This is a genomic window from Eudoraea sp. (assembly GCF_049669105.1).
GTDB lineage: Bacteria > Bacteroidota > Bacteroidia > Flavobacteriales > Flavobacteriaceae > Eudoraea.
The window spans coordinates 1-57671 of record NZ_JBATKE010000089.1 but is presented as its reverse complement, the minus strand read 5'-3'; the positions used below and the strand labels follow the sequence as shown (position 1 = coordinate 57671).

The following is a 57671-nucleotide window of genomic DNA, read 5'->3' as shown; positions in this document are numbered from 1 at the left end:
CTGCTAAATTTGGAGCTACTATAAATATAATGCATATTAGCGAGGAGGAAGAATTGAACAAGTACCAGCATTCAAATAAAGATATATTACTGGAGTATGTTTCGTCTGTATCACATTGTTTGCATAGCATGCCTTATTTTGCCAGTAAATCTGATGTAATTGAATTCTTCATAAAGGAGTTTGACATCCAATTGCTTGCCCTTGTACATTACCGACATGGATTTCTGGAAGAATTGGTTAAAGAACCTGTGGTCAAACGCATTGCGTTTCACACACCAATACCTCTTCTGGTATTACCCGACTAGTTCAGAAAATAAATAAAAAAAATTAATCTCTTCCAACAGAGGAGTAGCATTTATTTGCTTATTGGATAATCTTCATAGAAATCTTCAAATGTTTTTGAAGTTTTGTAGTTGTCTGTAAGTACTTTATAGACCATATAAACTATCATTATCTGACCAAGTACAGTAAGGTAAAAAACCCAGCTAAATGCGAAATTCATAGCGGCCATTATGGTTACCATTATTAACAGGATAGTGGTTGCTCCAACCCAGAACATAGCAGAAGTATTCATTTTTTATTTTAAAATTAGCTAAAATCAAAAGACGCCGGTGTTAATTCAATGATAAATCTGTAGATATTTAAAAATTCCAGAACATATCTTCGGTTGGAATATTCTTTTGTCTGCCAAGATCCAAAGGGCTAAAATTTAATACGTTAAACAAGTACCAAATACTGGATGAGATTGCCGGAGTGCTCGAGGCATTTTCCCACAATAAAGAGGAACCATAACTGGTACCGGCATTTGTCACATACGGAAGGCCTATTGAATTTAACTGGGTCGAATTATTCATTTGCGCATTTTTTAGTTGCTGTAGAATTCCATTGGCTTCGTTGGCCATATTGGCTTCTTTAAAAGCGAGGGCCATTTGCGCGGTACCTTCTAACCAAATAACATCTTTATCTTCATCAAAACAATAACCGGAAATTTCTTTTCCGTTATAACTTGCCACTTGGGTGTTTTTGTAACGTTCAGCTTTAATAAGTACTTCTTCAGGGAAATTCTCAAATATTAAATAACCCAGGGAATGCAAATCCATAGCATAATAATGGGTCTCATTTTCCGGCCACGCCACAAGTAGCTTGTCATTTGTGTTCCAGCGTTCTTGTTTAAGATAATTTAATATACCCTTATGAAAATCGTCATAACCCTTAACAGCATTGAACGCCGTAATAATGCCTTCTGTAATCTTATGTATTTGTGTCCCGTCTTCATTAATTCCGCCCCACAGGCCCCCGTCTTCATCCTGTAAACTTCTAATCCAGTTTTCTAATAATACGACCAATTCATTATACTTAGTATTTCCCGTTATTTGGTGATAGTTATTTAGCGCTATCAATAACCAGGCATTATCCCCCATCCAAATTCGCCTGCCGTTAGAACCATCACTATTTCTTAACTGGTAGAATCCTCCGTTATTCTCAAAGAATTCTGAATTGATACGTTCATTAAAATAATCAAAGACTCCTTCTGCTTTTTCAATTTCTCCTTCTGCCATAAATGCTAAAGCAGCCAGGGAATTATCATATAATGATACGTAGTCTGTTTTTTCAGAACTTGTCAGTAACCCATTGGCAAGCTGCATATTGTCTATCCATTGTGATATTTGAAGAGCTTGACTATCAAAATTTTCTTCTAAATTATTTTGAGGTAAATCTGGAAGGCCGTTTTCAATATAAATTAGAGCATCATATTCTTTAGTTGTATCAAGGGTACAGGAAACGACTAAAAAACCTAAGAGTGTAAAAATAAGTAACTTTTTAAGCATGATATAGGTGGTTTTTTGATTTGGGCAATCGTCTTATAAAATTAATACTCCATGGCCAGGTCTTTTGAGCTTTACGACCAACGAAAGGTATGTCCGACAAAATTCGAGGCTAAACACAGCTTATCCCATAAATGAGTTTTTAGCTGAAAACTGATCTTTTCAACTCCGTTAAAAAACATCGATGAACGGTAAGAGTTTCCTTATTTTTGTTTTAAATTATTTTATGAATCTTCCGGAGACTACAAAAAAGAGAGTCGTAATTATAGGCGCGGGTTTTGCAGGAATTTCACTAGCCAAGAAACTGAGGAAACTTCCTGTTCAGGTTGTTGTCATAGATAAACACAACTACCACACATTTCAACCGTTGTTATACCAGGTTTCCACAGGGGGTTTAGAACCAGATTCTATAGCCTATCCAATTAGGAAGATCTTAAAAAGGCTTCATAATTTTTATTTCAGGCTGGCTACGGTAACTAAAATAAACCCTGAACTTAAAGAAGTACATACAGATATAGGTAAAATCCCCTATGATTATTTGGTTATTGCTACGGGTACACGAACCAATTACTTTGGCAATACGGAGATCAAGGAAAACGCTATGTCAATGAAAAGCGTTCCACAGGCTCTAAACATCCGAAGTCTTATGCTGCAGAATTTTGAATTGGCAGATAACTGTAAAGATTTAGAAGAGCGTAAGTCACTCCTGAATTTTTGCATAATTGGTGCCGGCCCCACCGGTGTTGAACTTGCCGGAGCATTTGCGGAATTGAAAAAACATGTATTTCCAAAAGACTACAGACATCTTAATATTGATGAAATGGAAATTCATCTGTTCGAAGGAGCAGGTGTTGTTCTGCCTCCCATGAGTGCCAAAGCTTCGGCTAAAGCAAGGAAATTTTTAGAAGATTTTGGAGTGCATCTGCACTTGAATACCATTGTAAAAGGATACAATGGCGACCTTGTGAAAATGGATAACGGTCAAGAGATCAGAACCAGAAACTTTATCTGGACTGCCGGTGTTACCGGGGCAGCAGTTGAGGGATTAAATTCTGATGCTTTGATAAAAAGAGTTAATCGGTTTAAAGTTGACCGATATAGTCAAATTACAGGATACCCGAATATTTTTGCCATTGGAGATATAGCTTATATGGAAACTGAAGCCTATCCAAAAGGACACCCTCAAATGGCACAGCCGGCAATTCAACAGGGGGAACTTTTAGCCGAGAATTTAAACAGTTTATTGAAAGGTGTTTCTATGAAACCTTTTGTCTATAGCAATAAGGGTAATATGGCAACTATAGGCCGCAATAAGGCGGTAGTAGATCTTCCGGGTATTGAATTTGGAGGCTTCTTTGCATGGTTTATCTGGATGTTTGTTCACCTCATGTCGCTCGTTGGATTCAGGAACAGAGTAATCGTATTTTTTAATTGGGTTTATAATTACATTAATTATGATAAAGCCGCTCGCTTAATAGTCAGACCCTTCAAGAACAGAATATAAAACGGCTTAATTATAACAACTAATTTGGAATCCTTTTTATATCTTTGTAGTGTTGTGTTGTGCATCATTAATAATGGTGTATGTGTATAGATGCCGATATTGATTCGGTACTTGCCAATGAAAGGCTTTCCAATTTGGGAGGCTTTTTTTGTTAAGAACGTTCGTTGGTTGACGGATTAAAATAATTGCCTGATATTTATGGGGCTTTATTTTACAAAACCTTCAATTTGTCGTAATTTTAGTGATGACTTTTAAAGAGATCTGCTCATGCCATTATATCATAAACTTGGAAGTTTACCACACAAAAGACATACGGTTTTTAAGAAAAAAGATGGCAGTTTGCACTATGAACAGTTATTTGGAACCATAGGCTTTGACGGAATGTCTTCCCTAATGTATCATCTATACCGGCCAACTATGGTTAAAGAGGTTGGTGATTCAAAGGACATTTCCCCTAAAGCGGCGGTCAAGTATAATATAAAATCCAGATTGCTAAAAGGTTTTCAGGTATCCCCAGAGGATGATTATCTCGAAAGCCGAAAAGTTGTACTATTCAATAGTGATGTTCATGTTGGGCTCGCAGCCCCTAAAAAATCAATGACTGATTACTTTTATAAAAATGCGGACGCGGATGAATTACTCTTTGTTCACAGGGGTAAAGGAACGCTGAAAACGATGTTGGGTGAAATTCCTTTTGGATATGGGGATTATATTTTAATACCCCGCGGGATGATCTATCAAATAGAATTTGAAGATGAAGATAACAGACTCTTTATTACAGAGTCTTACCATCCCATTTATACCCCCAAGCGTTATAGGAACTGGTTTGGACAACTTTTGGAGCATTCACCATTTTGTGAACGCGATTTTAGACTTCCAGAAAATTTGCAAACGCATGATGAGCTCGGAGATTTTCTAATAAAAGTTAAGAAGCAAGGACAGTTGCATCAACTGACGTACGCATCTCATCCTTTTGACGTAGTTGGCTGGGATGGATATAACTACCCATATGCTTTTTCTATATTTGATTTTGAACCTATTACGGGGAGGGTACATCAACCGCCACCGGTTCACCAGACTTTTGAGACAAGTGCCTTTGTGGTTTGTTCCTTCTGCCCCCGCCTATATGACTACCACCCACAGGCTATACCAGCACCTTACAACCACTCTAACATTGATTCAGATGAGGTGCTTTATTATGTTGAAGGCGATTTTATGAGTCGGAAAAATATTGATCAAGGTTATATCTCTCTTCATCCTGCAGGAATTCCTCATGGTCCGCATCCAGGAACATACGAGGCCAGCATTGGCAAGAGTGGTACGGAAGAATACGCGGTAATGGTTGATACATTTAAACCACTGCAATTAACAGAAGCTGCGCTTGCAATTGATGATGGTACTTACTATCAGTCCTGGTTAGAGTAGGGCAACTTTATGTATAATAAAATGAAGCAGGCTTGCGGCCAGTTTAGCCGTTTGATCATCGCGGTCATATGTCGGATTGAGTTCGGCCACATCAGCACTTATTAATTTATTTGTTGCGATGAGTGTATCCAACGCAACCATTGCAATATCTACCGAAAACCCCATAGGGGAGGCAGCGCTAACACCGGGTGCAAAAGCGGAAGAAAAACCATCTAAATCTATTGTCAGGTAAACAAAATCTACTTCTTTACAGAACTCATTAATTTTATTAATAACGTAAGAAGTATTCTGCTTATGAAAGAGTTCGGCCTCAATATATTTTACATTCCATTTGCGGGCACGCTCAAATAATATACTATCGTTGGCATCATTTCTTATACCAAGACACAAATAATGGAAGTCCAAATTTTGAGTGTTATTATCGGTTGCAATTTGATAAAATGGTGTTCCGGAATTATTGGCATTTTCATTAGATCTTAGATCAAAATGGGCATCCAGGTTTACTATTCCAATTTTTTGGTCATTGCCTACAAATTTTTTAATTCCATTATAATGTCCGTATGCTATATCGTGACCTCCCCCTAACAATAATGGTAAGCCTTTATAGTGCAAAATCTGAGCTGCTTTTTCAGCCAATACACTTTGCGCTTTCTCCATATCATCCCCTACACATACCACATTACCTCCGTCATAAATGGCAGTACTTTCATTTAAATGATGTGGTAGTTTTGCCAACTGCCGGCGTGTAGCCTGAGGACCTTCCTTTGTTCCTGTTCTGCCCTTATTTCTCTTTACACCTTCATCACATTCATAACCCAGGATTACGAAAGTTTTATCTCCGTATACCGGGATATTTTGTAACTCCAGATCTATTTGCTCTACCTTTTGGTAAACATATAGATTCTGATCGGCCTTTCGGCCAGTCCAAATATTTTTTTCTGTTGGTTTGTATAAATTCATTGGGTTATTAAAATAAGCCATCTAATAATTTATCAGCCACTATGTTGGGTAGTGTAACTTTTAAATTAGGGCTGCGTTTCATCTCCCTTTTGATGGCGAACAGTGCTTCCTTATTTCTAGCCCAACTTCTGCGCGATATCCCATTATTTACATCGAAAAAAAGCATATTTTTCAATCGTTTCGAGGCTCCTGCTGAACCATCAAGAACCATTCCGAAGCCCCCGTTAATCACCTCGCCCCAGCCAACTCCACCACCATTGTGAATGGAAACCCAGCTTGCTCCTCTGAAGCTATCTCCTATAACATTGTGGATAGCCATATCTGCAGTAAACTGACTTCCATCGTAAATATTGCTGGTTTCTCTGAATGGAGAATCCGTTCCGCTTACATCATGGTGATCCCGTCCCAGGACAATAGGTGCAGAAATTTTCCCGGAACTTACGGCTTTATTAAAAGCCTGGGCGATCTTAATTCTTCCTTCCGCATCTGCATAAAGGATACGTGCCTGCGAACCTACCACCAGTTTATTGGAATCGGCTTCTCGAATCCATTTGATATTATCTTCCATTTGCTGTTGAATCTCTTCAGGTGCAGAATCTCTGATTTTCTCCATAACGCTTAAAGCTATTTCATCCGTCTTTTGAAGATCTTCAGGATTACCCGAGGTACATACCCATCTAAACGGACCAAATCCGAAGTCAAAACACATCGGCCCCAAAATGTCCTGAACATAGGACGGGTATTTAAAATCAATATTGTTTTCAGACATAACATCGGCACCGGCCCTTGAGGCCTCCAGTAAAAAAGCATTCCCATAATCAAAGAAATAGGTTCCTTTTTTCGAATGTTTATTAATTGAATTCACCTGCCGTCTCAAAGATTCCTGAACTTTTTCTTTAAACAATTCCGGGTTTTCCGCCATCATAATATTTGCTTCCTCAAAGGTCAATCCGGCGGGATAATACCCTCCTGCCCATGGATTGTGCAGCGAGGTTTGATCTGACCCAAGGTGAATAAATAATTCTTCCTCATAAAATCTTTCCCAGACGTCAACTACATTCCCAACATAGGCCAGGGATAATATTTCATTCCCGGCTATTGCCTGTTTGGTCCTACGAATCAGACTGTCCATATCAGCATGAAGTTCATCAACCCAGCCCTGTGCATATCTTTTCGTTGCAGCAGCCTCATTTACTTCGGCACAGACCGTAATACAGCCGGCAATATTCCCTGCTTTTGGTTGGGCTCCGCTCATGCCGCCTAAGCCGGCAGTAAGGAATATTTTGCCATTCGGGGATTCAGATTTTAGTAATACCTTTCTGAAAGCATTCATTACCGTAATGGCAGTTCCATGCACTATGCCTTGCGGGCCAATATACATATAAGATCCGGCAGTCATTTGCCCGTACTGCGTGACCCCAAGAGCGTTGAATTTTTCCCAATCGTCCTGACTGGAATAGTTGGGAATCATCATTCCATTAGTAATTACCACCCTGGGGGCTTCCTTTGAAGACGGGAATAAACCCATAGGATGTCCGGAATACATATGAAGGGTTTGTTCATTGGTCATGTTTGCCAGATATTGCAAGGTCAACAGATATTGTGCCCAATTTTGAAAGACGGCACCATTACCTCCGTAAGTAATTAATTCTTCAGGGTGTTGTGCCACTTCAGGATCCAGATTATTCTGTATCATAAGCATTATCGCTGCTCCCTCCACTGTTTTGGCAGGATATTCTGAAATTGGACGGGCATGTATTTTATATTGCGGTTTAAAACGATACATATAAATTCGACCATATTTTTCCAATTCCATAGCAAATTCTGCAGAAAGCTCGGAATGCCAGGCAGGAGGAAAATAGCGTAGCGCATTTCTTATCGCCAGCTTTTTTTCACCCCGGCTTAGGATCTCCTTTCTTTTTGGTGCATGATTCAATTCAGTAATTCGTGGCCTTGATAGAGGTAATACTTTAGGAATTCCAAGTAGGATCTCATCGCGAAAACTCAATTGTATTTTGGAACTTTGCATCTTTCCTATGGGTTATGTTTGTCGTAAATTAATTTACCTTTTTTAAATACCATACATGGCTTAAAAGCCCCTTGGTTGTAGAGAACTTCATTAAAATTGTCCGTATGGAACAGGTTAAAATCGGCCAGATAACCAGCTTTTAGTTTGCCTCTATCTGATAATTTAAGTGCTGCCGCTGCCCTAAATGTTATTCCGGCCAAAACTTCTGCATTTGTTAATTTTTGCATGGTTCCCAATATGGCGGCCTGGGTAAGAAGATCGCCCATAGGGGCAGACCCCGGATTATGATCACTTGCAATGGCCAAGGCACCACCAGCATCCAGAATTTTCCTGGCAGGAGTAAAATTACATCCCAAGCCTAAAGAGGCCCCGGGTAAGGCTGTGGCTATCACATCACTTTTTGCCAATAATTCTATTTCATGCGATGTACTTGCCTCCAAATGATCTGCACTTACCGCATTAAATTTAACGGCAACCTCACTTCCTCCCACAGAGAACTGATCTGCATGGATAGTAATTTCAAAACCCATTTTAGCAGCTTCGGAAAGGTAAGGCGCTATTTCAGATTGATCAAATGCTCCTTTTTCAATAAAGGCATCAACTCTGTTTGCTAATTTTTCTTTCTTTAAAATGGGGAACAGTTGCGCACTTATTTCTGATAGATACTCAGACAAATTACCCTTAAAATCCCTTGGAAGCATATGAGCTGCCAAGCAAGTGGAGACAAAATCCAATGGGAACTGATCATCAGCCTCCTTAATTGCCTGTAGCATCTTTAGTTCTTCCTTCACTGAAAGGCCGTAACCACTTTTAACCTCAATGGTGGTTACGCCATTTTTAAGATGCTGTTTGGCTCTTTTAATTATTCCCTTGATCAACTCATTTTTTGTAGCCTTTCTTGTTTGTTGTACAGTATCCCAAATACCACCTCCTTCCTCCGCAATTTCTAAATAGGTTTTGCCCGCATTCCTCATAGCGTAATCCCTGGCTCTGGATCCTCCAAAACAAATATGGGTATGAGAATCCACAAATCCGGGAAGGCAGATATGCTTTCCTTCTAACCTAATCAATTTTACGTCCTGATCTTGTACGTCGGTTTCGAGTTTTTTAAAACTATCCACGGTTTTAATAAGGCCGTCGGCAAAAAGGATTCCCGCATTTTCAATGATCTGTAACTGACTATCCGAAACAGCGCCTTTTAGGGGTATTCCTGTCATAGGAATTACCTGGCTTAAGGGTCCAATAAGCGTTAATTGTTGCATAGTCATTAATAGTTTTCAAACTCTTCTGAAAAAGTTGTCTGTAAAGAGAGATTCTTTTTTTTACAAACCGTATTTATACGCTGTATTATGGTTTGGTTTCTTACCAATTTTATTCCTTGTTCTATATCATCGGCAAAAACCCTGTCTTTTTTTGCGAAGGCCACTTTTTTACGAACTTCCTTATGCACTTCTTCAAGCAATATCCCCGATTTTAAAGGTTTTCTATATTCAAAGGCCTGAGTAGCCGTAAGTAATTCAATGGCCAATATTTTTTCCAAATTTCCAAGTACTCTTAAAGCTTTTCTGCCTGCAATAGACCCCATACTTACGTGGTCTTCCTGCCCCATAGAAGTAGGAATGCTGTCTGCGCTGGAAGGAAAACAAAGCCCTTTGTTTTCACTCGCCAAAGCCGCAGTGGTGTATTGAAGGATCATGTATCCTGAATTTATCCCCGTATCTTCCATGAGCAATTTAGGAACTCCCGGACTATTGCCTTCCAGCGCCAGGTAGATTCTCCTGTCTGAAATATTGCCCAGTTCAGAAGCTGCCAGACAGGCATAATCCAATGCCATAGCCAGAGGTTGCCCGTGAAAATTACCACCGCTTATTGTCAATTCTTCATTGATGATAATTGGATTATCTGTTACAGAATTTAGTTCTACATGTACCAATTCCTTGAGGTGTAACCAGGAATTTCTGGATGCTCCATGCACCTGAGGAATACAACGTAAGGAATAAGGATCCTGCACCCGTTCACAATCAATATGATTTTCCATGATCTCAGAACCTTTCAGGAGTAATTTCACCCTTTGCGCTACATGTATATTGCCCTTAAAGGGCCGCAGGCTATGTAATTCATTATAAAAAGGTTTTACGGAGCCCTGTAAACCTTCAATCATCATGGCGCCGATAATATCGGCATGCGAAAGGCAATTGTGTAATTTCTCCAATACTTTTAAGGCATGTGCTAAGATAAACTGAGTGCCGTTTATAAGTGCCAATCCCTCTTTGGGGCCAAGTTCCAGAGGTTTCAACCCTGTTTTTTTAAATAATTCCTCCGTTCCAATAATTTTGTTTTCAAAAAGGACCTTACCAAGCCCAATTAGTGGTAAAAACAGATGAGAAAGAGGAGCTAAGTCTCCTGAAGCCCCAACTGATCCCTGAGAAGGAACAAGTGGAATAGCATCGTTTTCTATATGCCAAAGAATTCTATCCAGGGTTTCTTCGGCTATCCCGGAATATCCCTTGGCAAGTGAATGTATCTTTAAAATAAGCATCAGTTTAGCCAGTTCTGTCTTTATCGGCTTGCCAACGCCAACACTATGGCTTTTGAGAATATTTGTCTGTAAAATTTTGGTTTCTTCTTTAGAAATATTGGTAGTGCATAAGGGCCCGAACCCGGTATTTATCCCATAAACAGCCTGTCCTTTTTCAACTATGTTTTCAACTACAAGTTTACTCTTCCGAACTCGTTTTCGCGAAGCATTCGATAATTGACCTTGAATTGTACCTCTTGCAATTCCTAATGCGAGGCTACAACTAAGTTCTTCTTCTCCATACAGAAAGGTATGAGTTGGTGAAACCATTAAATAGTATTTTTAGTACTATAAATGTATTCATTAAGTTTCAGAAAAATGGAATTGCAGCCCCACTTTAATTTGAATATTATATCACCGTTAGAAATTCTAACTTTGTAAAACTAAAATGTTTAGAATGATATTTGAATTGATTAAAAAGAGGCGATCTGTATTTCCTGCTCAATACACAAACCAGCCAATAGATAGATCAGAGATTGAAAAAATTCTGGAAGCAGCAAACTGGGCACCGACCCATAAAAAAACAGAACCCTGGAGGTTTAAGGTTTTTCTGGGAAATTCAAAAGAGCAGCTAGGCCAATTTCTTGCAAAAAAATATGAGGAAACAGAGGCGAATCCAAAAGCTTTTAAAGTTAAAAAACTACTCGACAACCCAAGCAGGTCGGCGGCTGTTATAGCAATATGTATGCAAAGAGATCCGAACGAAAGCCTTCCGGAATGGGAAGAAATTGCAGCAACGTCAATGGCTGTTCAGAATATGTGGCTTTGTTGCACGGAAATAGGAATAGGTTGTTATTGGAGTTCACCAGGACTCATAAAATATATGGGGGAATTTATTGAACTCGGTAAAAGGGAACAATGTCTCGGGTTTTTATACATGGGACATTACGAAGAGGAAATCTCTGTTGGGGATAGAAAACCTGTTGAGGAAAAGGTGGTTTGGTTTAATTAGGGGCTAGTAAAAAAACGGGAATAGGTCTTCCTTAAATTCCCAGGCTTTAGCTATAAAAAGCCCTAAATAAACAATAGTTACTACAAATTTTAAAAATGTGCCGGTAAGAAAACCTATAAAAGAACCAAAAGCGGCCTTAAGTGCTGTTTTATTATCTGCCTTATTTATTAATTCTCCAATCAGTGCTCCAACAAATGGCCAAATAATTATTCCTAAAATGCCCAGAATTGGAAATAATATAGCCACAAGCAACCCCGCTACGGTTCCGGCCATTCCGGCCTTGCTGCCTCCAAATTTTTTCGTGCCCATTGCTGGGATAATATAATCTAATGCAAATACTATTGCCGCCACTAAAAATGTAATGCCCAAAAACCACCAATCATTAGGTACTGCTCTGGTTAGAACCAATAATAAAAGACCTATCCAGCTTATTGGAGGGCCGGGTAAAACGGGTAAAAAGCTCCCCAGGATTCCAATGAGCATAATGAAAAAACCCAAAAGTAATAAGGCAATGTCCATAAAAATAATTTGTAATTGGACGAAGATAGCGTCTATTTGTTACATGTCTTTTTGGGGAAGCGGGAAATCCAGAAATTCTGGGGCTTATTTGCCCGAAAAAATCGTAATTTTCCGCAAGAATACCTATTAGATGAGGAAGTTGCTAATTTTGTTTTGTCTTTGCCTGATATCTTCCTGTGATTTGTTTACCTCAACCGAAGTTAAAACACAAAAACTGGTTGAAAAAGAATTACAGGCAATCAATTGGAATGATGTTGACCAATATCCACTATTTGATGATTGTGACGAAACGGCGTCTAAAGCTTCACAAAAAGAGTGTTTTGAAAACACCCTGCTTTTGCATTTTTCGATGACCTTGCAGGAATTCGAATTTATATTAGACAAAGATGTTGAGGAAGCAGTATATGTAGATTTCCTGGTTGATAAAGAAGGAAAAATTACCGTTTTGAATATTGATAAAAACAGTCTTATTCAGGAACAGATTCCTGAATTTGATGGGATTGTCAGCAGAAGTCTTAAAAGTCTGCCTGCATTAGGGCCGGCTTTGAAAAGAGGAATTCCGGTAAATGCTAAGTTTAGGATTCCTATTATTTTAAACTCAGAGTAAACAAAATAAATTGCAAAACGAAAAAATCATATTGGGCATTGATCCGGGAACTACTATTATGGGATTCGGAATCATTAAAGTAACCGGGAAGAAGATGACATTTATTCAAATGAATGAATTACTCCTCAAAAAATACAATGATCCCTTTACCAAACTCAAACTTATTTTTGAACGAACCATAGAATTGATTGACACCTACCATCCGGATGAAATTGCTATTGAAGCTCCCTTTTATGGTAAAAATGTCCAATCTATGCTAAAACTTGGCCGGGCACAGGGCGTGGCCATGGCAGCCGGGTTATCCCGGCAAATTCCGATAACTGAATATCTGCCAAAAAAAATAAAAATGGCGATTACGGGTAATGGCAATGCCAGCAAAGAACAGGTAGCAAAAATGCTCCAGAGCACTTTAGGACTAAAATCGCTTCCAAAAAATTTGGATAGTACAGATGGTCTTGCGGCGGCGGTATGTCATTTCTATAATGAAGGAAGGGTAGAAGTAGGCAAGAGTTATACAGGATGGTCTGCATTCGTAAAACAAAATGAAGACCGGTTAAAGTAGGTTGTAGTCACTAGTTATTTAATTGCTTTATTCTTAATCATTCTATGGCTGGCATCTACATACACATTCCATTTTGCAAACAGGCCTGTCATTATTGTGACTTTCATTTCTCTACTAATTTGAGGAAAAAGCAAGATATGGTAAGCGCCTTGCAGAAGGAATTATTGCTTCGCAAAGATGAATTGAAAAATGAAGAAGTACAGACCATTTATTTTGGGGGCGGTACGCCATCGGTTCTAGAAATAGGAGAAATCAATGAAATTATAAAATCTGTTGATGAGAATTATAGGGTGATTGAGCATCCTGAAATAACCATGGAAGCCAATCCGGATGACTTATCGATAAAAAAAATAAAGGAGTTGAGCGATTCTCCTATTAACAGATTGAGTATTGGCATACAATCCTTTTTTGATCAGGACCTTAAATTGATGAACAGAGCCCATGATGCCAAAGAAGCAGATTTATGTCTCAATGAGGCCAAAAAGTATTTTGATAATATTTCTATTGACCTTATCTATGGGATACCTGGAATGACAAATGCGCGCTGGGAAGAGAATATTAATAAGGCCTTGTCTTACGAGTTGCCACATATTTCTAGTTATGCATTAACGGTGGAGCCCAAAACTGCTTTAAAAGTATTTATTGACAAGGGAATTATTCCCAATGTAGATGATGAAGTGGCCGAAGAACATTTTAATATACTATGTACCCTTTTGGAGAAGGAAGGGTTTATAAATTATGAAATCTCCAACTTTGGGAAAGAAGGATATTTCTCTAAGAACAACACAGCGTATTGGAAGGGAAAAAAATATATTGGAATAGGACCTTCGGCACATTCTTATGACGGCACAAAAAGGGGATGGAATATCAATAATAATTCGAAATATCTTAGATCAATTAAAGAGAATATACTGCCGCTGGAAGAGGAAGTACTCAGCAAAACAGACCGATACAATGAATATGTCATGACCGCATTACGAACAATTTGGGGAGTTTCTTGGGATAAAATAAGAAACGAATTCGGGACTAATTATTACGAGTACCTATTGGATCAATCTGATAGATATATCAAAGAGAAATTACTTGTAACAGAAGGGGATAAGCTCTCTGTCACTAAAAAAGGAAAGTTTTTATGTGATGGGATTGCTAGTGATTTATTTATGATTAAATTGAAATAAGATTTTTGATTAGAAGCCATGCTCGCACGAATAAAACATAATAGCAGGGAATACAAGATAGATTTGTCCAAGCCTCTGGATATTTCGATTCCTTTGAGCGGCAATGAATCGAATGTAAGGGCCTGGAATCTGGATCCACCTAAGATAGAACCACATATGGAAGAGGGTTTTATTGGGAAAGTATCCGAAGGTGCTTCGGTAAATTTTAATGATATCAGTTTTAATCCACATGCGCATGGAACTCATACAGAATGCCTTGGACATATCACAGAAGAGACCTATTCCATAAATAAGCAATTGTCAGACTATTTTTTCCTTGCTGAGGTGGTCACCATCGCCCCTGAAAAATATCAGAATGATTTTGTGGTCTCCAAAAAACAAATTCAATATGCGATTGGAAACAAAAAATGTGAAGCACTTATAATCAGAACTTTACCTAACCTTAAAGAAAAATTATCAAGAAAATATTCCGATACAAATCCACCTTATTTATTGGAAGAAGCAGCTCAATATTTAGTGGATAGGGAAATTAATCACTTGCTCATAGACCTACCTTCAATAGACAGGGAGAAAGACAATGGAGCGCTATTGGCACATAGGGCATTCTGGCAAGTTGAAGGCAAGATGCGTACCAGGGCCACTATTACAGAATTTATATTTGTAAACAATTCTATTAAAGACGGCACCTATATTTTAAACTTGCAACTGGCCCCAATGGAAAATGATGCCAGTCCAAGCAGGCCGGTAATATTTAAACCTATAGAGTCATGAATACCCTAATCAGGTTAGAGGAATTTGCAATGTTTGTATTTGGTTTCTATCTTTTTAGTTTCCTCCCTTTTTCCTGGTGGTGGTTTTTTGTGTTTCTTCTGGCCCCGGATATTGGAATGATGGGATATATTTTTGGTGATAAAATTGGAGCGGTTTCATATAATATCTTTCATCATAAAGGTTTGGCAATAGTTATTTATATTTTTGGAGCATATTATTCTCTTCCTTTGTTAGAAGGAGTGGGAGTAATTTTATTTTCACACTCAGCGCTGGACAGAGCTTTGGGTTATGGCTTAAAGTATAAGAAAGGATTTAAGTTTACACATTTGGGAGAAGTAGGAAAAAGCAATGGATAGTATTTTTGAACTGTTTTTGGGGTTAATATTGGGCGCAATCCTAATGTATTGGATGTACTCATTATTTCGTATTAAGAGGAGCAAAGAGCTCACAGAGCATCAATCCACAATAATTTTGGAAAAAATTAAAAGCGTCTGTAAATTGATCTCTGTGGAGGGTGATTTTGCTGAGATTTACAAATATGAAAATACCAGGGAACACTTTATGAGTTTGCTTAGTAGCAAGAAAACGGCCCTGATAGTAATTAATGCAAAAGCTCAAATAGGTTACGACCTTAAAAAAGTATTAATGCACGCAGATACTGATAAAAAGAAAATAATTCTAACCAACTTTCCACAACCGGAGGTGCTTTCAATAGAACCCGAACTTGAATTTTACGACATAAAAAATGGACTTTTCAATTCATTTACTCCAAAAGATTTGACAGCCTTAAATCAGGAAGCGAAAAAACATGTCATGGAAAAAATTCCTGAAAGCGGACTTATGGATACGGCTCGGAGGGAAGCATTGGAGGCAGTTTTATTAATTGAAAAGATAGTGGAAACCATCGGCTGGAAATTAGATTATTCAGCTTTAAAATTAAGTGAGGATAAGAAACCTTTTATCGAAAAATAGTATTTTAAATTTAAATCATAAAAAAATGAAAAGGACAATTTGTATTTTAACACTTTTAGTAATCTCCGGAACAACATTCGGCCAGGCGGCAGATAAGCATATGAAAAATTTAGACCCAGGATTTGTACACGTCGTTTACTTTTGGCTCAACAATCCCGACAATAAAGATGACCAAAAGCAATTTGAAAAAGCGTTGAAGAAGTTTATGAAGAAGTCAAAACATGCCAACACGCAATATTTTGGTAAACCCCCTACAGCTACCCGCGATGTAGTGGATGATTCTTTTACATATACCTTAGTCCTGAGTTTTAAAAATGCAAAGGAGCAGGAGAAATATCAAAAAGAAAAAGCACACGAGGCATTTATTGAGGAAGCGCAAAACCTTTGGAAAAAAGTGGTCGTTTATGATTCAGAGGGAATTAAATTATAATTTTCGGGGGTTAAATAGTGTTATGTGTGCGTGTTTTGTCGGCAATGGACATGGTTAATTTGCTTAGAAAATGAATATTGAAACGTACAGGGGACTTTGTTTAAGCAAAAGCGGAGTTACTGAGGAATTCCCTTTTGATGCCGATACACTGGTCTTTAAAGTCATGGGTAAAATCTTTTCAATAGCTCCGCTTGAACGGATTCCATCGCAGGTAAATTTAAAATGTGACCCGGAGAGGGCCATTGAGTTGCGGGAAACCTATGATGGGATTATAACCCCAGGATATCATATGAGCAAATTACACTGGAACACATTATTTCTGGAACAGTTGCCTTCAAAGTTGATATCAGAACTTGTTAATCATTCCTATGAATTGGTAGTTTCTAAGCTAACAAAAAAACAAAAGGCCGCGCTCAAGGGTATGATTTAATCTTTAAACCCCATAAAGAATACCATATCTTTACCCCCTCAATTCAAAGAGCTAGTTTATATGCTTAACCCCACAACATTCTATATAGAAAGAGAAGACAAATTGAGCAAGCTGCTTGTTCAGGTGAAACAACAATTATGGGTCTCTAGTATGCTTAGGCTGACGGTTTTTATCCTGGCAATTTTGGGGATATACCTGTTTTATGACAACTCAAATTACCTCCTTTTAATTATTCTTTTCTCGGCAATACTCTTCCTCTATTTGGTTTCAAGACATAGCGACCTGACTTACCAAAAAAATAAATTGTTAGCCTTGATCTCCATTAATGAAACGGAGCTGCAGGTATTGGATCGAAAATTTTATGATCTCCCAGATGGAAAAGAATTCATTGACCGCGCACATTTTTATAGTCAGGATATAGATCTTTTCGGGAAAGGTTCTTTTTACCAATATTGTAACCGCACAGCTTTACCGGAAGGCAGTAAAACATTGGCAGGACTATTTACTGAAAACAATATCGAAAATGTAATAGAAAAACAGGAAGCCATAAAAGAACTGGGATCAGCAGCGGAATGGAGACAGGAATTTTCGGCAGTGGCCGGATTGATAAAAACGGAAATCTCGTCGGCTAATTTAATAAGTTGGTTAAAAACGTATCAGCCATTCGTTCCTAATCTGATGAAATGGTTACCCACCGTGTTTTCGTTTTTGTCACTGGCAGTTATTAGCCTCTATTACTTTGATTACCTTCCGGGATGGGGGTTATTGTTTTGGTTTTTCCTTGGCCTGGGTATCACAGGTAAGTATTTAAGCAGGGTCAATGCGCTTTCTCAAAACACATCGCAAGCACAAAGTAGTTTCCAGCAGTATCAACAATTGATATTGCTTTTGGAGAATATGAAATACCAATCTCAATTGCTGCAGAATGAAAAGGAGTACATCCTGGAAGAAGGCATAAAGATTTCCCAAATTTTAAAACAGTTTTCCGGGATGTTGAATGCTTTTGACCAAAGGAATAATATGATTTTTGGTGCTCTGGCTAATGGGTTTCTATTGTGGGACCTTAGGTATGCTTATTCCATAGAGAAATGGATTGGTGTTCATGGTATTAGTGTAGAGCGCTGGCTTAATACCATAGCTTTTTTTGATTCTTATAACAGTCTGGGAAATTTTGCTTTTAATCACCCCGATTATACTTTTCCTGAAATCACAAAAAATGATCTTATCATTGAAGCCAAAAATATCTCACATCCCATGCTCGACCCGGCTGAAGGGGTCACAAATAATTTTAAAATTAGTAAAGAAGAATTCTATGTAATTACCGGAGCAAATATGGCCGGTAAAAGCACATTCCTGCGCACGATCTCCCTTCAGATTGTTATGGCCAATATGGGCCTGCCAGTGTGCGCTACTTCGTTATTTTACCAGCCCATTAAACTGATTACCAGCATGCGAACTGTAGATTCTTTGACAGAACATGAATCTTACTTTTTTTCAGAACTAAAGCGTTTAAAGTTTATTATTGATAGTATCGGGGATGATGATTACTTTATTGTGTTGGATGAAATCCTAAAGGGAACCAACAGCACAGATAAGGCTATTGGTTCCAGAAAGTTTATCGAAAAGTTAGTTGGTTCTAATTCAACCGGGCTTATAGCTACCCATGATTTAAGTCTTTGTGAGGTAGCCAAAAGTCTGGAAAAGGTTGATAACTACTATTTCGATGCTGCAATTGTAAATGATGAATTGCATTTTGATTATAAGTTCAAAAAAGGTATTTGTCAAAATATGAATGCTTCATTTTTATTGAAGAAAATGAAAATAGTTGAATAATAGATGGATTCACTAACGCAAATAGTTTTAGGGGCCTCAGTTGGTGAGGTGGTACTTGGCAAAAAGGTGGGGAATAAAGCAATGCTTTATGGTGCAATTGCCGGCACAATACCCGATCTAGACGTCTTGAGTCGCTATTTGGTAGATACGGTTACTTATACGGAATGGCACAGGGGTTTTAGTCATTCTATTCTGTTTAGCCTTTTGTTTGCACCCGTTTTTGGATGGCTGATTTCTAAAATTGAAAAAAATTCCGGAGTAAGTTGGCAGGAATGGTCCAAACTTATGTTCTGGGGTTTGTTTACCCATCCTATTTTGGATTCCTTTACCACCTGGGGCACGCAACTTTTTTGGCCTTTTGATGTTCGATTGGCCTTCCAGAATATTTTTGTAATTGATCCTTTATATACGCTTCCTTTTCTGTTTTTCCTGATTTTGACTATGAGACAACACAGGCTGTCACCGGACAGAAGAAAGTATAATCGAATGGGTCTAATTGTTAGTAGCGGCTATCTAGTGGTAACTTTACTACTGAAGGGTATTACCTATAAGAAATTTACAGATAATTTGGAGGATCAGAAGATTGCTTATGAACAGATTCAAACCAGGCCAACCCCATTTAATTCAATACTATGGACTGCAAATGTGGATGTGGGGAAAGAATATTTAATAGGAGAATATTCCTTGTTTGATACCAAACCAATTGTGTTCAGGGGTTATCCAAAAAACCATGCCTTATTAGGAGAACTGGCAGGCGAGGATAAGCTTAACCGGTTAATAAAAATTACCGAAGGTTGGTATACCATTTCGCGGAAGGAGCAAACCTTACTCTTTAATGATCTTCGTTTTGGTTTGATAAGCCTGAATCCCATTGATCCAAAATTTGCTTTTAGTTATAAGTTGCTTAAACTAAAAAATGAGGTCATTGTTGAGGAAACCCCAAAATTCAAAGAAGACGCACAAAACGTCTTAATAGAATTATGGGCCAGAATCTGGGGAAATTAATCCCCGTGTTTCCAATTCTTTTTTATTGGTTAATATTCCTTATAGGCTTTTTATCTGAAGATCATGAAAAGTATCTGCCTGCAGACGCAGCAACTCTTCTGCTTTCTGTTTCTTATAGGCGTACACAGCTTCTTCTTCTGCTATTTCGCCATATATTTTCTCATTCAGTGAAGTGTCTGTAGCCAGGATTTTTTGGCGTTGCAATACTTTTTGCATTACCCAGGTCTCCACGGCACTTTCCTCATCTTCCAGTTTTAGGTCATAAGGTCCTTTTGGAGCCAGAAGTTTAACAATTATAGGTGAGGTTTCTATAGCAAGGAATAGAAGGAAAATAAAGAAAGAGGGAAACCAAGCGAGTTCTCCCAGCGCATTTATTCGTGCCATAAGACCGTCAAATCCGTCAATAATGGGTTGAGAATCATTAACTGCCTGCGAATATTCTGTATTGAGCGCTGCAATCTGGGTTTCTATATCTGCAATCTTGGTTGCATTTGCTTCCTTTAATTGTTTTAATTCTAACAAAGCCGCATCATGCTTTTCGCGTTTTTCTTTATACACCGGTCCTTTGCCTAAAAGCATAGTACCTGCCCTTCCTTCCGCCTCGGAAATATAAGTGTCGTAAAGGGCATTTGTTTCAACCTCTTTTACATTTATCTCATTCTTAAGTGATGCAACATCTTCATTCAGGCTGGCAACTACCGGAGTGTATTGCTGAGCAATCTGCGCTTTATTTGCCAGCGTGAGTTCGTTTTTTTGTTCCAGTAAAACCTGGTTAATTTCCTTTTCGAAAATTTTCATTTCCAAAGGTTTGGAGATTACAACGGCAATAATAACTGCCAAAATTATCCTGGGAGTAGCCTGTAAAAATTCACTTTTAAGGCTGTCTCTTTTTTTAATAGTAGAGACAATAAACCGATCCAGGTTAAAAATTAGAAGGCCCCAGATAAGTCCAAAAAAGATGGCGGTATAAACGTTGTCAAATACAGTGTACAGCGCGTAACTACTTGCAATAAAGGCCATTACAGCGGTAAAAAAAACAGTGGCACCTATGCCTGCGTATTTGTTTTGTTCTCCTGAAGAACAGGATTTAAGAATGCCGGTGTCCGCTCCGGAACAGAGGATAAAAAAGCGTCGTATCATTATAGTGTTCGTTTTTGATTCTAATGGTTAGAACGCAATTTGCATAGATTTGTTACACTAAATTGAAATAAAAATGCCTCATTAAGAAGGTTTTATGATTTACTGGTTTTTACCCTCAGTATTTGTTTGGGAATTCACGAGGCAGCTCAAATCTAACTTCCTAAAGAAAGAAGTTCCGTATAGTATTTATAGAAATAAGGTATCGTTTCAATTCCTTTCAAAAAATTCCATACTCCAAAATGCTCATTCGGAGAATGAATGGCATTGCTGTCCAGTCCAAAACCCATTAAGATGGACTTAGACCCTAATTCCCTTTCAAATAATGGGACAATAGGGATGCTACCGCCGTTTCTCTTGGGTACGGGCGCTTTTCCAAAGGTTGTCTCATAGGCTTTACTGGCTGCCTGGTAACCTATACTATCAATAGGGGTTACATAACTTTCACCACCATGATGAGGAATAACTTTTACCTTAACTCCCGGAGGGGCAATATTTTCAAAATGGGTTTTAAAAAGTTGAGTGATCTCATGCCAGTCCTGATGTGGTACCAGTCTCATTGATATTTTTGCATGTGCCTTACTCGCAATAACGGTTTTTGCGCCTTCTCCTGTATAGCCGCCCCATATACCGTTTACATCTAGTGTAGGCCTAATGGAGTTCCTTTCATTTGTAGTATATGAAGATTCGCCAAAGACATCATCAATATCCAGCGCCGCTTTATATGCCTCCAGGTTAAAAGGCGCTTTTTCCATAGCGCTGCGCTCCTTCCGGGAAAGTTCATCTACCTTATCATAAAATCCGGGAATGGTAATATGGTTATTTTCATCATGCAAAGAGGCAATCATTTTTGCAAGGATGTTGATAGGATTGGCCACCGCACCTCCGTATAGCCCTGAATGTAAATCCCTGTTTGGCCCCGTTACCTCCACTTCCACATAACTCAACCCCCTCAGGCCGGTAGTGATAGAAGGAACATCATTAGCGATCATTCCGGTATCAGAAATTAGAATAATATCATTGGCTAATTTTTCATGATTCTCTTTTACAAATGCCCCCAGGCTTTCGCTTCCTACTTCCTCTTCCCCCTCAATCATAAATTTAACGTTGCACGGAAGCTCGTTGTTTGCAACCATGAATTCAAGTGCTTTCACATGCATATAGACCTGTCCTTTATCATCAGAGGCTCCACGGGCATAAATGGCTCCATCGGGGTGGAGTTCCGTTTTTTTAATTACAGGTTCAAATGGTGGGGAGTCCCAAAGATCTAACGGATCTGGCGGTTGAACGTCATAATGCCCGTAAACCAGAACCGTTGGCAGATTTTTATCAATTATTTTTTCTCCATAAACGATTGGATATCCCTGAGTTTCACAAATCTCAACAACATCACAACCGGCATTTTTTAAAGAAGTGGCAAAAGCCTCGGCAGTATCCAGAACATCCTGAGAATAGGCAGAATCTGCACTGACAGATGGCATTTTTAGAAGTTGGATGAGCTCATTTATAAATCGTTCTTTGTGTTGATTCAGGTAAGCCTTTATGTTTTGCATTATCAATAATTTGAAGAATGACTAAATTTACGAAAAGAAGGTTGATAATTTTAAAGTTCGATTATTTTTAAATTGAAATTTTGCTTTATATTTGCAACCCCATAATAACGATAGTTCCTTCTCCATACTATTTCAAAGGAGAAGTTATCGGGATGGGAAATGCAGGCGTGGTGGTCCCGATAGCTATCGGGAGGCAGACACGATAGACTTAGGGTCTAGTTCTGTATTTTGAAAAATAGTTTTTGCAGGCGTGGTGGAATTGGTAGACACGCTAGACTTAGGATCTAGTGCCGAAAGGTGTGAGAGTTCGAGTCTCTCCGCCTGTACGAAGTAAAGGCCCATCCATTATTGGATGGGCTTTTTTATGAAAAGCGAAGAGGGGAGAAGTTTATCCCGCCAAAAGCGGGAAGTCTCTCCGCCTTTACAGTTTAAAACCTCAACTAGTAAGTTATTAACATGTTGAGGTTTTTTAATTCTAAATAATATGCGATCAGTTTCTAGGAATGAACCTCTCCTGGTTGTACATGGTGGCAATAATAAGGGTACGGTCCTTAAGAACGTTATCCAGATGGCTTTGCTGGATCATAAGTCCTTATATTAAAATTTCATCGAAGATTTCAACATCAACCTTTGTACGATAATTTTCTTCAAGAACACCTTTTTCCGTCGTTGGAACCCATTGCATATTTTTTTCGTAAAGCTTAATATCATTTTCTTGCAAGGGATCCATCACCATTAAATAGATCCATTCATTATCCAGTAATGTTTTTAAGTTTTCATTCCGTAAAAGGATATCGGTTACCCGCGTTATTGGTGCTTGTATGAGCACTGAGAGACGTAGCGGCTTATGGTACATCTCGCAATCTGATTGAAATAATGATTGTAACGGCAGACCCATTTTTAGATCCCCGCCGTTACCCTGGACTACCCCAAATTTACCAGTGATATTATGTGTAATTTTGGAGCCTCCTCCAAATATATCATTGTCAACTGTTGAAAAATAATAATGGTTGTTGATCCACTGGGTGACTACCATAGGTCCCTGCATAATGCCTTCCAATGCCTTTCCTGTTATGTCCAATTCCCAATCGTAGGAATGAAGGAAGCAACGGCTATCAAGGTTGTCATTTTTAGTAAGTGCCCTGGGTGCCACGATGAACCCTGCATTTTTTGCCAGACCCCATTCGGGTCTGGTCTCCCCCCAATCATTTGCTTTGCGTTGGGCTAAAGCAATACTATTCCCTTGTATACCGAACCTATCTTGGGTAGCGGTTTGCTGTGCGCTTAACAAATCCGATTTTAGGTTAAGCAATTGCTCTTTATGTGAATCGGGAACTTCGGAATCAAAAATTACAATTTCATCTGTAGTCGTATTATGTTCGGCACCTATGAAATGAGTATCTGCCGGAATATTAAAATGATTATTATCTGCCAAGGCTTTTCTTACTTCGGGTAGATTTGCCAACTTGGCCAACATACGGGCGTTATGCCTGCCCGGGCTTGCAGCACATGCTCCACAGTCAAGGCTTGAACCAAAGGGATTGTTTGCGGAATGGCTACCGTGGCCTATAAAAAGTACTAAAGGTGAAAACTGTTTCCAACCCGTGAGGTCGAAAGCAGATTTTACAATGCGCACTTTTTCATCCAGGGGAATTTGAAGACTAATTTCATCTTGGGCATTGGCCCTAGTGATTTCGGGTTCACATAAAGACTCATATGATAAAGTGTTTTGCTTTTTAAGGCGATAAAAATGTCCTGGCGTTAAAGTCCGGGCCAATAAAGATAACCCATAATAGAATCCCGATCCTTCCACATATCCAAAAGCGGAAGGGAGCATATTCTTCATCCGTTTCAGAAAATATTCTCCGAATTTCAAGATTTCATTTTTCCTTTTATACGCTAATATCTTTTCATTTTTGTTAGCCTGTGGAATTTCAGAGACCTTATAGGAAGAAGACACGATAGGAGGGCAGGATTTACGGACCAGGGCATCGTCCAAATTCTCATAGTCCATCGCTATGCCAAAAAATCCGGCGTATCCATAGGTTTCATAATTACCCTTAGATTCCACGTGTCTTCGTATTAGTTCCGATCGGGTATCTATACAGAAGACCATTTGTGCGTCAGGGCAAGGTTCCCCGTTTCTGGAAGGTTTTGTGGTTAACGATTCTTTTCTAAAGGTTTTGATAAGCTGGTTTTGCCAGCTCTTCTCCCAAGCTTTCAACCAGATATATTGAAGTTTTGAGATCATATTATTTGTCTCTTCCTTTTCAATTTCAGGAAGTATCTGAACCTTCAATTTTTGCGCTATCCATAGACGCACCCCCAAATAATCTTCTAAGCTGATGGGATATTCTTGCTGCCAAAGCGAGTTGGATTCACTGCGGTAATTGATAAAGCCGGTCCATCCCGGTAATGCGGCTAATTGATATGTGAAGATTTTAGTGTACTCTTCTTTGGAGTAGCCGGTTAAAACATGTGCCAATGCCTCCGAACTGGTTTTTGGTATTTCACGAAGAGCCGTTATTCCTATTTCACTGTCATATATGGCTAATTTTCGCCATGCTTTATAAAAACCATCTTTTTTTCCCGGCATTTCCCATTCGGCCAGACCTTCATCCATAAAAATGGCAAGCCACTTTGCCATGATCCTGTCTAAATCATGGTTTATATTTTTTTCCTGGACTCTCTTTTGGGATTGCATTTGTTGCAAATAGAAATCCGGAGATTTGGACAATCCGTTTTCTCTCAATAGTGCGATGAGTATATTTTTTTCAATTTCTCCTTGCTCCCAAGCCTGGCGATATAATGAAGTTTCCGGGAAAATCTTCGCGTTTAAAAGATCTTTGGCATTATTTACTGCATCTTTGAAAGATACTTTTTCATAGCCTGATAGAGGATTTGAGGTTACGAAAGAGTACAAAGGCCAGGTTTTTCCAATAACTTTGGATGCTTCTTCGATACTTTTAAGAATGCGTTTTTGGATCATAACGATTTAGATTTATACATTAGGATGGATTTCTTATAGGGTTGGGATACGTTTAATAGCCTTACATAGAGCCAAGGGACTTTGCGGTAAATTCCTAATTTCATGATGAAAAAACCGACCAAAAACACAATACCAAATACAACCTGTATCACTGAAAGAGACCGAGGCACCACTACCATAGGCATTTCAGCCATCAAAGCTGTTACCCATTTGTACATTAGGGCATATATCCCTATACCGCATATAAACAAAACTGGGGGTAAAATTGTTTTCTGTAAAACCGATAGACTTTGCTGCTTGACAATATTATAGGTTACCTGTCCTACTGTAATTGCTACAATAAGCGTAAGGAAAATACCGCTGTCCAGTTCCGTTCCCTTTCCTGTTAATAGGGCAAACAGAATGGCTCCTAGTATGCCGAAGAATAGTACAACTACAGCTTGAAACGGTTTTATCCTTATCTGTGGTGGTTTTTGTGGTTTTGATTGTTCTATTGCCTCCCCGGAAGCAAGGAACAAATATGCTTTATAAAATCCATGTAGGATCAAATGTACAACAGCTGCATTGAAAAAGCCTAAACCACACTGCATGATCATAAAACCCATTTGAGCGATGGTAGAGCAAGCCAGTTTTTGCTTCACGTTGACCTGAAGAAGCTTGGTGAACTGTGCTATTATGGCTGTTAGCCCTCCGATGATAAAGAGAACGTTCAATGTATTTGAAGCAAACATTAAGGTTGAAAACAATGCCAGCAAAATTCCTGCACCATTAACAAAACCTGCATGCATGAGGGCCGAAGCAGGTGTGGGTGAGGTCATTGCAGAAAGCAACCAACGATGGAAAGGGTAAATTGCCGATTGAACAATGGCGGCAGTAATGACACATAAGGCCGCGATAGATACAATATACAGGGGCAATTCATTCAATGAAGAAACCAGACCACTTACCGTAAATTTTCCGCTTTCGAAGGCCAGTAGTAGCACTCCGGCGCTTAAGAAAAAGGTACCTGTGAGAAAATAACGCTGCGTAAATTTTGAAGCTTCACGGGCTTCTCCCCAATTGGAATCTATTCCAATCAATCTAGACATAAAAAATCCCATTCCCAACCAGCTGAGCAGAAATAATATAATATGATCGGACATTACAAATAACATAACTGATAAGGTAAAACCCAGGCATAATGTCATAAATCGAGAATGATATCTAAAACCATTTAGATAATTCCCAGCATAGGTGCTGACAAGCGCACTAAAGAATGTAACGGTGGTCAAAATTAAAATGGTAAAGCCGTTAACCCTCAAGATACCTCCCAGGGACCATTCGGGAATACTGGGAAAATAATACATCATGTATACCAGATTGCCTGTGAATAGCAGCCATAGAAAAGAAGTAATTATTTTTGGAAGGGTTAAGGAAAATGATTTATAGCTTTTTTCAATGGAATTTTGAGTAGTGCTTTCTTGTAAATTATTTTCAAGAGTCATTTTTAAGTTTTTAACAATTTTTAGTTTGCAAAAGGTTGATAGAAATACTTATAACAAATATGTTCTGACTATTTTTTGAACTACAGGTTCAGAATCATTAAAGATCACCTAATATTATGAACAGGATTTCTCAACAAGTTTAATGTCTATAGTGCTATTGATTTCCAGTTCGTAGCCATTTTTGTGGGCACTTAGCACTAGTTGTTCAATGATTTTCTTGGCTTCCTTCAACTCTTTGATCCGGTCTTCAGAGGTCAGATCGGCATCTGGCCCCTCATGTCTCAGGTTAAGTGATTTTACCGTATGGAATTTGATCTTGTCGTTGATCAGCGATAAAAGCACATCCGCAGCTTCGGCCGGACTAAATAGCCCTTTTATAAATGCGATGTTTTCTGTCATTTGGACAGTATTTGATCTGTTCGATCTTTAGGGTTTGAGATTGTTCGATAATTGCTACTTCGTATTTTGGCGATGAAAATTACACTCAAAATAAGGCTGCATATTAATATTCTATCCAGTAAAATAGAATCATTAACATAAGACATCATGATAAAGAATAGCAGGGCCACCATGCCTGCAATTGGTAAAATTGTAGATTTTGATAAATGCATATATTCTTTTTTTAAATGTTAGATTTCGGTTTACCGCATAACTTTATTTTGGCATTTATAACCATCATTCGGCAACAGTAATTTCCAGGATACCATTTATCTTTAGATTACGTCCCAGGCCTCTGGTATTGGAAATGAATTCTTTTGCAATTCTTTTTTCTTCTCGAAGCTCATTGATTCGACCGTCCAGTTGGTTCGTTTCATATTTATGGTTTCCTTCCCAAAGCTGGAGCCTTTGTATTTTATGAAAATTGATTTTTTCATCGATCAAAGCGATGATGACATCTGAGGCCTCTGATGGAGTGAACTCCCCTTTAATCAATTGAATTTTTTGTGTAGTTTTTTCAGTTTGTACCAATTCTTTTGTTTCCATACTGCTTGTTTTTAGGATTTATATGAGTTAAATTTTTAATTCTGTGGCAAAGATTATACATTTTAATTATAAATAATTATTTATATTAGTTATGTTATATATAAATATTATTTATGAATTATACTTTGCACCAACTCCAAATATTTTTGAAAATAGCTGAAATACAGAGTATTACCAAGGCTTCTGAAGAGCTCCATTTGACCCAACCTGCGGTATCCATTCAACTTAAAAATTTTCAGGATCAGTTTCCGATTCCACTTACTGAAGTTGTAGGCAGAAAGCTTTACATCACAGATTTTGGAAAAGAAATAGCCCAGGCTGCGGAAAAAATAATCAACGAAGTATATGCCATCAATTACAAAACGTTGGCTTATCAAGGTGAACTTTCGGGGCGGCTCAAAATATCTGTAGTTTCTACCGGCAAATATGTGATGCCCCATTTTTTATCTGACTTTATGAACCGTAATAATGGTGTAGACCTCATAATGGATGTGACCAATAAATCAAGGGTAATTGAAAGTCTTGAAATGAACGAGGTAGATTTTGCCTTGGTCTCAGTCTTACCCAAAAAATTAAAGGTGAATCGGGTGGAACTCATGCCAAACAGACTTTTTTATGTGGGCAGCAATAATTTAAAATTCAAGAATGCACCCACCAAAAAAAAACTGTTCGAAGTTCTTCCATTAATTTATCGGGAGCAGGGATCGGCCACTAGAAATGCCATGGAGACTTTTATATCGAGGAACAAATTTTCGGTACGGAAAAAGATGGAGTTGACTTCAAATGAGGCGGTGAAACAAGCAGTAATTTCAGGTCTGGGATGCTCGATCATGCCTTTGATCGGAATAAAAAATGAACTAAAAAACAAAGACCTGCAAATAATACCGGTCAAAGGGCTTCCTATTACAACAACGTGGAACCTGATATGGCTAAAATCGAAAAAACTTTCCCCGGCGGCGATGGCCTATCTTGAGTTTTTAAATTCTGAAAAAAAAGGCATAATAAAAGAGAAGTTCACATGGATTGATAACTTTTAACTATGGTAAACAATAGGTAAGTGATATTAATTTCTACTGCACTTATTTCAACGCTAGTCTAGTTCTGTGTGCCGGCCGGATTAAAGTTATAATACTGCAGCCTGTTTTTGAAAACCTAATCATTCTGAATAACACAAGGGTAGCATATTTTGTAGTATTAAATGGTGCCTGGTAAAATAGCTTTTAAGTTTAAATATCTAAAAATGTATTAGATCTTTTGGACACTTAAGGCAGAATTAGTTCAGTGACTATCTAAAGGGTCTAATTTGCTAACTTTACCCTATCGATCCAAAAAGGTCAGTTAGCCAACATTAATCAACTTTTTTTTCGAACAGGAATGCAATTTTACATAAGATTTATAGTAAAGTTGTGCAGCTGGGTGTAATCGAATCTAAAAACTAAAGATGCAAAAAACCACAAAGGAGCTTATTGACGGACAGTCTCTGTCGAAATTACAATACGCGACCTTTTTTGTATGCTTCATTATGAATATTTTGGACGGGATGGACGTCATGGTTATTTCTTATTGTGCATCTGCAATTGCGAAATCCTGGCAGGTGGGCCCGGAGGAGTTGGGCATTGTTTTCAGTTCGGGGCTTGCAGGGATGATGATTGGAGCTATGTTTTTGGCACCTTTTGCTGATAAGATCGGAAGAAAGAAAATGATACTAATCAGTGCGTTTTTGATGGGTGCCAGTATGCTCATGACTGCCTGGTCACAAAATGTTTCTGAATTGATATTGTTGCGGTTTTTAAGCGGTATAGGCATAGGAAGCATGTTGGCAAGTACAGCGGCACTGACCGCAGAGTATGCCCCCGACCGTAAAAGAGATTTTTGGGTCAGTTTTGTTTTGTCGGGCTATCCCGTAGGAGCTGTATTAACGGGTATAGTATCGGCAAGTTTAGTACCAGCTTATGGATGGCCTGTTATGTTCAAACTGGCCGGACTAGCCTCCTTTATCTGCTTGCCACTTGTCTATTTTTCACTGGCGGAATCGATTTACTTTTATATAAAAAAACAACCCAAAGGAGCATTGCTCAGCGCAAATGCAATTTTGAGTAAACTGGGCCATGAGGCATTGGAAAGACTCCCAAAACGGGAGGTAAAATCTTCAGGTATTCCAGTGAACAAGCTACTCAACAAAGAGTACAGGATACCTACATACCAGTTATGGACGGCCTTATTTATGGCATTTGGATGTTTGTACTTTCTAATAAGTTGGATACCAAAACTTGCAGAGGCTACAGGTCTTTCAATGTCATTGGCAATCTATGCCGGTACGGTTTTCAATGTGGGGGCCTTTTTTGGGATCATTATCCAGGGCTATTTTTCCTCACGAACAGGATTAAAGAAGACAGTGGCTGTTTTTTTGGTGGTAACAGGCATTTTGATGGCCACTTTTAAATTGTTTAGCGGTTCCAGTTCCTTGCTCTTTGTAATTGGTTTACTCGGTTTTACACTGCAAGGTGGTTTTGTAGGATTGTATGCGGTTGCTGCAAGGATGTATCCCACGGAATTCAGGACCACCGGGCTGGGCTGGGCTATTGGTATTGGCAGATTCGGTGCTGTGATTGGGCCGGCTCTGGGTGGTATCCTTATAGGCATGGGGCTTTCGATGGCAGAGAATTTTTTGATTTTTTCCATACCGGCCATAATTGCGGGAGTGATAACTTTTTACTTAGCTTCAACAAAACTATCCTGAAGCAAAATTCAAAAGGTCTTTACTAAGCATTCCATTCTTATACCTGCCAATATTAGTATCCTGCCTTTTTATATACTGCATCAAACCCTTAGTATCGTATTTGGTTTTTACATCGTTGGCCTGGAAGTGAATCTGTATTTGAAATTCCTGATTATCACGATTACTGCCATTCCAGCAGCAAAATTATTATATCCAGTGACATTATAAAACAAGAAATTTGAACTCTAAGGAATGATTATTTCCTCCAATTTCTTGGAAACTTTCCTTTTTTTCAGGATTCAAACATCGATTCAATTGATAAATTATTAAGCTTAATGGTAGCTGAAAATTGGAATGTAAAAAGCTTTAAAAGTAGTTTTTAGGTGTCTGCTACATTTCATTTTATTGTTTCTGGTGGAATTAAAGTATTTAAATCGAACCCTGATTCAGGTAGGGAACATACCGTTTTTGTTTTGTCCGAGGGAGACGTTTTTGACGTGTTGTCTTTGCTCAACACAAAACCACATAATGTTTATTGGGAAGCTCTGGATACCTCGGAGATCTTAAAAATATATATGAATCAAATGCGCGATTGGATCAATGAATATCCTGTCGTACGCAAGGCGATATTGTATTATTTGGGCAATCGAATGCGATAACTCATGGATGTGGCCACAGATGTAACCCTTCATAGTACATTGGCTAGGCTATCTTCCTTACTGCTTAAAAACATAAACGGCGAAACCCGAAAACTCGAATTGATCAACAACTTACCCAATGAAGAGATTGCGGGACTAATTGGTACTACAAGAGCAGTTGTAAGCAGGCACAATCAAGAACTGAAGCGCTGTGGTCCTATTTCTGTGAGCCTTAAGCAAATTAATGTCAAGAACCTGGAACTTTTGCCATCTATTGCAGAAGAAAATTATACCCCTTATACCATTAGTTCAGGTCTTGTGGCCACAATTATTAAATAGTCTATATTTTTTATCCACCTGATTTAAGGTGAGTGCTACCTAAGTAGCTGTTTGTGTTCACATAAAGCGATAACTTTAGAGTGTTCACTTTGTATAAACTATCACGAAAAAACACTCCTTTAATGTAATCCTGTTTTTGAGTTGCTTTTATTCTTTTATCGATAGTCAAATAATTTTTTTGATAATTCTGTCGATAGGTGTCCTAAGTATTTAAAAAAATGTGCTGAAAAAGAAAATAACAAGATGATCCTGACCAAAAAACTCCAATACATTTTTACTTCCTCTTTTTTGAAAGTGGCTAGGACTAAAAGGAATATGCCAAATATCGCTGTGACCATTGCATTCAAGTCAAAATACCCGAAGGCTGCATTTGTTCGGTGGAATCAGATAGATGTTTTTAAATGGCAAGTGAATTTCAGTCTAAAAGGCAATGATTTTTCGGCCCTGTTCAATAGCGACGGCAGTTGGTTGGAAACAGTTACCTTATTGTCGTTTGATCATACCCCTAAACAAGTGCAGCAAAGTTTTAAAGTAAAATACGGTTCTGAAGGTCTTCAGCAAATTCAACATGTAAAAACACCCAACAGAGATATTTTCGAGATACAATGGAGCAATGGTGTTTTTGTATGGAAACTTCTGTATGACATTTCAGGAAAAATCGTGGGGAAGTTAATTGTGTAATCAAATTGGAAGGAGTGTTGGTAGTGTTTCACTTTTAAAAATTTAGTCTTAAATTCGGAAAATGAAACTAGTAATCTTATCAACAAATCAAAACCTTTATTCAACCCGGAGGCTAATTGAAGCAGGAAAAAAGAAAGGGCACGAAATGCACGTTATAGACCATTCTAAATGTGATTTGGTCATTGAAAAAAGGAAACCTGGGCTTATTTATAAAGGAAAAGAAATTGAAGGAGTTGATGGAGTAATTCCCCGTATTGGTGCATCTATTACCTTTTACGGCACGGCTGTGGTACGTCAGTTTGAAATGATGAAGGTTTTCACTGCTGTAGAATCACAAGCGCTGGTGCGTTCCCGGGATAAATTAAGAAGTCTTCAAATTTTATCTAGGGCTGGGCTGGGTTTGCCCAAGACGGTTTTTAGCAACTATTCAAAAAACGTGGGTGCAATTATCGACAAAGCGGGTGGAGCACCCGTAGTAATCAAATTGTTAGAAGGCACACAAGGTCTGGGTGTGGTCCTTGCAGACAATCGAAATTCGGCAGAGTCCATTCTAGAGGCCTTCAACGGATTACAGGCACGCGTTATCGTACAGGAATTTATCAAGGAAGCCAAGGGTGCGGATCTCAGGGCTTTTGTGGTAGATGGTGTAGTTGTGGGAGCCATGAAGCGTCAGGGCAAGGAGGGTGAGTTCCGTTCCAATCTCCATCGCGGGGGTACCGCAAACATTATCGAACTTAGTGATGAGGAAGAAAATGCCGCCATAAAGGCAACCAGGGCCATGGGATTGGGAGTTGCGGGGGTAGATCTATTGCAATCGGCAAGGGGGCCATTAATTTTAGAGGTAAATTCTTCACCTGGTCTAGAAGGAATAGAGTCAGCTACAGGAAAGGATATTGCGGGTCAAATCATTAAGTACGTTGAACGAAATGCAGAGTAAAAAAGTTGAAGTACTTGGGCATGCTATTTCGAATGGAAAAGGAGTACAGCTTAATCTGGACATCGCTAAATTACATACCAGAACCAAGATTCAGGTACCGATTATTGTGGAACGCGGCAAAAAAGAAGGCCCCACATTGTTAATGACTGCGGGTATTCATGGCAATGAAATAAACGGTATCGAAATTGTACGCCAATTGATATCCAAAAAATTTAATAAACCGGAATGTGGCATGGTTATCTGTATACCTGTAGTCAATGTATTCGGGTTTTTAAATCAAAAACGACAATTTCCGGACGGCCGGGATTTAAACAGGGTATTTCCAGGTAGTGCAAGGGGTTCTTTGGCGAGCAGGTTTGCTTATCATATTGTAAAAGAAATAGTTCCTCTTGTTGATTACTGCATTGATTTTCATACAGGTGGTGACAGCCGTTTTAACACCCCACAGGTACGGGTAGGCGCTAACGATATTGAAAGTATTGAACTGGCAAAAGCCTTTGGAGCTCCTTTTATTATAAAATCTAAACGACGTGAAAAATCCTTCAGAGAGACCATGCACAAGCTTGGGAAAAAAGTGTTGGTTTTTGAAGGAGCAAAAGCCTTGCATATTGACAATTATGTCACCAAAACAGGAGTTGGGGGTGCACTTCGGGTAATGCAGCATTTAGGGATGCGTAATTTTACCAAAGATTTGCTACAATGGGATAATAAGGTCACGACCCCTGTTATAATTAATTCATCTATATGGATACGGGCGAAATATTCAGGATTGTTTCATCCAATGATACAATTGGGTCAATTTGTAAACAAAGGAGATTGTTTGGGGAGTATTTCAGATCCCTTTGGTTCTTTTGAACGGAAGATAAAATCCTTGTACGCCGGGTATGTAATTTGCATAAATGAGTCACCTATTGTGAATCAGGGCGATGGGATTCTTCATATATCAAAAGATTGAGAGTTTTAAATTTTATAGGCCTATAGAACATATCGTTATAAGATAACAGGTAGAAATTTCAAAACATAAACTGAATTAACAATACTAAACCTGAACTGAACGATACTATTTATCGAATACATATGTTTCCGCGAAAGAGCAGTATACAGAAATAATCGTGAACCAACATTAAAAATATAATGAGACAGCTAAATGACTTTTTAAACTACACTTTCAATCTTGGCAAAGATTTACAGATTACAGTGAAGGCAATTATTTTACTTATTTTTATTTTAGTCGTGACCTCATTGATTCTCTCCATTCTTAAGAGAATTGTTACGAGACAAATGCCTGAAGAGAATAAGGGAAAGTTTGACACCGTTTTTTCATTCTTCAAATATTTCATATTTCTTGTTGTATTCTTTTTTTCATTAGATAATATTGGAGTAAACATAACGGCAATTTTCGCTGCTTCGGCAGCTTTATTAATAGGGGTAGGTTTAGCATTGCAAACACTTTTTCAGGATATTATTTGTGGTATTTTTGTGCTACTGGACAAAACAGTACATGTAGACGATGTCATAGAGTTGGATGGCAAAATTGTCAAGGTTACCGACATTAGCTTAAGAACGACCAAAGGGATCAATCTGGAAAACAAAGTTTTGATTATCCCAAACCACACCTACCTCTCTAACACGCTTTATAACTGGACCCAGAATGGTAATATAACCCGTGAAAATATTATGGTAGGGGTAGCCTATGGCTCTGATGTATTGCTTGTTAAAGAATTATTATTAAGGGCTGCAGACAGCACAAAGAAAGTATTGAAAACTCCTGAGCCTACTGTTTTTTTTACTGAATTTGGCGATAGTTCGTTAAACTTTAAGCTGGTATTTACTATTGAGGATAGTTTTCAAGCGGTTCATCCAAAAAGTGAACTGCATTTTGAAATAGATCGTCTTTTTAGAGAAAATAAGGTAACCATTCCTTTCCCTCAGAGAGATGTCCACCTCTTTAATCACTAGTAGATACCTATGGGAATTTCAGAATTCGAATTGCAGCCTGACAAGTTTTATTTATGCAAAGAATTAGGTCTGTCCCATAATTAACTTTCTAAGATTATTTTTATGAGTAAAAAAATGAAATTTAATACAAAGAATATTTTCAAATCAAAAACTATGTCAAGAATTGTAAAAAAGCGTAAGGAAGATATAGGTCTTTCTCCCGACGACATATCGTTTAGGGGAGAACAAAAGATGGATAAGATCTTGCTTCGCCTGATTGATTTCGATGTTGAAAATCTGGAAGAAAAAGTAGTCGAGAAAATCGATACGTTACTTGAATATCAAAAAAAACCTACGGTCACCTGGTTCAATGTCGATGGTCTGCATGACACAAAAATCATCGAAGAGATTGGTGAAGGTTTCAATTTTGACAAACTTGTTCTTGCAGAAGTCATGGATACCCAGGCAAGACCAAAAGTGCATGATTTTGGGGATTGTATTCTGCTTTCAATTAAAATGCTCCAACAAAATGAGGAAAATAGTCTTATTTCTGTCGAAAATTTGAGTGTTGTATTAAACGATTCAGTATTAATGTCCTTTCAGGAAAAAAGGGGGGATGTTTTTGAACCTGTACGCGAACGAATCAGAAATCAAAAAAAACGAATTAGAACAGGGGGAACAGATTACCTGACCTTCGCATTATTGGACATTGTTGTCGATAATTATATATACATAGTAGGTGTTCTGGGTGAAAAAATAGAGACCTTGGAAGAAACCTTATTGCAGGAACCGAGAAAAAGTGTAATTGATGAAATTTATACCTATAAGAGGGAAATGAATTTCTTGAGAAAAAATATAACCCCTGCGAAGGAAATGATTTTGGCATTGTCTAAATTAGAATCTGAATTGATCAGGGAAAGCTCCCATATCCATTTTAAGGAATTGCTGGACAACATCAATCAAGCGATCGATTCATCAGAAACGTATCGCGAAATTCTTTCTGATCAGTTGAATATTTATCATACAACCATTAGTAGTAAATTAAACGATGTTATGAAATTCTTGACAATTTTTTCGGTCATATTTATTCCCTTGACCTTTATAGCAGGTATATACGGTACTAATTTTGATGTACTACCCGAACTAAAATATGAATACAGTTATTTTATAATGTTGGGCGTTATGATAATACTTGCTTTTGGTATGCTTTTGTATTTTAGAAAACGAAAATGGTTATAGCAGTTACTTCGAATACGCAAAAGACATTATCTGGCAATTAAAGATGGAATATACAAGCGGCTAAGAAGCACATTTTGAATTCATTTCATCAAACTACTGGCTTCGTGACTTCAATTATATGGAAGGTTTTGAGGCGGAGACGCATGCCGATGAAATATCCCATCTAGCAGATTGATCTCCCAAGCTAAACGTATTAAGGGTAATGCTATTTAATAAATTTTGAGGTCAGCGTATTTACAAAAAGAATATTGCCAATTTTATCATATCCTTCAAAGTGTTCAATTGCCTTTTCAGTTTTCATAGTGCTACTATGAAACCCTATAAGGGTAAGATCTGCGTCAATTGAATACTCATTTATCAGGGTTTTTCTATTAATGCCTGTTTCAATTGGCAGCACACTAATGTTATTGGCCGAAATAGGCAATCGCCCGCTTGATGTAAGTTCTGTTAAATACTGAAGTTCCTGTTTTAAATCTTTTTCAGGAAATGTTGCAAAAATTTTGATTTCACCTTTTTTCCAGTCGGGATGTCCAAGAATAATATAGGAAAGCAAAATCATTAGGTTGGCATTCTCATAATCTTCCTTGCGAATCCATATATGGATATTTTTCTTATAACCAAAGCCTCTGTCCGAACTGGCCAGAATACACAGGTCATACGCTGCAACTTTTAGCAAACTGTAGTTTTCAATTATCTCGTTCAGCCATTCCTGTTCTCCCTTTTTAAACTCAAAGAGCATTGTGTTATTTGGCTGCCCTGAAATCCCCGGTTGCTGTATGGCTTGTGCAATAGCCCCTGTATTGGAAGGGGAAATAATTGTTTCTAAAAAAACATTGGATTTGCTGGAAGAAGCTATTTTAATAAGCTTCCGCAACTTGTTTTCTGCATCGGCCTTTAATTCATTGGATAAATACCCCTGCACAAAATGAATATAGGTGCCAAAACCATAACGATAGGATATCCACTTCATGATTTCCAAAGCGCTGTATCTATCGAAACTTTCTTTTGATAAACATATGACCGCCGGACGCCAGTAATCTTCCGCAGTTTCCTTCTCCGATTTTTGAAGAAATACCTGCATGGTTCTACTAAACTGGTACATAACACCCTGGAAAATCTTTGCCATACCTTTTTGGGTATTACTTCTAAATGTAATATAGAAGTAAAGCAAAACCATTACCAATATGGCGGCAATTGCATAAACTGTATTTATTTTGAACATCAAATAAATACACATTATAGCACCGAAAAGCGATAAATACCATTTTGATTTAAACGACGGTCTGTAAGAAGGATCTGCCGCAAAGTGTTGCATAAAGGAGATTAGGCACAATGACCCGTAGGTTACCATAAAAAACATAGAGATTATTTCTGCCACTGCATTCACATCGCCCATTAGTACGAATATCAATGCAATAACACTGGTAAGAATCGTAGCATTTCTGGGTTCGTAGTTGTTTTTGCTCCCCCTGGCCAGCCAAAAATTGACAAGTCTGCTCGGAAATACGTTATCACCTCCGATAGCCTGCAAAGTCCTCGGAGCTACCATAAAGGATCCAAGGGCAGATGAAATGGTCGCTGCGGCCAATCCAATCGGAATTATTGGTCCCCAAATAGCGATTTGACTCATTATCAGCTGGTCATTGACCAAATCTGCAGGACTAGCCGAAGAAACTAATTTGTAAGCAATAAATATGTAGATTATCATTCCCACAATGGTAGCAGAAAGCGTCCCTATAGGAATAGACTTCTTGGGATCCCGTAAATCACCTGATAGCCCAACGCCGGCAGTCATACCGGTAAAGGCAGGAAAAATAATAGCAAAAACATAAAAAAAACCCTTATCCGGAGATAAGTTTTTAAATAGTTGGGTGTTATCAAAAGCTTGGGAATAGGAGGTGTCACCCATAAAAAAAAACACCAGTGATATGGCCAGAATAGTGACCACTACATACAGAGCTTTCATTCCCAGATTAGCCCCTTTGGACACCATCAACCAAATTAATACAAGCAACGCGGGAATGCTGAAAAGCCGGTTATCGTATATCTCGTAACCAAATTCCGATGAAACCCACGGTTTAATGGCTTCAAATGCTTCTGCGAAGGCTATGACGTAAAATGCCACACTAATGGCCTGTGAGAAGTATAATGTAATACCGATAGCAGCTCCAATATTGACACCAAAAGAGCGGGAAATGATAAAATACTCCCCTCCACCCTCTACTTTTTGATTCGTAGCAATTTCAGCCAATGCCATAGCCGTCGAAAAGGTCACCATATGACCGATGAGTATGATTAACACGGTTCCGGTAAACCCTACCGAACCCACGGCAAATCCAAAACGCAAAAACATTACAGCACCCAGAATGGTTGAAATAGCGGTCAAAAATACAGGCAGGGTACCAAAATTAGATTTTGTAGAAGCGAGTGAATCAGACATAGTTCTAAATTTTAAATATTCAGGACAGGCTCTAAACCTTCTTAATGAACATATGGGGATTGACAAAAAACATTGCCCCCTATATTCAAAAAAAGCTTTTTATTCAATATGCGATTTTTTTTCAACAGTTTTCATTGGGTGCCTTATTTTTTTCAACTCTTTTAAGACTGTCAATTTCTCCGTAAATGTAATCCAAAATGGACTGATAATGAGCGTCATTGCAATCAAACTAATGGTAAATTGATAAACGTAACTTTCAATTATTTTTAGCCCGTAAGCAGAGAAACCCAGTAAAAAAACTTAACTCTCCAATCTGTGCCAACATAGCTCCACCTATAAATGCTTCTGGCCAGGGGGAAGAAAATAAGGGAAATACCAGATAAATTTAAAATATGATAACTGTATCTTTATTACAAATAATTAGCCGATTGTGTTTTTAGTTAAAAGAGCCTTCCTTTTTCTCGCATTCGTAATTTTCTGTTTGTCTTACGCTCAAAGTCAGGTAACTGAAAGACCTTCTGTCCAGGCAGGTAAATTAATTGGGGAAATAACCATAGATGGATTTTTAGATGAACCTGACTGGCAAAACGCGCCGGTTTTAGATGCTTTCCTTACCACTGAACCTGTCGAAAAAGGCAAGCCTTCAGCACCTACATTAGTTCGCGTAATTGCAACCGAAAAGGCTATTTTTATTGGGGTAGAATGTAAAGATCCGGATCCTACAAAGATTATCAGGTTCTCCAAACTTCGAGATACAGATATTTCCAATGAAGACCACATTAAAATAATTCTGGATCCATTTATGGACGGGCAGTCGGGTTATATTTTGGCGGTTAATGCCAATGCAGCACGCTATGATGCTTTGGTTTCCAACAGGGGGGAATCTGAAAACAAAGACTGGGACACCATTTGGGAAGCCCGGGTATCTATCAATGAAAATGGTTGGATTGCAGAAATAAAATTGCCTATTCAAAGCATCTATTTTAAAAAAAGATTAGCAGAATGGGGATTTAATGTGGAACGGCGTATACAAAGGAATCAGGAAACAATCCGGTGGGCAAATGTGCAGCGCGATCAGTTTTTTGGTCAGACCAGCCGGGCAGGCCTGTTAACAAATTTGCCCACCTTCAATTATGGGTGGGGACTAAGTGTAAGGCCATCATTAGTAAATTCATTAAATAAAGTAGGTGCAGATGGGGCCACAATTTATAAGCTGGAACCAAGTCTGGATGCCAGTCAGAGGCTGGGTCCAAATGTATTGGCAACCGTCACAGTAAATACCGATTTTGCCGAAACAGAGGTAGATACACGGCAAACAAACCTAACACGCTTCCCACTATTTTTTCCTGAAAAACGAGCATTTTTTCTCGAAGGCTCTGATATTTTTGAATTTGGGTTCGGAACTGGGAGCGGCACAGTCCTGCCATTCTTCAGCAGGAGGATTGGGCTGGTTGATAATGAGCAAGTGCCAATAATTGCAGGTGCTAAGGTAAATGGCAGGATTGGAAATACAGCTTTTGGAGGACTGGGAATACGGACCAACTCTTTTGATTCGGAGGGTACATCTTATGATGCCACGACTATGGGTGTAATGCGAATACGACAAAATATTTTCAAAGAAAGTTCAATAGGATTCATTGCCTCTGTAGGGGATCCTTTAGGGCGGGACGGTAGCTTTATGTCCGGGCTTGATTTTACTTATCAGACCACCCGATTTAAAGGGGATAAAAATTTTATTGCCGGAGCATGGGCCCTGTATGCAGACCGGGAAGATTTGATGGATGATAGATCTGCCTTTGGTGTTAAACTAGATTATCCCAATGACAAATGGGACTTGTCATTGACGTATTCCCGCGTTGGGAAAGAGTTTGATCCCTCCCTGGGATTTGTGCCACGCCAGGGAGTTCATTATTTTAGATTGGGCACTGTTTATGCTCCCAGGCCCAGTTGGTCTTTTGTAAGGCAAATGTTTAATGAACTTTTTGCAACCTATATAAAGAGTATTGATGAGGAATGGCAATCCTATAGTGTATTTACAGCCCCCGTTAACTGGCGATTGGAAAGTGGCGATCGAATAGAAATGAATGTGAGACCGGTCGGCGAAAATATTACAGAACCTTTTGAAATAGCTGATAATGTTACTATCCCGGTTGGTAAATACCACTTTATGCGATACCGGTTGGAAGCTGAATTTGCTGCCAAAAGACGATTGAATGGTCAGGCAAGTTGGTGGTTTGGTTCTTTTTATGACGGGACCTTAGATGAACTTGAATTGGAGCTGAACTGGAATCCCATTCCTTTAATAGGATTTGAGCTAAATGGCCTCCGGAACATTGGCCGATTGCCATTTGGAGATTTTGATCAAACCCTGGTAGGTATGCGCGTGAGGTTCAATGTCACCTCCGATCTGCAGCTAAACAGTTATGTGCAATACGATACAGATAGCAGGGTTTTAGGAGTAAATGCGCGCATTCATTGGATATTTTCACCCTTTGGGGATGTTTTTTTAGTATTCAACCACAATACGTTCAATGATATCACAGATCGATGGGCACTCCAAAACGAACAGATCGTATTAAAAGTACGATATACTTTCAGACTGTGATCACCAACAAAATCGGGATAAATTTTTAGCACAGTCATAAAACTCAGCTATTTTTTAAACGCAACATCTTCCATTACAAATCAAACAAACCTGGAAGCCAAAGACTCAATTGAGGAATATAGGTAATAAGGAACAGGGCAATAATCATTACTACAAATAAGGGAAGGAGCGGTTTGATTACTTTTTCAATGGTGGTATTGGCAATTCCTACACCTACAAATAGTACAGACCCCACCGGTGGTGTGCATAAGCCAATACAGAGGTTTAATATCATAATAATGCCAAAATGCACCGGATCTAACCCTAGCTTCATCACCACGGGTAAAAATATTGGGGTAAAAATAAGCACGGCGGGAGTCATATCCATAAATATACCAACGAAAAGAAGCAAAAGGTTTATGATAAGTAATATCATAATCTTATTATCACTAATGCTCAACAAACCTGTACTAATGTCCTGTGGGATATTTTCAAAAGAAAGCGCCCATGACATGCTCATTGATGCACCTATCAATAACATTACAATGGCGGTTGTAGAGGATGAATCCAATAAGATTTGAGGAAGTTTCTCAAAAGTTATTTCCTTATAAATAAAACCCAGTATAACACTGTAAAGTACTGCAATAGCCGATGCTTCCGTAGCCGTAAACATCCCTGTTACAATACCCCCAATGACCACCACCAACATAAATAAGCTGGGAACAGCATCAATGAATGTTTTAATTATATTTTTGAATGTACTTCGTTTTCCTACTTTATACCCTTTTTTCTTAGCCCAAAAAGAAGCTACCAGCATTAATAACAGACCTGTAAGTATTCCGGGAATATAGCCTGCTAAAAATAAAGCCGCAATAGATGCACCGCCACTAGCTAAGGAATATACTATAAGCACATTACTGGGAGGAATTAACAGTCCGGTGGTTGCCGAAGTAATATTTACGGCAGCACCAAATTCCCTGGAGTATCCTTCTTTTTCCATTTCCGGGCCTAATATGCTGCCCATAGCCGATGCCGATGCCATAGCAGAACCGGCAATAGCGCCCATTAACATGGCTGAAATAATATTAATAAGAGCCAGGCCACCTGGTAGAGCCCCGACTAATGTTTTTGCAAAGGCTATCAACCTGTGCGCAATACCTCCTTTGTTCATTAATTCACCAGAGAGAATAAAAAATGGAATGGCAAGGAGTGCAAAACTGTCTAATCCTGTCCCAATGCGTTGAGCGACAGTTGTAAATGCAGGTAATGCGGGAATGCTCACCAACATGGTAAGCAATGCCGATATTGTTATACTCCAGGCCACAGGAGTACCTATTGCAAGTAAGCCTATAAAGCTGATCACCAAAACAAGGATAGGTATATACTCCATTTGACTTATTGATTTAAAATATCGAAAATTTTGTAATATATGATCAGCAAGCCGCTTATAGGTATAACCATATATACTAAAGCTAAAGGAACTTGTAATGCAGGGGAAAATTGATCGAGCAAATAGGTAACATAGACCAATCTGAAGCCGCCAATAACCAGGGCAAGCAAACAGAACAGAATAATTAAAATACGGACTATTAGTCTTAATTTTTTTTGAGTTTTTGCACTTAATCTGGAGGGGAGTACATCTATGGCAACATGTTTGTTTCGCCCCGAAACGTATGCAGCTCCCAGTATACCTAACCATATCATCAGGTACCTCGCCAGTTCATCGGTAAAGGAACTGGGTGCTCCCAGAAAATATCTGCTAAATACCTGCCATAGAACATTAATAACCATTATACTCATTATGAGTATTAACAGCTTAGCCAAAACCTTGTCGATCTTATTCCTTATTTCCATTTATTGGGTTTCCTGAATCTCTTGTATTAATCTATACAGTTCTTCATTCTCTCTGTACTGTTCATAAATGCCCTTAATCTTTTCCGAAAATAGGGTTTTATCTGGTCTAATAATTTTAACACCCGCTTCCTGCACTGCGTCTAAGGCTTCTTTTTCAGACTCCATCCATAATTTCCGTTGGTAACTTATGGAATTTTCTACAGCTTGCATTAGCCACCCTTTTTCTTCTAAAGAAAGCCTATTCCATAAATGAGTGCCCGCAAGAAGTACGTCGGGAAGCACCGTATGTTCATCCAGCGAATAGTATTTGCACACTTCATAATGACGGGAAAGGTAAAAACTTGGTGGATTGTTTTCTGCACCATCCACTACCCCTTGTTGTAAAGAAGTGTATAATTCACCCCAGGATATAGGGGTGGGGGAGCCTCCTAAACGTGTTACCATATCTATGGCGGTAACACTTTCCATAACCCTTATTTTTAATCCATCAAGGTCATCAGGCGAATTTATGGGCCTGTCTTTTGTATAAAAACTTCTGCTGCCCGCATCATAATAACCTAAACCCTTAAGCCAGTATTTTTCTCCATCTTCCAATAGTTGTCTCCCAATTGGTCCGTCCAAAACTTTAAACGCATGCTGCCTGTCCCTGAAAAGGAAAGGGAGCCCTAATATTTTCATTTTTGGCGCAAAATTTTCTAAAACCCCAACAGACACTTTAGTCATATCTAGGCTTCCAATTTGTAAAAGTTCCAAACATTGACGCTCTGTTCCCAGCTGTTGACTGGGATAAATTTCAAGAATGAGTTTTCCGTCTGAAAGCTCCTTTAGATCTACTCCCATTTTGACCATAGCTAAATGAACAGAGTGGTTTACATCAAGGCCATGGGCCAATTTAATGGTCCTGGTTTTCTCCAAATTTTTACAACCAAATAGCCCTGAAATTAGTATTAGAAAATATACCAGCTTGCGAAAGCGCATTAAATCCCGTTTAAAGTTTCTATATGCAATATACATAAGTAGGCGGTTATAATCCGGAATATTTGATTATGGAAATAAATTGACAATACTATTTGTGGAAATTTAGATTCTAAAAGGTTTTAAGAAACTAATGTATTGGACTTATTATGAACAGCACGTTTTTCAATCTTAAGTTAGACAATGATTGATTGTATGTGAATTCATGCAAAATGAGATAAGAAGGATAAATAAGATATAAGAAAAATGTAAAAGGGTAAGATTGGGGATATTTGGATTTGTGTCCTGTCTAAAAGAAGCCTAAACCTGCCAAAATAAGGCAAATTACAACTGCGGCCAGAATTAAGACCAAAACCACTACCATTATGCTCAGGAACCCGTTAAGGAGCTTTGTGCCAAAAGATAATTGATCTTCCATATTTCATATAATTTCCTACAATGTACATATTTATGACAATAAATTACATTTGGGATGCCATAATTCGACTAAAAGTCAATCAGAATGGACCTTTTTGAGACGTAATACCTGAATTTACGGTAAAAGGTAATCTACTTTTTTCACGAATTTTTATCCGGACTTAACTTTTTTCCTAGTTCCTCTAGTGAAATTCCTTTGGTTTCAGGCATCATAAATAATACAAATAACAGTTGTAATATCATCATAAATGCGAAAAACAGAAAGATTGGCCATGGATTGTCCTTAAAGATCCCATCATTTGCATCCAGGAATATAGGAGTGAGGAGCGTGATTAAAGCTGCAAATACCCAATGCGTACCTGTACCCCATGATTGGCCAAATGCCCTTACTTTATTTGGAAAAATCTCGGAAATAAAAACCCATATAACGGCACCTTGTCCAATGGCATGCGATGCTATAAAAATTAGAATGAAGACAAGAAGAACATTAGGACTGGCTCCGCTATAAAAACACCAGCCGACCATTGCAAGACTTATGATATAGCCCACAGACCCTATTTTCATCAATTCTCTTCTTCCCATTTTATCAATTAATCGTATCCCTATAAGGGTAAAAATTAAATTCACAATACCTATGGAAATGGAACTGAACAAAGATTCTCTGGCGGCTAAACCAGCTCTTTCCAAAATCTCCGGTGCGTAATAGAGAACAAAATTAATTCCGGATAACTGGTTAAAGAATGCAAGTAAAAAAGCAAGAATAAGCGGCTTTTTGTACTTGCTTGTAAATAACTTTTGTTTTTTGTCTGAAGCATTAAAAGAATTCTTTATTTCTTCGAGTTTTACCTGGGCATGTTCTTTGTTTGAAAGGTATTCCAATACTTTTAATGCGCCCGCATCATCCTGTTTCTTTATCACCAACCAGCGTGGGCTATTGGGTATTTTAAGTACCAGTATAGTGTATATTAAAGCAGGAATTGCCTCTACACCAAGCATCCAGCGCCAATCGTTAGCCCCATCAAAACCTTTGAGTAAATAATTAGAAATAAAAGCGATAAAAATTCCAAAGACAATATTAAATTGATATAAAGCTACCAACTGACCTCGGTTTTTAGATGATGAAATCTCTGATACATAAATTGGAGCAGCGACAGAGGAAGCGCCTACCCCGATACCACCGACAAATCTGAAGAAAGAAAACATATAAGGGTCTACTGCCATGGCAGATCCCATGGCTGAGACAAAATATAAAACACCAATCCAGAATAAGGTTTTCTTTCTGCCAAAAAGATCACAGGGTATGCCTCCAAAAAGAGAACCTGCTACCGTGCCCCATAAGGCCATAGACATTATAAAAGCACCATGGAACCATGGTGAAGTGTTCCACAATTCTTTAATAGGTAAATTGGCACCACTAATTACAACGGTATCAAAGCCAAATAAAAAACCCGCCAGCGCGGCGGTTAATGAAATTCTGAAAATCTTTTTGTCCATGGTTTGCCGGTTTTGGTAAATCTAGCAAAAAAAGGGAAGAGAAAATAAAATAGAAATTGAAGTCAGGCAGTCTTAGGTTTCAAAGAATCTAAAATACTTGTTTTTTTCTTTTTTTCAATTGCCCGGTCCAATTGTTCTTTGGTTGGTTTTAAAGTGCCTGGTTTTTGTTTTAAATCCCTTTCCTTTTTAATATCCTTATAGGGCAGAGAATCTTTAATGGCATTTGTATTGGGGTTAATATGTTCTTTTGCACTCTCCTTACAGGAAATTGAACAAAACAAAAGACATAACAATAAGGTATGAAAAGGGGCAAATTTCATCAGTCTTGTTTACGGTTTAATCAGAAAAGATATGCCGGTTTTATAATTAGCCGGATTTTCTTTTGAACCACTACTGCGTTGAACGGATGATCCTATTTTGTTTTTTCATCCGAAATGCAATGAACAGCTACAATAATGTACGGATATGGCTCATTACTTGGATGCTTGCCCCTTTGTTTTTCTTGATGTAGGAAGTATTTATATTACCAGATTTAAGCCTGAAATGAGAATCCAGAAACAGTTTATCTGCTTGTTTGGTAAACTCGGCTTTATCATGGACAGGAAATATGCCATTTAGCTTAACTAATTCTTCAGCTTCTTTAAATCCTTCATAATTAGGTCCAATAATTACCGGAATTCCAAATACTGCCGGTTCCAGAGTGTTATGAAGTCCTCCTTTTAAGAATCCCCCTCCTACATAGGCTATAAGGGCGTAGCTGTATATTTTGGTCAATAGTCCAATTGTATCCACGATCAGAACTTGTGGTTCTGCCAAAAGATTTTCTGAAGTATCTGATAACAACACACTATTCTTATTAATACTTTGCCGCAAGCGTTCTATATCTTTGGGTATAATCTTATGAGGCACAATTACATATTTCATTTCATGGGAAGAGGCATTGATATAATCAATTAATATTTCCTCATCTTCAGGCCAGGTGCTGCCCATTACAAAACAAGGGTAATTTTGGGTGAATCTATCCATAAATTCCAGTGAATTATTTTGCTGAAGGATTTCAGAAACCCTGTCAAATCTTGTGTCACCACTTATCGTAGTATTAGCTATACCAATAGAGTTCAACAATTTTACAGACTCCTGATCCTGAATAAAGAAATGGGAAAACTTTTGCAATGCATTTCTCATAAATCCTCCGTACCATTTGAAATAGATCTGGTCACTTTTAAAAATTGCTGAAATAAGAAGTATAGGAATGCCCTTCCTGTTAAGCTCCTTGAGCATATTAGGCCAAATTTCATATTTTATGAAAATGGCAATCTTTGGGTGCAGGAATTTTATAAATTTCTTCGCATTATTCGTTGTGTCCAGAGGAAGATAGGTTACCAAATCAGCCTTAGTCGAGTTTTTTATTACCTCGTAACCTGATGGAGAAAAAAATGAAACTACAATTTTATAAGAAGGATATTCCGCTTTTAATTTTTCTACTATTGGCAAACCTTGTTCAAACTCACCAAGTGAAGCAGCATGTATCCAAATAGTGGAATCTCTATCTGTAATATGCATTTGCAATTCCGTAAAAACATTCTTTCTTCCATTTATAAAAAGATTGACTTTGGTGTTGAAAAAAGCAATAATATGCAAAAAGGGTGAAGTAATATATATTGCTAAATTATAGAGGATATACACGTACTGAGAATTTGCTGCTAAAATACGCTTCTTTGTTAAATTTCATTGGCAGCAGTTCCTTATTTTTGTATTATTGTTCACTTAACAAGCACTTATGAAAAAGCTACAAATGGTAGATCTGGTTGGTCAGTACCAGGGGATTAAAAAGCAAGTAGATGAGTCCATAGCGCAGATATTGAATTCAGCGGCTTTCATTAATGGGCCTGAAGTGCATGCCTTTCAAAAAGAGCTGGAAGATTATTTGCAGGTTAAGCATGTAATTCCTTGTGCTAATGGTACAGATGCCCTGCAAATTGCAATGATGGGTCTTGGACTTCAACCAGGTGATGAGGTAATTACAGCAGACTTTACCTTTGCGGCTACTGTTGAAGTAATAGCCTTATTAAGATTAACACCCGTCCTGGTAGATGTTGAGCCTGACACCTTCAATATTGATCCCATTGCCATTGAAAAGGCTATAACTTCCAAAACCAAGGCTATTGTACCGGTTCATCTTTTTGGGCAGTGCGCAAATATGGATGCTATTATGGATATCGCCCAAAAACACGGGCTTTTTGTTATAGAGGATAATGCCCAGGCAATAGGAGCCAATTATACTTTTAAGAACGGAAAAAAGAAAAAAGCGGGTACTATTGGACACGTGGCCTCTACCTCATTTTTTCCATCCAAAAATTTGGGTTGCTATGGAGATGGCGGAGCAATATTTACAGATAATGACGACCTGGCTCATACAATAAGAGGAATTGTAAATCATGGAATGTATACTCGTTACCATCATGATGTTGTTGGGGTAAATTCAAGGTTAGATACTATCCAGGCAGCCGTATTAAGCGCAAAACTGCCACATCTTGACAATTATTGTAACCGGCGAAGAGAGGCAGCCCGTAAATATATGAAAGCTTTCCAGGGACAAGATTTTATTATTTTACCTAAAACAGGGATCGATTGTTCCGGACTTTGTGAGAACTGCGATTGCCATGTATTTCATCAATTCACTATTCGAATTATGAACGGAAAAAGAGATGAACTGGCTGAACATTTGGCAGAAAAGAATATCCCTTTCGGAGTTTATTATCCCATTCCATTGCATAAACAGAAGGCGTATGTGGATAAACGATACAAGGAATCTGATTTTCCAGTAACGAACCAACTTATTAAAGAAGTTATTTCACTTCCCATGCATACGGAATTGGAGGATGACCAAATCTCATTTATCACCGATACTGTAATTCAATTCTTAAAAAATTAATTATCCAAAACGGTACAAGCAGGAATTTGACCATCCATTTAAACTAAAACTATTTATATGAAAATACTTGTAACTGGAGGACTCGGATTTATTGGCTCTCATACTGTGGTGGAGTTACAAAACTCGGGCTACGAAGTTGTAATTATTGATGATTGTTCTAATTCATCTGAAAAGGTTTTAGAAGGCATCTTTGCGATAACGGCAAAAACGCCGGTCTTTGAGAAAATTGACCTTCGTGAAAAAGAAAAGATCCGGGATTTTTTCAAAAGACATGCCGATATTAAAGGAACCATACATTTTGCTGCTTCAAAAGCTGTTGGAGAAAGTGTGGAAAAGCCTTTATTATACTATGAAAACAATTTAAATACGCTCATATATTTACTTCAGGAAATAACCACAGGGAAGAAGCAGAGTTTTATTTTTAGTTCATCTTGTACTGTTTACGGACAAGCAGACCAAATGCCTATTACAGAAGATGCTCCTGTGAAAAAGGCTGAATCACCCTACGGTAACACCAAACAGATTGGTGAGGAAATAATTCGTGATACATGTAACGTAAATTCAGAATTGCAGGCCATCTCCTTAAGATATTTTAACCCTATGGGTGCCCATCCCAGTGCGGAAATAGGTGAATTACCCATTGGTGTTCCCCAAAATTTGGTTCCCTTTATAACGCAAACAGGAGTTGGTTTAAGAGAAAAACTCTCTGTTTTTGGCGATGATTATCCAACACCCGATGGCACCTGTATTAGAGATTATATTCATGTGGTTGATTTGGCAAAGGCTCATGTAGTAGCCTTAGAGCGACTTTTGGCAGGGAAGAACCCACAGAATTATGAGGTCTTTAATGTAGGTACAGGTGCGGGTAGTTCTGTACTGGATGTCATTTCAAGTTTTGAAAGGGTTTCAGGAAAAAAGCTGAATTATAAAATTGTAAACAGAAGGGAAGGAGATATCACGGCGGCCTATGCTGATACTAAAAAGGCCAATGAAATTTTAGGTTGGAAAGCAGGTTCTACTTTAGACCAGGCTATGAAATCTGCCTGGGATTGGGAACAAAGAATTAGAAATTAAATACTTAAAATACTCTCATTTAAATGAAAAAATTATTTTTCTTAATAGCCATAGTATATACACTCTGTAGTTTCGGTCAAAAAACCTATTTGCATTGTGGTAATTTGATGGATGTGCAAACTGGAAATGTGTTATCACAGAAAACCATTGTGATCTCCGAAAATAAAATAATAGAGATTCATAATGGCTATGTTAGTGGTGCCACAGAAGATAAGATTGTTGATTTAAAGGATAAGTATGTACTACCTGGCTTTATCGATATGCATGTGCATATTGAGAGTGAATCTAGCCCTAAAACTTACATAAACAGGTTTACCCTAAACGATGCCGATGTGGCTTTTCAATCATCGGTTTATGCTAAAAAAACACTTATGGCAGGTTTTACAACGGTAAGAGATCTTGGAGGTACTGGAGTTAATATTGCGTTGAGAAATGCCATTAACAAAGGCTTAATTGAGGGGCCTCGAATTTACACAGCAGGAAAATCGATTGCCACAACAGGAGGGCATGCAGATCCCACAAATGGCCGTAGAAAAGAATTGATGGGAGATCCCGGTCCCAGGGACGGGGTAATTAATTCTCCGGAAGACGGAAAAAAAGCGGTTCGTCAGCGTTATAAAGAAGGTTCCGATGTAATTAAAATAACTGCCACAGGAGGCGTACTTAGTGTTGCTAAGAATGGAAAAAACCCGCAATTTACAATAGAAGAAATAAAGGCAATTACTGAAATTGCAAATGATTATGGTATGCTTACTGCTGCTCATGCCCATGGTGATGAAGGTATGCAAAGAGCAATAAAAGGAGGTATTAAAACAATAGAACACGGTAGTTATATGAGTGAGCAGACCATGCAATTAATGAAGGAATACAATGCCTATTTGGTGCCCACTATTACGGCGGGAAAACAAGTAGTAGAGAAAGCGAAAATACCTGGGTTTTTCCCTGCTGTGGTTGCTCAGAAAGCTTTAGAAATAGGGCCTTTGATACAAAATACATTTGCAAAAGCCTATAAAACTGGAGTTCCAATTGCCTTTGGAACAGATGCGGGAGTTTTTCCTCACGGACTTAATGCGAAAGAATTTGGATATATGGTTGAAGCCGGTATGCCGGTTGTGGAAGCACTTCAGTCTGCCACAATAACCAATGCAGAATTATTAGGTATGGGAGATGAGCTGGGGCAATTAAAAGCAGGGTTTTATGCAGATATAATAGCGGTAGAAGAGAATCCGGTAAAAAATGTTCAAACTCTTGAGAAAGTAGTCTTTGTTATGAAGGAAGGAGTGGTCTATTCTAATAATTAGAATAAAAACGAGGTGTTAACTTTTTTATGATACCTGTATTCAAAGAAAGTGCGGAATTAATAAAATATGCGAGTTCGCATCAACTTTATGACGACCTTATTTCGCAATTAAAAAAGGATTTTGGTTTGGCTAATTTGACATTCGACTTACCTGCTGATTGTAATCCGGATGAACTAAAATATTTACTTCAAAAAAATATTCAGTTTCTTATTGAGGAAAAATTTTCAGATTTTTTGAATCTTCTATATGTAGTCGATTTACCCGAAACCACGGCTAAAAAAATCATGAACATCCGCGACCAGAATATAAGTAGTCACTATACTTTTCTCATCTTAAAAAGAGTTTGGCAAAAAGTATGGTTTCGACAGAATTATAAATAGTTAAAGCGCGGAATACTAAATTAAAAAAACACCCTTATAAAAGGGACCCAGGGATCGGCATAAATACTTCTGTCGTTATGTAACACGTCGTATTGGATACCAAAAGTTACATTCCTGGTACTGTATCCAACTCCCATAAAAAGGGCCGTAGTCCAATAGTTTTCATCCAACAATAGTGATGCAGAACTATAATTTGTACTAACCCTTAACTGTTGAAGTACTGCTGATAATTGAATTGCTCTAATTGGATTAAAAAAGTTTAAAATGCTTCCCCCATATGCAGTGAATTCGGAATCTCCAAATTTGGAATATTCAAAGTTCAATCCCAAACCGGTTCCAAACTTCTCACTTACCTGGTAAATAGCACTTGGAGCAACTGCTATGCTAAAACTATCGTTTCCGAATCCCAGGCCCAATGCACCTCCATATCGCACATTTCTCCAAAACTCATTTTGGGGCTTTATTTGCTGAGCATAAGAAGTTATACCTATAAAGGAGAAAATTACTATTAAAACAAAAGTTTTATATCGGGATAGGTGTTTCAAGGTCATAAACTGTGATTTTTAATTAATACACTTCTATATAATCTCATAAACTATTAATTATTGTATTTTTGACCTAATTTTTTAGAATAAATTGAATTGGCGTACATGGATAAATATTCCTTTTTAAATACAGCACATACGTCTTTCTTTGCTGAATTATATGACAGGTATCTTACAAACCCTGACAGCGTTGAACCCAGTTGGCGCGCTTTTTTCCAGGGCTTCGATTTCGGAATGGAAAGTGCCCTGGATGAAGTAGGCATAGAGAGTCATAATGGGCCATCTATGGTTGTTGACGGGAAATCAGTAGCGATTCCTGAAAACTTGTTTAAAGAATTTCAGGTGGTAAAATTAATTGATGCTTACCGTAGCAGAGGCCATTTGTTCACCAAGACCAACCCCGTTAGAGAAAGAAGAAAATATACACCTACACTTGACATAGAAAATTTTGGATTAACTCAAGGCGACTTAAACACCGTATTTAATGCAGGTGAAGTGATTGGGTTAGGTCCGAGAAAATTGGGTGATATCCTCAGCCATTTACAACGCATTTATTGTGATGCAATAGGTGTGGAGTATATGTATATAAGAAAGCCTGAAAGAGTTCAATGGATTCAGGAATGGCTGAATGTTAATGACAATCACCCGAATTTTAGTCAAGACCGAAAGAAACACATACTTCGTAAACTTAATCAGGCTGTATCTTTTGAGGCATTCTTACACACAAAATATGTGGGTCAAAAAAGATTTTCACTTGAGGGAAATGAATCGCTCATCCCTGCAATTGATGCTGTTGTTGAAAGAGCAGCTGAAATGGGTGTAAAGCAATTTGTAATGGGTATGGCCCATAGAGGAAGACTTAACGTATTGACAAATATTTTTGGAAAATCTGCCAAAGATATTTTTAGTGAGTTTGATGGCAAGGATTATGAAGAGGAAATTTTTGACGGGGATGTAAAATATCATTTGGGATGGACCTCGGAGCGTAAGGCAGATAATGGCAACAAAATTAATATGAACATTGCACCTAACCCTTCGCATCTGGAAACTGTAGGTGCGGTGGTGGAAGGTATTAGCCGGGCAAAACAAGACACACATTATCCGGAAGACTTTTCTAAGGTTTTACCTATTGTAGTTCACGGAGATGCCGCAATTGCCGGACAGGGAATAGTCTATGAAGTAGTGCAGATGGCACAATTAGACGGTTATAAAACCAATGGTACAATTCATATTGTTGTAAACAACCAAATTGGTTTTACAACTAATTATCTCGATGGGAGATCTTCCACATATTGTACGGATGTTGGTAAAGTTACATTGAGCCCTGTATTACATGTAAATGCAGATGATGTAGAGGCAGTAGTCCACGCGTCCCTATTTGCTTTGGAATATAGAATGCGTTTTAAAAGCGATGTTTTTCTTGACTTATTAGGATACAGAAAGTATGGACATAATGAAGGGGATGAGCCACGTTTCACTCAGCCTAAATTGTATAAAGCCATAGCCAAACATAAAAATCCGAGAGAGATATATTCCGAAAAATTAATTGGCCAAGGTATTATTAACAAAGATTTTGTTGAAGAGTTAGAACAGGAGTATAAAGCCAGTTTAGAAGAAGAATTAGAAGATTCAAGAAAAGAGGATAAAACCATTATTACTCCTTTTATGGCGGATGAGTGGAGAGGTTTTCAAAATGTCCGCGAGTGGGAAATGTTGGATGCTGTGGATACTTCATATGATAAGGCAAAATTGACTGAAATTGCTAAGACTATTACGCAATTGCCCAAGGATAAGAAGTTTTTGCGTAAAGTTGAAAAACTCGTAGGGGATCGTAAAAAAATGTTCTTTGAAACAAATAAGCTGGATTGGGCTATGGGAGAATTGCTTGCCTATGGAACCCTTTTAGAAGAGGGTTTTGATGTTCGTATGTCTGGCCAGGATGTGGAAAGGGGAACTTTTTCACATCGTCATGCAGTAATGAAGGTTGAGGAAAGCGAAGAAGAGATAATGTTATTAAACAATCTGAATGATAATCAGGGAAGATTTCAAATTTATAATTCGCTTTTATCGGAATATGGTGTAGTCGGTTTTGATTATGGATATGCCATGGCCAGCCCAAATACTTTAACTATTTGGGAAGCACAGTTTGGTGATTTTAGTAACGGGGCCCAGATAATGATAGATCAGTATATTTCTGCAGCTGAAGATAAATGGAAATTACAGAATGGACTCGTAATGCTGTTACCCCACGGATATGAGGGTCAGGGTGCGGAGCACTCATCGGCAAGAATGGAAAGGTATCTTCAATTATGTGCTAGAGACAATATGTATGTCGCGGATTGCACAACTCCTGCAAACATATTTCATTTGCTAAGGAGGCAAATGAAGGCTAATTTCAGAAAACCTCTGATTGTATTTACACCTAAAAGTTTGTTGCGTCATCCAAAAGCTGTTTCTAGCGTAGAAGAATTTTCCAGCGGCAGTTTTCAGGAAGTAATTGATGATGAAAGTGCTGAAATTAATATGGTTAGAAGTGTGGTCTTTTGTACGGGGAAATTCTATTATGACCTGCTGGCATTTAAAGATGAAAACAAACGAGATGATGTTGCTTTAGTGCGTGTTGAGCAATTATTTCCTGTTCCTGAACAAAAAATGACCGCTATTATAAATAAGTATAAAAAGGCTGATGATTGGGTTTGGGCACAAGAAGAGCCCAGGAATATGGGAGCTTGGAGCCATATGTTTACTCATTATGGTGAAACACAAAAGTTTCGTGTAGCATCCAGACGTTTTTATGCATCGCCTGCAGCAGGCAGTGCTGTTCGTTCTAAAATAAGACAGCAGCAAATCATAGATTATGTTTTTGATAAAACCAAAGACAATATGACCAGGAGGGTTGTTAAAAGTGATTATAAGAAATAATGAGACCAGTACTACTCTTATTGATATTCTTTACACTTAAACTATTCTCTCAGGATGAGCAACCTAACTATGAAAGGTTTGTATCCGTATTTACTGAACGGTTTAACAGTGGCGATTACGATGGAATTTACGATATGTATGATGCTGGGATGAAAAATACATATACCAATATCGAAACCAGGAATTTCTTTGAGAATAATATAAACCGGTTGGCTGGTGAGATTAAATCCATGCAGTTTTATACGCTACGTGAAGGAGCTCATGTTTATAGGGTGGTTTTTGACAAATCGGTGGCAGATTTGACAGTTACACTGTCCCCTGAGAGTAAGATAAACGGTTTATTAATCTCTAAACCACAGTCACTAGGGATCCCAATATTGGAAAGGAATACAACAATCATGAGTTTACCGTTTAATGGGGAATGGTTTGTATATTGGGGTGGAGTTACGGAAGAGCAGAATTACCACATGAAAGAGGAAACACAGCAATATGCCTATGACATCATAAAGGTAAAAGATGATGCCTCTTATGATGGTGATCCTTTGCTTAATGAGAGTTATTTTGCCTTCGGAGAGGATATTATTGCTCCTTGTGACGCAAGGGTAGTTACGGTTATTGATGGAGTCGCAGATAATATTCCGGGAGAAATGAATCCGCAACAGCTAACTGGAAATACGATAGTTTTGCAGACTGATAATAATGAGTACTTGCTTCTGGCTCATTTAATGAAAGGTTCTATTGTTGTTCAGGAGGGGCAGGACATCAGGAAAGGAGAAATTCTTGCTAAATGTGGTAACTCCGGAAACTCAACGGAACCTCACTTGCATTTAAGCTTGCAAAATGCGGCAGAAATGGAAGAATCAATAGGAGCCAAATTATATTTTGACCGTATAGAGGTCAATGGTGAGATTAGATTGGATTATCTTCCTGTAAAAGAAGATTTTATTAGTAATAGTAATTAAAGAAACCATAATAAAAGTGTAAGGCATGATTTTAGAAATGAAAGTTCCATCTCCAGGTGAATCCATTACTGAAGTTGAAATAGCAGAATGGCTAGTTAGTGATGGAGATTATGTAGAGAAGGACCAGGCAATTGCTGAGGTGGATTCAGATAAAGCGACTCTGGAATTACCGGCTGAAGAAAGCGGTATAATTACCTTGAAAGCAGAAGAAGGTGACGCTGTAGCTGTTGGAGAAGTTGTATGTCTTATAGATACAAGCGCCGAAAAGCCCAAAGATGGAGCTGTAAAAACTGAAGAAAAAAAGGTTGATAAAACTGAAGTTACAGTTGAACATAAAGAACCTGCCAGGAAAGAAATCGTTAAAGAATCCTATGCTAAGGGAGTGCCTTCACCTGCTGCCAGGAAAATACTTGACGAGAAAGGTATAGATCCTGCAAGTTTGAACGGAACCGGCAAAGAAGGTAGAATTACTAAGGAAGATGCAGTGAAATCAGTGCCTTCTATGGGTAGCCCTACGGGTGGAAGTCGTGGTGAGCACAGGACTAAACTTTCTATGTTAAGACGTAAAGTGGCGGAACGCCTGGTAGCTGCCAAAAATGAAACAGCCATGCTTACTACTTTTAATGAAGTAGACATGTCTGCAGTTTTTGCATTGAGAAAACAATACAAAGAAATATTTAAAGATAAACACGATGTAAGTCTTGGATTTATGTCGTTTTTTACCAAGGCTGTGTTAAGGGCTTTAGTGATGTTCCCATCTGTAAACTCGATGATTGATGGTAAGGAAATGCTCACTTTTGATTTTTGCGATATAAGCATTGCTGTTTCCGGGCCAAAGGGGCTTATGGTACCCGTTATAAGAAATGCGGAAAATCTTACTTTTAGAGGGATAGAAGCAGAAGTGAAACGCCTTGCATTAAGGGCTCGTGATGGACAGATTACAGTAGACGAAATGACTGGAGGTACTTTTACGATTTCTAATGGTGGGGTTTTTGGTTCAATGTTATCAACGCCAATAATAAATCCACCGCAAAGCGGAATTCTCGGGATGCATAATATTGTGGAGCGACCTGTGGTTAAGGAAGGAGCTATAGTTATCGCACCAATAATGTATGTTGCACTTTCCTATGATCATAGAATTATTGATGGAAAAGAATCTGTAGGATTTCTGGTTGCCGTAAAAGAGGCTTTGGAAAACCCGGTGGAGTTATTGATGGAAGGCAACGTGGAAAAAGCGCTTGAATTGTAGATGAATTGCGAGTAGCAAGTCACAAAGGTTATTTTTTATTTTTCAAAAATAAGTTCCCGGAAGCGTAATCAATTACCGCCTTGCATTTTATTAGAATATCTGCCCCTATAATCCCGTCAACCGGTAGAGACTTGTGTGCTTTGAGAGCTTCATTTACGTGAACCAGGTCAAACACAACTATCTTTTGCTTTTCTTTTTTCCAACCACCAATGGCAATTTTATTTTTTGTTGAAACCAGTGTTTCCATATCGGTAGCACCAGCACCGGCAGCTTTAATTTTGGAATTCTTTGAAACAAGTTTAAAATAACTGGCTTTATCA

At 38.3% G+C, this 57671-nt stretch carries 53 protein-coding genes, 1 tRNA gene and 1 pseudogene (1 of these 55 running past the window's edge); 32 read left to right on the top strand and 23 right to left on the bottom strand.

Going from position 1 to position 57671, the window contains the following annotated elements; genetic code table 11:
* Window positions 1–305 carry the end of a universal stress protein gene (locus WBM60_RS07530; RefSeq protein WP_299164394.1) on the top strand. Its footprint begins 538 nt before the window's first position, so 305 of the gene's 843 nt are visible here — the last part of the coding sequence; its start codon lies off the left edge, out of view; its stop codon occupies window positions 303–305.
* 50 nt (window positions 306–355) lie between these two features.
* On the opposite strand, the gene WBM60_RS07525 is transcribed toward WBM60_RS07530, so the two are convergent.
* Together WBM60_RS07525 and WBM60_RS07520 are read right to left on the bottom strand one after the other, a co-directional pair.
* Window positions 356–574 carry a hypothetical protein gene (locus WBM60_RS07525; protein ID WP_424261297.1) on the bottom strand — a complete coding sequence of 73 codons (219 nt, stop codon included), beginning with the start codon at window positions 572–574 and terminating at the stop codon, window positions 356–358.
* A gap of 67 nt (window positions 575–641) precedes the next feature.
* On the bottom strand, window positions 642–1829 hold the full coding sequence (locus WBM60_RS07520) for a hypothetical protein (RefSeq protein ID WP_424261299.1): 1188 nt from the start codon (window positions 1827–1829) through the stop codon (window positions 642–644).
* A 223-nt stretch (window positions 1830–2052) separates the two neighbouring features.
* On the opposite strand from WBM60_RS07520, the gene WBM60_RS07515 reads away from it, so the two are divergent.
* Window positions 2053–3330: an NAD(P)/FAD-dependent oxidoreductase gene (locus WBM60_RS07515; protein WP_424276676.1), complete on the top strand. Its 1278-nt coding sequence runs from the start codon at window positions 2053–2055 to the stop codon at window positions 3328–3330.
* Window positions 3331–3597: 267 nt separating this feature from the next.
* Complete coding sequence (locus tag WBM60_RS07510; protein WP_424259547.1) at window positions 3598–4755, top strand: homogentisate 1,2-dioxygenase; 1158 nt, start codon at window positions 3598–3600, stop codon at window positions 4753–4755.
* On the opposite strand, the gene hutG is transcribed toward WBM60_RS07510, so the two are convergent.
* Genes hutG through hutH form a run of 4 tightly spaced genes read right to left on the bottom strand, consistent with a single transcriptional unit; the run spans window position 4747 to window position 10592 of the window.
* Complete coding sequence (gene hutG / locus WBM60_RS07505) at window positions 4747–5715, bottom strand: formimidoylglutamase (protein WP_424259548.1); 969 nt, start codon at window positions 5713–5715, stop codon at window positions 4747–4749. The genes WBM60_RS07510 and hutG overlap by 9 nt on opposite strands.
* Before the next feature lie 7 nt (window positions 5716–5722).
* Window positions 5723–7744 (bottom strand): urocanate hydratase, encoded by a 2022-nt coding sequence (locus tag WBM60_RS07500; protein ID WP_424259549.1) that lies wholly within the window; start codon window positions 7742–7744, stop codon window positions 5723–5725.
* Window positions 7745–7749: 5 nt separating this feature from the next.
* On the bottom strand, window positions 7750–9006 hold the full coding sequence (gene hutI, locus WBM60_RS07495) for an imidazolonepropionase (RefSeq protein WP_424259550.1): 1257 nt from the start codon (window positions 9004–9006) through the stop codon (window positions 7750–7752).
* Between the two features lie 5 nt (window positions 9007–9011).
* Entirely contained in the window at window positions 9012–10592 is a 1581-nt protein-coding gene (hutH, locus tag WBM60_RS07490) for a histidine ammonia-lyase (protein WP_424282931.1), read from the bottom strand.
* Window positions 10593–10719: 127 nt separating this feature from the next.
* On the opposite strand from hutH, the gene WBM60_RS07485 reads away from it, so the two are divergent.
* Window positions 10720–11274: a nitroreductase family protein gene (locus WBM60_RS07485; protein ID WP_424259552.1), complete on the top strand. Its 555-nt coding sequence runs from the start codon at window positions 10720–10722 to the stop codon at window positions 11272–11274.
* Window positions 11275–11277: 3 nt separating this feature from the next.
* On the opposite strand, the gene WBM60_RS07480 is transcribed toward WBM60_RS07485, so the two are convergent.
* Window positions 11278–11793 carry a DUF456 domain-containing protein gene (locus tag WBM60_RS07480; protein ID WP_424276680.1) on the bottom strand — a complete coding sequence of 172 codons (516 nt, stop codon included), beginning with the start codon at window positions 11791–11793 and terminating at the stop codon, window positions 11278–11280.
* 130 nt (window positions 11794–11923) lie between these two features.
* On the opposite strand from WBM60_RS07480, the gene WBM60_RS07475 reads away from it, so the two are divergent.
* The 10 genes from WBM60_RS07475 to WBM60_RS07430 all read left to right on the top strand — a co-directional run bounded on the left by WBM60_RS07475 (window position 11924) and on the right by WBM60_RS07430 (window position 19581).
* Window positions 11924–12400 carry a hypothetical protein gene (locus WBM60_RS07475; RefSeq protein ID WP_424282930.1) on the top strand — a complete coding sequence of 159 codons (477 nt, stop codon included), beginning with the start codon at window positions 11924–11926 and terminating at the stop codon, window positions 12398–12400.
* A gap of 10 nt (window positions 12401–12410) precedes the next feature.
* Window positions 12411–12962, top strand: a complete 552-nt coding sequence (gene ruvC / locus WBM60_RS07470) for a crossover junction endodeoxyribonuclease RuvC (RefSeq protein WP_424259555.1) — start codon at window positions 12411–12413, stop codon at window positions 12960–12962.
* A 65-nt stretch (window positions 12963–13027) separates the two neighbouring features.
* Window positions 13028–14140, top strand: coding sequence for a radical SAM family heme chaperone HemW (gene hemW, locus WBM60_RS07465; RefSeq protein WP_424259564.1), 1113 nt, complete (start codon window positions 13028–13030; stop codon window positions 14138–14140).
* Window positions 14141–14158: 18 nt separating this feature from the next.
* Window positions 14159–14911 (top strand): cyclase family protein, encoded by a 753-nt coding sequence (locus WBM60_RS07460; protein ID WP_424276681.1) that lies wholly within the window; start codon window positions 14159–14161, stop codon window positions 14909–14911.
* On the top strand, window positions 14908–15267 hold the full coding sequence (locus WBM60_RS07455; RefSeq protein WP_424259557.1) for a DUF4260 domain-containing protein: 360 nt from the start codon (window positions 14908–14910) through the stop codon (window positions 15265–15267). The genes WBM60_RS07460 and WBM60_RS07455 overlap by 4 nt, the downstream gene beginning before the upstream one ends.
* The gene (locus WBM60_RS07450; protein ID WP_424259558.1) at window positions 15260–15883 is read left to right on the top strand and encodes a DUF4230 domain-containing protein; all 624 of its coding nucleotides are present in this window, start codon (window positions 15260–15262) and stop codon (window positions 15881–15883) included. Before WBM60_RS07455 ends, WBM60_RS07450 begins: the two co-directional genes overlap by 8 nt.
* Before the next feature lie 25 nt (window positions 15884–15908).
* Window positions 15909–16313, top strand: coding sequence for a Dabb family protein (locus WBM60_RS07445; protein ID WP_424259559.1), 405 nt, complete (start codon window positions 15909–15911; stop codon window positions 16311–16313).
* 70 nt (window positions 16314–16383) lie between these two features.
* Entirely contained in the window at window positions 16384–16743 is a 360-nt protein-coding gene (locus WBM60_RS07440; RefSeq protein WP_424259560.1) for an MmcQ/YjbR family DNA-binding protein, read from the top strand.
* A gap of 60 nt (window positions 16744–16803) precedes the next feature.
* Entirely contained in the window at window positions 16804–18576 is a 1773-nt protein-coding gene (locus tag WBM60_RS07435) for a MutS-related protein (protein WP_424282929.1), read from the top strand.
* 3 nt (window positions 18577–18579) lie between these two features.
* The gene (locus WBM60_RS07430) at window positions 18580–19581 is read left to right on the top strand and encodes a metal-dependent hydrolase (protein WP_424259562.1); all 1002 of its coding nucleotides are present in this window, start codon (window positions 18580–18582) and stop codon (window positions 19579–19581) included.
* 39 nt (window positions 19582–19620) lie between these two features.
* Here the strand turns inward: WBM60_RS07430 and WBM60_RS07425 are convergent, their stop codons facing one another.
* Window positions 19621–20721 (bottom strand): DUF4407 domain-containing protein, encoded by a 1101-nt coding sequence (locus WBM60_RS07425; RefSeq protein WP_424276683.1) that lies wholly within the window; start codon window positions 20719–20721, stop codon window positions 19621–19623.
* A gap of 152 nt (window positions 20722–20873) precedes the next feature.
* Window positions 20874–22271, bottom strand: a complete 1398-nt coding sequence (locus WBM60_RS07420) for a dipeptidase (protein WP_424263278.1) — start codon at window positions 22269–22271, stop codon at window positions 20874–20876.
* Window positions 22272–22515: 244 nt separating this feature from the next.
* Here WBM60_RS07420 and WBM60_RS07415 point away from each other — a divergent pair.
* Window positions 22516–22597 (top strand) — tRNA-Leu (locus tag WBM60_RS07415).
* 266 nt (window positions 22598–22863) lie between these two features.
* Here WBM60_RS07415 and WBM60_RS07410 read toward each other — a convergent pair.
* From WBM60_RS07410 to WBM60_RS07390, 5 genes are all read right to left on the bottom strand, one after another.
* On the bottom strand, window positions 22864–25260 hold the full coding sequence (locus WBM60_RS07410; protein ID WP_424282928.1) for a DUF2309 domain-containing protein: 2397 nt from the start codon (window positions 25258–25260) through the stop codon (window positions 22864–22866).
* Window positions 25257–26744: a proton-conducting transporter membrane subunit gene (locus WBM60_RS07405; protein ID WP_424276685.1), complete on the bottom strand. Its 1488-nt coding sequence runs from the start codon at window positions 26742–26744 to the stop codon at window positions 25257–25259. The genes WBM60_RS07410 and WBM60_RS07405 overlap by 4 nt, the downstream gene beginning before the upstream one ends.
* Window positions 26745–26858: 114 nt before the next feature.
* On the bottom strand, window positions 26859–27143 hold the full coding sequence (locus tag WBM60_RS07400; RefSeq protein ID WP_424259761.1) for a hypothetical protein: 285 nt from the start codon (window positions 27141–27143) through the stop codon (window positions 26859–26861).
* The gene (locus WBM60_RS07395) at window positions 27140–27355 is read right to left on the bottom strand and encodes a hypothetical protein (protein ID WP_424282927.1); all 216 of its coding nucleotides are present in this window, start codon (window positions 27353–27355) and stop codon (window positions 27140–27142) included. The genes WBM60_RS07400 and WBM60_RS07395 overlap by 4 nt, the downstream gene beginning before the upstream one ends.
* A gap of 64 nt (window positions 27356–27419) precedes the next feature.
* The gene (locus WBM60_RS07390; RefSeq protein WP_424259762.1) at window positions 27420–27728 is read right to left on the bottom strand and encodes a hypothetical protein; all 309 of its coding nucleotides are present in this window, start codon (window positions 27726–27728) and stop codon (window positions 27420–27422) included.
* Window positions 27729–27841: 113 nt separating this feature from the next.
* On the opposite strand from WBM60_RS07390, the gene WBM60_RS07385 reads away from it, so the two are divergent.
* From WBM60_RS07385 to corA, 9 genes are all read left to right on the top strand, one after another.
* Window positions 27842–28765: a LysR family transcriptional regulator gene (locus tag WBM60_RS07385; protein WP_424277836.1), complete on the top strand. Its 924-nt coding sequence runs from the start codon at window positions 27842–27844 to the stop codon at window positions 28763–28765.
* Window positions 28766–29169: 404 nt separating this feature from the next.
* Window positions 29170–30468 (top strand): MFS transporter, encoded by a 1299-nt coding sequence (locus tag WBM60_RS07380; RefSeq protein WP_424262481.1) that lies wholly within the window; start codon window positions 29170–29172, stop codon window positions 30466–30468.
* Window positions 30469–30830: 362 nt separating this feature from the next.
* Entirely contained in the window at window positions 30831–31106 is a 276-nt protein-coding gene (locus WBM60_RS07375; protein ID WP_424282926.1) for a Crp/Fnr family transcriptional regulator, read from the top strand.
* 3 nt (window positions 31107–31109) lie between these two features.
* Window positions 31110–31424 carry a helix-turn-helix domain-containing protein gene (locus WBM60_RS07370; protein WP_424262477.1) on the top strand — a complete coding sequence of 105 codons (315 nt, stop codon included), beginning with the start codon at window positions 31110–31112 and terminating at the stop codon, window positions 31422–31424.
* 315 nt (window positions 31425–31739) lie between these two features.
* A complete protein-coding gene (locus tag WBM60_RS07365) occupies window positions 31740–32105 on the top strand; it encodes a PepSY-like domain-containing protein (RefSeq protein ID WP_424262475.1) in 366 nt (121 codons plus the stop codon).
* A gap of 61 nt (window positions 32106–32166) precedes the next feature.
* The gene (gene rimK / locus WBM60_RS07360; protein WP_424262473.1) at window positions 32167–33042 is read left to right on the top strand and encodes a 30S ribosomal protein S6--L-glutamate ligase; all 876 of its coding nucleotides are present in this window, start codon (window positions 32167–32169) and stop codon (window positions 33040–33042) included.
* Window positions 33032–33997: a succinylglutamate desuccinylase/aspartoacylase family protein gene (locus WBM60_RS07355; protein WP_424282925.1), complete on the top strand. Its 966-nt coding sequence runs from the start codon at window positions 33032–33034 to the stop codon at window positions 33995–33997. Before rimK ends, WBM60_RS07355 begins: the two co-directional genes overlap by 11 nt.
* A gap of 179 nt (window positions 33998–34176) precedes the next feature.
* Window positions 34177–35001: a mechanosensitive ion channel family protein gene (locus tag WBM60_RS07350; protein ID WP_424262469.1), complete on the top strand. Its 825-nt coding sequence runs from the start codon at window positions 34177–34179 to the stop codon at window positions 34999–35001.
* 153 nt (window positions 35002–35154) lie between these two features.
* On the top strand, window positions 35155–36219 hold the full coding sequence (gene corA / locus WBM60_RS07345) for a magnesium/cobalt transporter CorA (protein ID WP_424262467.1): 1065 nt from the start codon (window positions 35155–35157) through the stop codon (window positions 36217–36219).
* Between the two features lie 205 nt (window positions 36220–36424).
* Here the strand turns inward: corA and WBM60_RS07340 are convergent, their stop codons facing one another.
* Complete coding sequence (locus tag WBM60_RS07340; RefSeq protein ID WP_424262465.1) at window positions 36425–38659, bottom strand: hypothetical protein; 2235 nt, start codon at window positions 38657–38659, stop codon at window positions 36425–36427.
* Window positions 38660–39089: 430 nt separating this feature from the next.
* Here WBM60_RS07340 and WBM60_RS07335 point away from each other — a divergent pair, with 430 nt between their 5' ends.
* Entirely contained in the window at window positions 39090–41264 is a 2175-nt protein-coding gene (locus tag WBM60_RS07335; protein ID WP_424258992.1) for a DUF5916 domain-containing protein, read from the top strand.
* 73 nt (window positions 41265–41337) lie between these two features.
* Here WBM60_RS07335 and WBM60_RS07330 read toward each other — a convergent pair whose 3' ends face one another.
* The 6 genes from WBM60_RS07330 to WBM60_RS07305 all read right to left on the bottom strand — a co-directional run bounded on the left by WBM60_RS07330 (window position 41338) and on the right by WBM60_RS07305 (window position 47669).
* The gene (locus WBM60_RS07330; RefSeq protein WP_424258994.1) at window positions 41338–42633 is read right to left on the bottom strand and encodes a TRAP transporter large permease; all 1296 of its coding nucleotides are present in this window, start codon (window positions 42631–42633) and stop codon (window positions 41338–41340) included.
* A gap of 5 nt (window positions 42634–42638) precedes the next feature.
* Window positions 42639–43097: a TRAP transporter small permease gene (locus tag WBM60_RS07325; protein WP_424282924.1), complete on the bottom strand. Its 459-nt coding sequence runs from the start codon at window positions 43095–43097 to the stop codon at window positions 42639–42641.
* Window positions 43098–44075: a TRAP transporter substrate-binding protein gene (locus tag WBM60_RS07320; protein ID WP_424258998.1), complete on the bottom strand. Its 978-nt coding sequence runs from the start codon at window positions 44073–44075 to the stop codon at window positions 43098–43100.
* 555 nt (window positions 44076–44630) lie between these two features.
* A complete protein-coding gene (locus WBM60_RS07315) occupies window positions 44631–45983 on the bottom strand; it encodes a sugar porter family MFS transporter (RefSeq protein ID WP_424277077.1) in 1353 nt (450 codons plus the stop codon).
* A gap of 62 nt (window positions 45984–46045) precedes the next feature.
* Window positions 46046–46303, bottom strand: a complete 258-nt coding sequence (locus tag WBM60_RS07310) for a hypothetical protein (protein ID WP_424259002.1) — start codon at window positions 46301–46303, stop codon at window positions 46046–46048.
* A 127-nt stretch (window positions 46304–46430) separates the two neighbouring features.
* Window positions 46431–47669, bottom strand: coding sequence for a 3-deoxy-D-manno-octulosonic acid transferase (locus WBM60_RS07305; RefSeq protein WP_424259004.1), 1239 nt, complete (start codon window positions 47667–47669; stop codon window positions 46431–46433).
* Window positions 47670–47763: 94 nt separating this feature from the next.
* Here WBM60_RS07305 and WBM60_RS07300 point away from each other — a divergent pair, with 94 nt between their 5' ends.
* From WBM60_RS07300 to WBM60_RS07285, 4 genes are read left to right on the top strand one after another with little or no spacing between them, the layout of a single operon-like run.
* Window positions 47764–48918, top strand: coding sequence for a DegT/DnrJ/EryC1/StrS family aminotransferase (locus WBM60_RS07300; protein WP_424259006.1), 1155 nt, complete (start codon window positions 47764–47766; stop codon window positions 48916–48918).
* 57 nt (window positions 48919–48975) lie between these two features.
* Entirely contained in the window at window positions 48976–49992 is a 1017-nt protein-coding gene (galE, locus tag WBM60_RS07295; protein WP_424259008.1) for a UDP-glucose 4-epimerase GalE, read from the top strand.
* Window positions 49993–50015: 23 nt separating this feature from the next.
* Entirely contained in the window at window positions 50016–51293 is a 1278-nt protein-coding gene (locus WBM60_RS07290; RefSeq protein WP_424282923.1) for an amidohydrolase family protein, read from the top strand.
* A 26-nt stretch (window positions 51294–51319) separates the two neighbouring features.
* Window positions 51320–51673, top strand: a complete 354-nt coding sequence (locus WBM60_RS07285) for a hypothetical protein (protein ID WP_424282922.1) — start codon at window positions 51320–51322, stop codon at window positions 51671–51673.
* Between the two features lie 20 nt (window positions 51674–51693).
* Here the strand turns inward: WBM60_RS07285 and WBM60_RS07280 are convergent, their stop codons facing one another.
* A complete protein-coding gene (locus WBM60_RS07280; RefSeq protein ID WP_424259014.1) occupies window positions 51694–52224 on the bottom strand; it encodes an alpha-ketoglutarate decarboxylase in 531 nt (176 codons plus the stop codon).
* 99 nt (window positions 52225–52323) lie between these two features.
* On the opposite strand from WBM60_RS07280, the gene WBM60_RS07275 reads away from it, so the two are divergent.
* Genes WBM60_RS07275 through odhB form a run of 3 tightly spaced genes read left to right on the top strand, consistent with a single transcriptional unit; the run spans window position 52324 to window position 57351 of the window.
* Complete coding sequence (locus WBM60_RS07275) at window positions 52324–55140, top strand: 2-oxoglutarate dehydrogenase E1 component (protein ID WP_424259016.1); 2817 nt, start codon at window positions 52324–52326, stop codon at window positions 55138–55140.
* A complete protein-coding gene (locus WBM60_RS07270) occupies window positions 55140–56102 on the top strand; it encodes a peptidoglycan DD-metalloendopeptidase family protein (protein WP_424259018.1) in 963 nt (320 codons plus the stop codon). The genes WBM60_RS07275 and WBM60_RS07270 overlap by 1 nt, the downstream gene beginning before the upstream one ends.
* 25 nt (window positions 56103–56127) lie before the next feature.
* The gene (odhB, locus tag WBM60_RS07265; RefSeq protein ID WP_424282921.1) at window positions 56128–57351 is read left to right on the top strand and encodes a 2-oxoglutarate dehydrogenase complex dihydrolipoyllysine-residue succinyltransferase; all 1224 of its coding nucleotides are present in this window, start codon (window positions 56128–56130) and stop codon (window positions 57349–57351) included.
* Between the two features lie 28 nt (window positions 57352–57379).
* On the opposite strand, the pseudogene WBM60_RS07260 reads toward odhB, so the two are convergent.
* Window positions 57380–57671, bottom strand: a pseudogene (locus WBM60_RS07260) (acid protease); the annotation flags it as partial.

What these genes read in the sequence shown, in the direction of transcription:
- WBM60_RS07405 (WP_424276685.1), bottom strand. Translation starts at nt 26,744, where the DNA reads ATGACTCTTGAAAATAATTTACAAGAAAGCACTACTCAAAATTCCATT.
- WBM60_RS07515 (WP_424276676.1), top strand. Translation starts at nt 2,053, where the DNA reads ATGAATCTTCCGGAGACTACAAAAAAGAGAGTCGTAATTATAGGCGCG.
- WBM60_RS07385 (WP_424277836.1), top strand. Translation starts at nt 27,842, where the DNA reads ATGAATTATACTTTGCACCAACTCCAAATATTTTTGAAAATAGCTGAA.
- WBM60_RS07525 (WP_424261297.1), bottom strand. Translation starts at nt 574, where the DNA reads ATGAATACTTCTGCTATGTTCTGGGTTGGAGCAACCACTATCCTGTTA.
- WBM60_RS07325 (WP_424282924.1), bottom strand. Translation starts at nt 43,097, where the DNA reads ATGGAAATAAGGAATAAGATCGACAAGGTTTTGGCTAAGCTGTTAATA.
- WBM60_RS07330 (WP_424258994.1), bottom strand. Translation starts at nt 42,633, where the DNA reads ATGGAGTATATACCTATCCTTGTTTTGGTGATCAGCTTTATAGGCTTA.
- WBM60_RS07365 (WP_424262475.1), top strand. Translation starts at nt 31,740, where the DNA reads ATGCCAAATATCGCTGTGACCATTGCATTCAAGTCAAAATACCCGAAG.
- WBM60_RS07280 (WP_424259014.1), bottom strand. Translation starts at nt 52,224, where the DNA reads ATGACCTTGAAACACCTATCCCGATATAAAACTTTTGTTTTAATAGTA.
- WBM60_RS07290 (WP_424282923.1), top strand. Translation starts at nt 50,016, where the DNA reads ATGAAAAAATTATTTTTCTTAATAGCCATAGTATATACACTCTGTAGT.
- WBM60_RS07395 (WP_424282927.1), bottom strand. Translation starts at nt 27,355, where the DNA reads ATGCATTTATCAAAATCTACAATTTTACCAATTGCAGGCATGGTGGCC.
- WBM60_RS07320 (WP_424258998.1), bottom strand. Translation starts at nt 44,075, where the DNA reads ATGCGCTTTCGCAAGCTGGTATATTTTCTAATACTAATTTCAGGGCTA.
- WBM60_RS07455 (WP_424259557.1), top strand. Translation starts at nt 14,908, where the DNA reads ATGAATACCCTAATCAGGTTAGAGGAATTTGCAATGTTTGTATTTGGT.
- WBM60_RS07270 (WP_424259018.1), top strand. Translation starts at nt 55,140, where the DNA reads ATGAGACCAGTACTACTCTTATTGATATTCTTTACACTTAAACTATTC.
- galE (WP_424259008.1), top strand. Translation starts at nt 48,976, where the DNA reads ATGAAAATACTTGTAACTGGAGGACTCGGATTTATTGGCTCTCATACT.
- WBM60_RS07310 (WP_424259002.1), bottom strand. Translation starts at nt 46,303, where the DNA reads ATGAAATTTGCCCCTTTTCATACCTTATTGTTATGTCTTTTGTTTTGT.
- hutH (WP_424282931.1), bottom strand. Translation starts at nt 10,592, where the DNA reads ATGGTTTCACCAACTCATACCTTTCTGTATGGAGAAGAAGAACTTAGT.
- WBM60_RS07475 (WP_424282930.1), top strand. Translation starts at nt 11,924, where the DNA reads ATGAGGAAGTTGCTAATTTTGTTTTGTCTTTGCCTGATATCTTCCTGT.
- WBM60_RS07510 (WP_424259547.1), top strand. Translation starts at nt 3,598, where the DNA reads ATGCCATTATATCATAAACTTGGAAGTTTACCACACAAAAGACATACG.
- WBM60_RS07340 (WP_424262465.1), bottom strand. Translation starts at nt 38,659, where the DNA reads ATGTCTGATTCACTCGCTTCTACAAAATCTAATTTTGGTACCCTGCCT.
- WBM60_RS07400 (WP_424259761.1), bottom strand. Translation starts at nt 27,143, where the DNA reads ATGACAGAAAACATCGCATTTATAAAAGGGCTATTTAGTCCGGCCGAA.
- WBM60_RS07435 (WP_424282929.1), top strand. Translation starts at nt 16,804, where the DNA reads ATGCTTAACCCCACAACATTCTATATAGAAAGAGAAGACAAATTGAGC.
- corA (WP_424262467.1), top strand. Translation starts at nt 35,155, where the DNA reads ATGTCAAGAATTGTAAAAAAGCGTAAGGAAGATATAGGTCTTTCTCCC.
- WBM60_RS07410 (WP_424282928.1), bottom strand. Translation starts at nt 25,260, where the DNA reads ATGATCCAAAAACGCATTCTTAAAAGTATCGAAGAAGCATCCAAAGTT.
- rimK (WP_424262473.1), top strand. Translation starts at nt 32,167, where the DNA reads ATGAAACTAGTAATCTTATCAACAAATCAAAACCTTTATTCAACCCGG.
- WBM60_RS07420 (WP_424263278.1), bottom strand. Translation starts at nt 22,271, where the DNA reads ATGCAAAACATAAAGGCTTACCTGAATCAACACAAAGAACGATTTATA.
- WBM60_RS07315 (WP_424277077.1), bottom strand. Translation starts at nt 45,983, where the DNA reads ATGGACAAAAAGATTTTCAGAATTTCATTAACCGCCGCGCTGGCGGGT.
- WBM60_RS07350 (WP_424262469.1), top strand. Translation starts at nt 34,177, where the DNA reads ATGAGACAGCTAAATGACTTTTTAAACTACACTTTCAATCTTGGCAAA.
- WBM60_RS07445 (WP_424259559.1), top strand. Translation starts at nt 15,909, where the DNA reads ATGAAAAGGACAATTTGTATTTTAACACTTTTAGTAATCTCCGGAACA.
- WBM60_RS07440 (WP_424259560.1), top strand. Translation starts at nt 16,384, where the DNA reads ATGAATATTGAAACGTACAGGGGACTTTGTTTAAGCAAAAGCGGAGTT.
- WBM60_RS07380 (WP_424262481.1), top strand. Translation starts at nt 29,170, where the DNA reads ATGCAAAAAACCACAAAGGAGCTTATTGACGGACAGTCTCTGTCGAAA.
- odhB (WP_424282921.1), top strand. Translation starts at nt 56,128, where the DNA reads ATGATTTTAGAAATGAAAGTTCCATCTCCAGGTGAATCCATTACTGAA.
- hutG (WP_424259548.1), bottom strand. Translation starts at nt 5,715, where the DNA reads ATGAATTTATACAAACCAACAGAAAAAAATATTTGGACTGGCCGAAAG.
- WBM60_RS07450 (WP_424259558.1), top strand. Translation starts at nt 15,260, where the DNA reads ATGGATAGTATTTTTGAACTGTTTTTGGGGTTAATATTGGGCGCAATC.
- WBM60_RS07285 (WP_424282922.1), top strand. Translation starts at nt 51,320, where the DNA reads ATGATACCTGTATTCAAAGAAAGTGCGGAATTAATAAAATATGCGAGT.
- WBM60_RS07370 (WP_424262477.1), top strand. Translation starts at nt 31,110, where the DNA reads ATGGATGTGGCCACAGATGTAACCCTTCATAGTACATTGGCTAGGCTA.
- WBM60_RS07390 (WP_424259762.1), bottom strand. Translation starts at nt 27,728, where the DNA reads ATGGAAACAAAAGAATTGGTACAAACTGAAAAAACTACACAAAAAATT.
- WBM60_RS07355 (WP_424282925.1), top strand. Translation starts at nt 33,032, where the DNA reads ATGCAGAGTAAAAAAGTTGAAGTACTTGGGCATGCTATTTCGAATGGA.
- hutI (WP_424259550.1), bottom strand. Translation starts at nt 9,006, where the DNA reads ATGCAACAATTAACGCTTATTGGACCCTTAAGCCAGGTAATTCCTATG.
- WBM60_RS07500 (WP_424259549.1), bottom strand. Translation starts at nt 7,744, where the DNA reads ATGCAAAGTTCCAAAATACAATTGAGTTTTCGCGATGAGATCCTACTT.
- WBM60_RS07430 (WP_424259562.1), top strand. Translation starts at nt 18,580, where the DNA reads ATGGATTCACTAACGCAAATAGTTTTAGGGGCCTCAGTTGGTGAGGTG.
- WBM60_RS07520 (WP_424261299.1), bottom strand. Translation starts at nt 1,829, where the DNA reads ATGCTTAAAAAGTTACTTATTTTTACACTCTTAGGTTTTTTAGTCGTT.
- WBM60_RS07425 (WP_424276683.1), bottom strand. Translation starts at nt 20,721, where the DNA reads ATGATACGACGCTTTTTTATCCTCTGTTCCGGAGCGGACACCGGCATT.
- WBM60_RS07460 (WP_424276681.1), top strand. Translation starts at nt 14,159, where the DNA reads ATGCTCGCACGAATAAAACATAATAGCAGGGAATACAAGATAGATTTG.
- WBM60_RS07480 (WP_424276680.1), bottom strand. Translation starts at nt 11,793, where the DNA reads ATGGACATTGCCTTATTACTTTTGGGTTTTTTCATTATGCTCATTGGA.
- WBM60_RS07300 (WP_424259006.1), top strand. Translation starts at nt 47,764, where the DNA reads ATGAAAAAGCTACAAATGGTAGATCTGGTTGGTCAGTACCAGGGGATT.
- WBM60_RS07275 (WP_424259016.1), top strand. Translation starts at nt 52,324, where the DNA reads ATGGATAAATATTCCTTTTTAAATACAGCACATACGTCTTTCTTTGCT.
- WBM60_RS07485 (WP_424259552.1), top strand. Translation starts at nt 10,720, where the DNA reads ATGATATTTGAATTGATTAAAAAGAGGCGATCTGTATTTCCTGCTCAA.